Origin of the sequence: Prochlorococcus marinus CUG1433 (genome assembly GCA_017644425.1) — a bacterium.
Lineage (GTDB): Bacteria > Cyanobacteriota > Cyanobacteriia > PCC-6307 > Cyanobiaceae > Prochlorococcus_A > Prochlorococcus_A marinus_U.
In genome coordinates, this window is sequence record JAEPLN010000001.1 from 55,762 (window position 1) to 113,432 (window position 57,671).

63 protein-coding genes and 2 tRNA genes (2 of these 65 only partly in view) are annotated in these 57,671 nt (G+C 29.3%); 26 read left to right on the plus strand and 39 right to left on the minus strand.

Annotation, left to right across the window (positions count from 1 at the left end; translation table 11 throughout):
* The 4 genes from JJ842_00355 to JJ842_00370 all read right to left on the minus strand — a co-directional run.
* A protein-coding gene (locus JJ842_00355; GenBank protein MBO6970363.1) for an RNB domain-containing ribonuclease crosses the window boundary here: on the minus strand, window positions 1-364 show its start. The gene continues 1,859 nt to the left of window position 1, outside the view; 364 of the gene's 2,223 nt are visible here — the first part of the coding sequence; the start codon lies at window positions 362-364; its stop codon lies off the left edge, out of view.
* A gap of 70 nt (window positions 365-434) precedes the next feature.
* Window positions 435-746: a TMEM165/GDT1 family protein gene (locus JJ842_00360; protein ID MBO6970364.1), complete on the minus strand. Its 312-nt coding sequence runs from the start codon at window positions 744-746 to the stop codon at window positions 435-437.
* Window positions 747-1,073 carry a TMEM165/GDT1 family protein gene (locus JJ842_00365; protein ID MBO6970365.1) on the minus strand — a complete coding sequence of 109 codons (327 nt, stop codon included), beginning with the start codon at window positions 1,071-1,073 and terminating at the stop codon, window positions 747-749. It lies immediately after the preceding gene.
* On the minus strand, window positions 1,070-1,417 hold the full coding sequence (locus JJ842_00370; GenBank protein MBO6970366.1) for a YkgJ family cysteine cluster protein: 348 nt from the start codon (window positions 1,415-1,417) through the stop codon (window positions 1,070-1,072). The genes JJ842_00365 and JJ842_00370 overlap by 4 nt, the downstream gene beginning before the upstream one ends.
* Before the next feature lie 82 nt (window positions 1,418-1,499).
* On the opposite strand from JJ842_00370, the gene JJ842_00375 reads away from it, so the two are divergent.
* The 3 genes from JJ842_00375 to JJ842_00385 are packed head-to-tail and all read left to right on the plus strand — an operon-like array spanning window position 1,500 to window position 2,664.
* Window positions 1,500-1,577, plus strand: a complete 78-nt coding sequence (locus JJ842_00375; protein MBO6970367.1) for a photosystem II reaction center protein Ycf12 — start codon at window positions 1,500-1,502, stop codon at window positions 1,575-1,577.
* A gap of 12 nt (window positions 1,578-1,589) precedes the next feature.
* Complete coding sequence (locus JJ842_00380) at window positions 1,590-2,351, plus strand: HAD-IA family hydrolase (GenBank protein ID MBO6970368.1); 762 nt, start codon at window positions 1,590-1,592, stop codon at window positions 2,349-2,351.
* Complete coding sequence (locus JJ842_00385; GenBank protein ID MBO6970369.1) at window positions 2,338-2,664, plus strand: DUF565 domain-containing protein; 327 nt, start codon at window positions 2,338-2,340, stop codon at window positions 2,662-2,664. Before JJ842_00380 ends, JJ842_00385 begins: the two co-directional genes overlap by 14 nt.
* A 3-nt stretch (window positions 2,665-2,667) precedes the next feature.
* Here JJ842_00385 and JJ842_00390 read toward each other — a convergent pair whose 3' ends face one another.
* The gene (locus JJ842_00390) at window positions 2,668-2,838 is read right to left on the minus strand and encodes a 50S ribosomal protein L32 (GenBank protein MBO6970370.1); all 171 of its coding nucleotides are present in this window, start codon (window positions 2,836-2,838) and stop codon (window positions 2,668-2,670) included.
* Window positions 2,839-2,969: 131 nt separating this feature from the next.
* Here JJ842_00390 and ftsH point away from each other — a divergent pair, with 131 nt between their 5' ends.
* Window positions 2,970-4,724: an ATP-dependent zinc metalloprotease FtsH gene (gene ftsH / locus JJ842_00395; protein ID MBO6970371.1), complete on the plus strand. Its 1,755-nt coding sequence runs from the start codon at window positions 2,970-2,972 to the stop codon at window positions 4,722-4,724.
* Window positions 4,725-5,531: 807 nt separating this feature from the next.
* On the opposite strand, the gene JJ842_00400 is transcribed toward ftsH, so the two are convergent.
* The gene (locus JJ842_00400; protein MBO6970372.1) at window positions 5,532-6,116 is read right to left on the minus strand and encodes a peroxiredoxin; all 585 of its coding nucleotides are present in this window, start codon (window positions 6,114-6,116) and stop codon (window positions 5,532-5,534) included.
* A gap of 303 nt (window positions 6,117-6,419) precedes the next feature.
* Here JJ842_00400 and JJ842_00405 point away from each other — a divergent pair, with 303 nt between their 5' ends.
* Window positions 6,420-6,578, plus strand: coding sequence for a hypothetical protein (locus tag JJ842_00405; GenBank protein MBO6970373.1), 159 nt, complete (start codon window positions 6,420-6,422; stop codon window positions 6,576-6,578).
* A 4-nt stretch (window positions 6,579-6,582) separates the two neighbouring features.
* Here the strand turns inward: JJ842_00405 and JJ842_00410 are convergent, their stop codons facing one another.
* A complete protein-coding gene (locus JJ842_00410; GenBank protein MBO6970374.1) occupies window positions 6,583-6,804 on the minus strand; it encodes a hypothetical protein in 222 nt (73 codons plus the stop codon).
* Window positions 6,805-6,868: 64 nt separating this feature from the next.
* Window positions 6,869-7,039 carry a hypothetical protein gene (locus JJ842_00415; protein MBO6970375.1) on the minus strand — a complete coding sequence of 57 codons (171 nt, stop codon included), beginning with the start codon at window positions 7,037-7,039 and terminating at the stop codon, window positions 6,869-6,871.
* A 130-nt stretch (window positions 7,040-7,169) separates the two neighbouring features.
* Between JJ842_00415 and JJ842_00420 the strand changes: the two genes are divergently transcribed.
* Window positions 7,170-7,382: a hypothetical protein gene (locus tag JJ842_00420; protein MBO6970376.1), complete on the plus strand. Its 213-nt coding sequence runs from the start codon at window positions 7,170-7,172 to the stop codon at window positions 7,380-7,382.
* A gap of 577 nt (window positions 7,383-7,959) precedes the next feature.
* On the opposite strand, the gene JJ842_00425 is transcribed toward JJ842_00420, so the two are convergent.
* On the minus strand, window positions 7,960-8,112 hold the full coding sequence (locus tag JJ842_00425; GenBank protein ID MBO6970377.1) for a hypothetical protein: 153 nt from the start codon (window positions 8,110-8,112) through the stop codon (window positions 7,960-7,962).
* Window positions 8,113-8,188: 76 nt separating this feature from the next.
* On the opposite strand from JJ842_00425, the gene JJ842_00430 reads away from it, so the two are divergent.
* Window positions 8,189-8,554 (plus strand): hypothetical protein, encoded by a 366-nt coding sequence (locus JJ842_00430; protein ID MBO6970378.1) that lies wholly within the window; start codon window positions 8,189-8,191, stop codon window positions 8,552-8,554.
* A gap of 339 nt (window positions 8,555-8,893) precedes the next feature.
* Here JJ842_00430 and JJ842_00435 read toward each other — a convergent pair.
* The 4 genes from JJ842_00435 to JJ842_00450 all read right to left on the minus strand — a co-directional run bounded on the left by JJ842_00435 (window position 8,894) and on the right by JJ842_00450 (window position 10,364).
* Window positions 8,894-8,967: transfer RNA gene (locus JJ842_00435), tRNA-Met, on the minus strand.
* A gap of 29 nt (window positions 8,968-8,996) precedes the next feature.
* Window positions 8,997-9,479 carry a tRNA (cytidine(34)-2'-O)-methyltransferase gene (locus JJ842_00440; GenBank protein MBO6970379.1) on the minus strand — a complete coding sequence of 161 codons (483 nt, stop codon included), beginning with the start codon at window positions 9,477-9,479 and terminating at the stop codon, window positions 8,997-8,999.
* A 2-nt stretch (window positions 9,480-9,481) separates the two neighbouring features.
* A complete protein-coding gene (locus JJ842_00445) occupies window positions 9,482-10,042 on the minus strand; it encodes a bifunctional adenosylcobinamide kinase/adenosylcobinamide-phosphate guanylyltransferase (GenBank protein ID MBO6970380.1) in 561 nt (186 codons plus the stop codon).
* Between the two features lie 10 nt (window positions 10,043-10,052).
* Window positions 10,053-10,364: a fusion glycoprotein F0 gene (locus JJ842_00450; protein MBO6970381.1), complete on the minus strand. Its 312-nt coding sequence runs from the start codon at window positions 10,362-10,364 to the stop codon at window positions 10,053-10,055.
* A gap of 111 nt (window positions 10,365-10,475) precedes the next feature.
* Between JJ842_00450 and JJ842_00455 the strand changes: the two genes are divergently transcribed.
* Window positions 10,476-11,102, plus strand: a complete 627-nt coding sequence (locus JJ842_00455) for a cofactor assembly of complex C subunit B (protein MBO6970382.1) — start codon at window positions 10,476-10,478, stop codon at window positions 11,100-11,102.
* On the opposite strand, the gene lptC is transcribed toward JJ842_00455, so the two are convergent.
* The 5 genes from lptC to rpmG form a co-directional block, all read right to left on the minus strand.
* Window positions 11,099-11,680: an LPS export ABC transporter periplasmic protein LptC gene (gene lptC, locus JJ842_00460; GenBank protein MBO6970383.1), complete on the minus strand. Its 582-nt coding sequence runs from the start codon at window positions 11,678-11,680 to the stop codon at window positions 11,099-11,101. The genes JJ842_00455 and lptC overlap by 4 nt on opposite strands.
* 25 nt (window positions 11,681-11,705) lie before the next feature.
* Window positions 11,706-13,250 (minus strand): methionine--tRNA ligase, encoded by a 1,545-nt coding sequence (locus JJ842_00465; GenBank protein MBO6970384.1) that lies wholly within the window; start codon window positions 13,248-13,250, stop codon window positions 11,706-11,708.
* Between the two features lie 68 nt (window positions 13,251-13,318).
* Window positions 13,319-14,503, minus strand: coding sequence for an RNB domain-containing ribonuclease (locus JJ842_00470; protein ID MBO6970385.1), 1,185 nt, complete (start codon window positions 14,501-14,503; stop codon window positions 13,319-13,321).
* Between the two features lie 46 nt (window positions 14,504-14,549).
* Window positions 14,550-14,771 carry a 30S ribosomal protein S18 gene (locus tag JJ842_00475; protein ID MBO6970386.1) on the minus strand — a complete coding sequence of 74 codons (222 nt, stop codon included), beginning with the start codon at window positions 14,769-14,771 and terminating at the stop codon, window positions 14,550-14,552.
* Between the two features lie 12 nt (window positions 14,772-14,783).
* Window positions 14,784-14,978, minus strand: coding sequence for a 50S ribosomal protein L33 (gene rpmG, locus JJ842_00480; GenBank protein ID MBO6970387.1), 195 nt, complete (start codon window positions 14,976-14,978; stop codon window positions 14,784-14,786).
* A gap of 101 nt (window positions 14,979-15,079) precedes the next feature.
* Between rpmG and JJ842_00485 the strand changes: the two genes are divergently transcribed.
* Both JJ842_00485 and JJ842_00490 read left to right on the plus strand, forming a co-directional pair.
* Window positions 15,080-17,524: a phenylalanine--tRNA ligase subunit beta gene (locus tag JJ842_00485; protein ID MBO6970388.1), complete on the plus strand. Its 2,445-nt coding sequence runs from the start codon at window positions 15,080-15,082 to the stop codon at window positions 17,522-17,524.
* 105 nt (window positions 17,525-17,629) lie between these two features.
* Entirely contained in the window at window positions 17,630-17,878 is a 249-nt protein-coding gene (locus JJ842_00490; protein ID MBO6970389.1) for a hypothetical protein, read from the plus strand.
* A 419-nt stretch (window positions 17,879-18,297) separates the two neighbouring features.
* Here JJ842_00490 and JJ842_00495 read toward each other — a convergent pair whose 3' ends face one another.
* Window positions 18,298-19,308, minus strand: coding sequence for a molecular chaperone DnaJ (locus tag JJ842_00495; protein ID MBO6970390.1), 1,011 nt, complete (start codon window positions 19,306-19,308; stop codon window positions 18,298-18,300).
* 144 nt (window positions 19,309-19,452) lie between these two features.
* Between JJ842_00495 and JJ842_00500 the strand changes: the two genes are divergently transcribed.
* Window positions 19,453-19,632, plus strand: a complete 180-nt coding sequence (locus tag JJ842_00500) for a hypothetical protein (GenBank protein MBO6970391.1) — start codon at window positions 19,453-19,455, stop codon at window positions 19,630-19,632.
* 3 nt (window positions 19,633-19,635) lie between these two features.
* Here the strand turns inward: JJ842_00500 and JJ842_00505 are convergent, their stop codons facing one another.
* Together JJ842_00505 and JJ842_00510 are read right to left on the minus strand one after the other, a co-directional pair.
* The gene (locus JJ842_00505) at window positions 19,636-20,466 is read right to left on the minus strand and encodes an ATP adenylyltransferase (GenBank protein ID MBO6970392.1); all 831 of its coding nucleotides are present in this window, start codon (window positions 20,464-20,466) and stop codon (window positions 19,636-19,638) included.
* Window positions 20,467-20,514: 48 nt separating this feature from the next.
* The gene (locus tag JJ842_00510; GenBank protein MBO6970393.1) at window positions 20,515-20,898 is read right to left on the minus strand and encodes a DUF2237 domain-containing protein; all 384 of its coding nucleotides are present in this window, start codon (window positions 20,896-20,898) and stop codon (window positions 20,515-20,517) included.
* Window positions 20,899-20,997: 99 nt separating this feature from the next.
* Here JJ842_00510 and JJ842_00515 point away from each other — a divergent pair, with 99 nt between their 5' ends.
* Window positions 20,998-21,216 (plus strand): hypothetical protein, encoded by a 219-nt coding sequence (locus tag JJ842_00515; protein ID MBO6970394.1) that lies wholly within the window; start codon window positions 20,998-21,000, stop codon window positions 21,214-21,216.
* A gap of 9 nt (window positions 21,217-21,225) precedes the next feature.
* Here the strand turns inward: JJ842_00515 and metH are convergent, their stop codons facing one another.
* Window positions 21,226-24,792 carry a methionine synthase gene (gene metH, locus JJ842_00520; GenBank protein ID MBO6970395.1) on the minus strand — a complete coding sequence of 1,189 codons (3,567 nt, stop codon included), beginning with the start codon at window positions 24,790-24,792 and terminating at the stop codon, window positions 21,226-21,228.
* 17 nt (window positions 24,793-24,809) lie between these two features.
* Window positions 24,810-25,724: a branched-chain amino acid transaminase gene (locus JJ842_00525; protein MBO6970396.1), complete on the minus strand. Its 915-nt coding sequence runs from the start codon at window positions 25,722-25,724 to the stop codon at window positions 24,810-24,812.
* 72 nt (window positions 25,725-25,796) lie between these two features.
* On the opposite strand from JJ842_00525, the gene cobN reads away from it, so the two are divergent.
* Window positions 25,797-29,534, plus strand: coding sequence for a cobaltochelatase subunit CobN (gene cobN, locus JJ842_00530; GenBank protein ID MBO6970397.1), 3,738 nt, complete (start codon window positions 25,797-25,799; stop codon window positions 29,532-29,534).
* Window position 29,535: 1 nt separating this feature from the next.
* Here cobN and JJ842_00535 read toward each other — a convergent pair whose 3' ends face one another.
* From JJ842_00535 to JJ842_00550, 4 genes are all read right to left on the minus strand, one after another.
* Window positions 29,536-30,183, minus strand: coding sequence for a PHP domain-containing protein (locus tag JJ842_00535; protein MBO6970398.1), 648 nt, complete (start codon window positions 30,181-30,183; stop codon window positions 29,536-29,538).
* Window positions 30,176-30,742: a protoporphyrinogen oxidase HemJ gene (gene hemJ, locus JJ842_00540; GenBank protein ID MBO6970399.1), complete on the minus strand. Its 567-nt coding sequence runs from the start codon at window positions 30,740-30,742 to the stop codon at window positions 30,176-30,178. Before hemJ ends, JJ842_00535 begins: the two co-directional genes overlap by 8 nt.
* A gap of 88 nt (window positions 30,743-30,830) precedes the next feature.
* Window positions 30,831-32,789: an excinuclease ABC subunit UvrC gene (gene uvrC / locus JJ842_00545; GenBank protein MBO6970400.1), complete on the minus strand. Its 1,959-nt coding sequence runs from the start codon at window positions 32,787-32,789 to the stop codon at window positions 30,831-30,833.
* Between the two features lie 9 nt (window positions 32,790-32,798).
* The gene (locus JJ842_00550) at window positions 32,799-33,287 is read right to left on the minus strand and encodes a flavin reductase (protein ID MBO6970401.1); all 489 of its coding nucleotides are present in this window, start codon (window positions 33,285-33,287) and stop codon (window positions 32,799-32,801) included.
* Window positions 33,288-33,346: 59 nt separating this feature from the next.
* On the opposite strand from JJ842_00550, the gene coaD reads away from it, so the two are divergent.
* Entirely contained in the window at window positions 33,347-33,820 is a 474-nt protein-coding gene (gene coaD / locus JJ842_00555) for a pantetheine-phosphate adenylyltransferase (protein ID MBO6970402.1), read from the plus strand.
* An 8-nt stretch (window positions 33,821-33,828) separates the two neighbouring features.
* On the opposite strand, the gene JJ842_00560 is transcribed toward coaD, so the two are convergent.
* Genes JJ842_00560 through JJ842_00575 form a run of 4 tightly spaced genes read right to left on the minus strand, consistent with a single transcriptional unit; the run spans window position 33,829 to window position 37,715 of the window.
* A complete protein-coding gene (locus JJ842_00560; protein ID MBO6970403.1) occupies window positions 33,829-35,049 on the minus strand; it encodes a D-alanyl-D-alanine carboxypeptidase in 1,221 nt (406 codons plus the stop codon).
* Between the two features lie 7 nt (window positions 35,050-35,056).
* The gene (locus JJ842_00565) at window positions 35,057-35,683 is read right to left on the minus strand and encodes a DUF1995 family protein (GenBank protein ID MBO6970404.1); all 627 of its coding nucleotides are present in this window, start codon (window positions 35,681-35,683) and stop codon (window positions 35,057-35,059) included.
* Window positions 35,683-36,855, minus strand: a complete 1,173-nt coding sequence (locus JJ842_00570) for an aminotransferase class V-fold PLP-dependent enzyme (protein MBO6970405.1) — start codon at window positions 36,853-36,855, stop codon at window positions 35,683-35,685. Before JJ842_00570 ends, JJ842_00565 begins: the two co-directional genes overlap by 1 nt.
* Complete coding sequence (locus tag JJ842_00575) at window positions 36,855-37,715, minus strand: diaminopimelate epimerase (protein ID MBO6970406.1); 861 nt, start codon at window positions 37,713-37,715, stop codon at window positions 36,855-36,857. Before JJ842_00575 ends, JJ842_00570 begins: the two co-directional genes overlap by 1 nt.
* A gap of 107 nt (window positions 37,716-37,822) precedes the next feature.
* On the opposite strand from JJ842_00575, the gene JJ842_00580 reads away from it, so the two are divergent.
* Window positions 37,823-40,393 (plus strand): leucine--tRNA ligase, encoded by a 2,571-nt coding sequence (locus JJ842_00580; GenBank protein ID MBO6970407.1) that lies wholly within the window; start codon window positions 37,823-37,825, stop codon window positions 40,391-40,393.
* On the opposite strand, the gene JJ842_00585 is transcribed toward JJ842_00580, so the two are convergent.
* The gene (locus JJ842_00585) at window positions 40,390-41,973 is read right to left on the minus strand and encodes a glucose-6-phosphate isomerase (GenBank protein MBO6970408.1); all 1,584 of its coding nucleotides are present in this window, start codon (window positions 41,971-41,973) and stop codon (window positions 40,390-40,392) included. The two genes, JJ842_00580 and JJ842_00585, sit on opposite strands and share 4 nt — an antisense overlap.
* A 182-nt stretch (window positions 41,974-42,155) precedes the next feature.
* On the opposite strand from JJ842_00585, the gene JJ842_00590 reads away from it, so the two are divergent.
* Window positions 42,156-42,812 carry a phosphoribosylglycinamide formyltransferase gene (locus JJ842_00590; protein ID MBO6970409.1) on the plus strand — a complete coding sequence of 219 codons (657 nt, stop codon included), beginning with the start codon at window positions 42,156-42,158 and terminating at the stop codon, window positions 42,810-42,812.
* On the opposite strand, the gene JJ842_00595 is transcribed toward JJ842_00590, so the two are convergent.
* Window positions 42,796-43,851 carry an N-acetyl-gamma-glutamyl-phosphate reductase gene (locus JJ842_00595; GenBank protein ID MBO6970410.1) on the minus strand — a complete coding sequence of 352 codons (1,056 nt, stop codon included), beginning with the start codon at window positions 43,849-43,851 and terminating at the stop codon, window positions 42,796-42,798. The two genes, JJ842_00590 and JJ842_00595, sit on opposite strands and share 17 nt — an antisense overlap.
* Before the next feature lie 133 nt (window positions 43,852-43,984).
* Between JJ842_00595 and ribA the strand changes: the two genes are divergently transcribed.
* Window positions 43,985-45,664, plus strand: coding sequence for a bifunctional 3,4-dihydroxy-2-butanone-4-phosphate synthase RibB/GTP cyclohydrolase II RibA (gene ribA, locus JJ842_00600; protein ID MBO6970411.1), 1,680 nt, complete (start codon window positions 43,985-43,987; stop codon window positions 45,662-45,664).
* 1 nt (window position 45,665) lies between these two features.
* Here the strand turns inward: ribA and JJ842_00605 are convergent, their stop codons facing one another.
* The 5 genes from JJ842_00605 to JJ842_00625 form a co-directional block, all read right to left on the minus strand.
* Window positions 45,666-46,106, minus strand: a complete 441-nt coding sequence (locus tag JJ842_00605; GenBank protein ID MBO6970412.1) for a peptidylprolyl isomerase — start codon at window positions 46,104-46,106, stop codon at window positions 45,666-45,668.
* 37 nt (window positions 46,107-46,143) lie between these two features.
* Window positions 46,144-46,524 (minus strand): DUF3110 domain-containing protein, encoded by a 381-nt coding sequence (locus JJ842_00610; GenBank protein MBO6970413.1) that lies wholly within the window; start codon window positions 46,522-46,524, stop codon window positions 46,144-46,146.
* A gap of 34 nt (window positions 46,525-46,558) precedes the next feature.
* A complete protein-coding gene (locus JJ842_00615; GenBank protein ID MBO6970414.1) occupies window positions 46,559-47,518 on the minus strand; it encodes a DnaJ domain-containing protein in 960 nt (319 codons plus the stop codon).
* Window positions 47,469-49,466, minus strand: coding sequence for a molecular chaperone DnaK (gene dnaK, locus JJ842_00620; protein ID MBO6970415.1), 1,998 nt, complete (start codon window positions 49,464-49,466; stop codon window positions 47,469-47,471). Before dnaK ends, JJ842_00615 begins: the two co-directional genes overlap by 50 nt.
* 211 nt (window positions 49,467-49,677) lie before the next feature.
* Window positions 49,678-49,764, minus strand: a tRNA-Ser gene (locus JJ842_00625).
* 49 nt (window positions 49,765-49,813) lie between these two features.
* Here JJ842_00625 and JJ842_00630 point away from each other — a divergent pair.
* From JJ842_00630 to psaK, 9 genes are all read left to right on the plus strand, one after another.
* Window positions 49,814-50,188: a 2Fe-2S iron-sulfur cluster binding domain-containing protein gene (locus tag JJ842_00630; GenBank protein ID MBO6970416.1), complete on the plus strand. Its 375-nt coding sequence runs from the start codon at window positions 49,814-49,816 to the stop codon at window positions 50,186-50,188.
* Between the two features lie 5 nt (window positions 50,189-50,193).
* Window positions 50,194-51,042, plus strand: a complete 849-nt coding sequence (locus JJ842_00635) for an inositol monophosphatase (GenBank protein MBO6970417.1) — start codon at window positions 50,194-50,196, stop codon at window positions 51,040-51,042.
* 18 nt (window positions 51,043-51,060) lie between these two features.
* Window positions 51,061-52,212, plus strand: a complete 1,152-nt coding sequence (locus JJ842_00640) for an ATP phosphoribosyltransferase regulatory subunit (protein MBO6970418.1) — start codon at window positions 51,061-51,063, stop codon at window positions 52,210-52,212.
* A 117-nt stretch (window positions 52,213-52,329) separates the two neighbouring features.
* Complete coding sequence (gene htpG / locus JJ842_00645) at window positions 52,330-54,234, plus strand: molecular chaperone HtpG (protein MBO6970419.1); 1,905 nt, start codon at window positions 52,330-52,332, stop codon at window positions 54,232-54,234.
* A 39-nt stretch (window positions 54,235-54,273) separates the two neighbouring features.
* Window positions 54,274-54,510 (plus strand): 50S ribosomal protein L28, encoded by a 237-nt coding sequence (locus JJ842_00650; GenBank protein ID MBO6970420.1) that lies wholly within the window; start codon window positions 54,274-54,276, stop codon window positions 54,508-54,510.
* Window positions 54,511-54,515: 5 nt separating this feature from the next.
* The gene (locus JJ842_00655; GenBank protein ID MBO6970421.1) at window positions 54,516-55,049 is read left to right on the plus strand and encodes a peroxiredoxin; all 534 of its coding nucleotides are present in this window, start codon (window positions 54,516-54,518) and stop codon (window positions 55,047-55,049) included.
* A 4-nt stretch (window positions 55,050-55,053) separates the two neighbouring features.
* Window positions 55,054-55,356, plus strand: coding sequence for a DUF2499 domain-containing protein (locus JJ842_00660; protein MBO6970422.1), 303 nt, complete (start codon window positions 55,054-55,056; stop codon window positions 55,354-55,356).
* Entirely contained in the window at window positions 55,349-55,684 is a 336-nt protein-coding gene (locus JJ842_00665; GenBank protein ID MBO6970423.1) for a DUF3593 domain-containing protein, read from the plus strand. The genes JJ842_00660 and JJ842_00665 overlap by 8 nt, the downstream gene beginning before the upstream one ends.
* 66 nt (window positions 55,685-55,750) lie before the next feature.
* Window positions 55,751-56,011: a photosystem I reaction center subunit PsaK gene (psaK, locus tag JJ842_00670; protein MBO6970424.1), complete on the plus strand. Its 261-nt coding sequence runs from the start codon at window positions 55,751-55,753 to the stop codon at window positions 56,009-56,011.
* A 19-nt stretch (window positions 56,012-56,030) separates the two neighbouring features.
* Here the strand turns inward: psaK and JJ842_00675 are convergent, their stop codons facing one another.
* Window positions 56,031-57,671, minus strand: the 3' portion of a protein-coding gene (locus JJ842_00675) for a 1-deoxy-D-xylulose-5-phosphate synthase (protein ID MBO6970425.1). It continues 249 nt past the right edge of the window; 1,641 of the gene's 1,890 nt are visible here — the last part of the coding sequence; the start codon falls outside the window, past its right edge — the gene reads right to left on this strand; its stop codon occupies window positions 56,031-56,033.

Below are 57,671 nucleotides of genomic sequence, written 5' to 3' on the forward strand. Positions count from 1 at the left end.
CTTCAGGTGATCTTCTTCTATACCCCTCTTTAAGTATCCTGACTAAAACTTTATCACCATTCCAAGCATAATTAAGCAGATTTTCTTTAATGTAGATATCTTCTTTATTTTTTTCTCTTACGGCAAAGCAATACCCTTTACTGCTACATCTTATTTTAGCGACAATGTGACTGCTATCTTTTATAAAGGTATATTTATTATCTTCATTTTTGTTAATAATTTCAAGTTTTTCTAGGGCTGTTAGAGCGATTTCTAATTTATCTTTATCAGATTTTTTAGTGATTTTTAAAGATTTGCATAATTTTTTATATTCTAAACCTTCTGACTGATTTAAATTATCAATTATTGAAGATGTTGTGAACATGTTATAGATGTATACCTATAAGTTATTTAGGATATATATCTATTATTACATCTTTTATACAAGCTTAGAACTATTTATTATCTTTGTCTTCTTTTTCTTCATTGTCGATAACGAATGAGTTAATCAAAAGCCTTATGCCAATTATAAAAAATGTTATTGAGGCTATAGATTTAAGAGCCACTTCTGGTAAAAAACTTGAAATAGATCCACCTGTCAAAGCTCCTAGTAAACTTGCAAAGACAAGTGCAGAAGAAGATCCTAAAAAAACAGCTAATGGTTTATTAGACGTGCCGCTTATAGTTAAGGTGGCTAGTTGAGTTTTGTCACCTAATTCAGCAATAAAAACAGTTAGAAATGTCGAAAGTAATAAACTTAAAACCATTTATAAATATTGTTTATAAGTATCATAAGCTAAAAAAACACTTATTATTATCATTAAAATTCCAGTAAATAATGCAAATCTACTTGGAGATATTTTTTTTGATAACCATTTTCCTATTAGGACACCCACAATACTAGAGCTTATCAATGCTAGAGAACTTCCAAGAAAGACAATTATTGGCTTTCCGGATTCAGCAGAAAGCATGAGCGTTGCTATCTGCGTTTTATCTCCAAGTTCAGCAATAAAAATTGTTGTAAAAGTTGTAATGAATATAGACAAGAAACTTTTCTCTATTTTGTTTTCTTGTTTTTCCAATTTACTATTCATTTTTTTGAAACGGCTGTTTTAAAACTTTTCATCTCTTTACTTCGATATCCATAATTTGATGAAATATGTTGTTCACAGCAATCTATAAGAAATTTATCGCCGGACTTCAGATATTCTTTAAATCTAGTTGAAAATTCATTTACTCTACAAAAATGAGGTCTACTGTCGTAAATTAAGCATTTTTTATTTTCTCTGTCCAGGTTCTTACACCAACCGTCTTTAGCAGTCATTGAATTTATTAAAGCTATATCTTCGTGATTAAGTTTTTCTTTTAAACCACTCCTTTCTTCCAAGTTGAATTTACAACATGCGCCGCAATTCTCTATACATGTCCATGATTTCATAATTTAATTCAATCTTGTTACGTATCAGTACAGTTCGATCATTTATTTGTAAAAATAGTATCACAAAACATATTCATTAATCATGGCAACACTTATTCCTTTAGCTGTAGTTGCGCTAGCAGGACCAGCAATAATTGCTCTTGTATTTTACCGTAGATAAAAATTCTCTTTGGTGGCTTATCTCGAAGGTGTTTATTGGGATTTAGATGGAACTATAGCAAATACTGAATTAGAAGCTCATTTACCTGCTTTTAATAATGCTTTTAAAGACCTTGGTATTAAATGGTATTGGGATGAAAAAAAATACATAGAGCTCTTGAGGATAAATGGGGGCAAGAATAGAATTGCTTACTACTCCAAATCAATTAATGATGACTTTTCTGAAGATATAATTATAAAAATACATGAAAAAAAACAGCTTCATTATCTAGAAATAATAAAAAGAAATACCGTGCAATTTAAAACTGGTGTTTTTAGGTTAATAAACGAATTACATAAAAAAAAAGTAAGACAATTTATTGTTACTTCAAGTTCCAGAAAGCAAGTTGATTTACTTCTTGAATATCTATTTAATGGCTTCAATCCCTTTGAGTTCATTATTTCAAGTGATGACGTTGAATTAAAGAAACCAGATCCAATACCTTATTTTAAGGCAATTCAATTAAGTGGTATCAAAGAAAATAACTCAATAGTTTTCGAAGATTCTAATCCAGGATTGAAATCTTCTTTAGCAGCTAACTTGCCGACAATTTTTATTCCTTCAAATATTCCAATAGTTCTTGAGGAAAATATTAGATTAGATTGTATTTTAGACAGTCTTGGTGATGAGAATAATGTGGCAAACGTTATTAAAGGCCCTAAACTAAAAAAATCATATGTTGACCATACCTTCCTAAGTGATTATTTAACGTCTGTTAGTGATGCAAAAAACTAATTTTTCAAGAATTACCTACCAACTAAATAAATTGCTTTTTGGTTTTCTAAGTGATACTTGGAGGTCTAAATCTATTAGCTTAATTTCTGTTTTGACAGGTTATTTTTTGTTCGCAAATTTTGTTACAAAATTCATATCTGAAGGCAAAAATGAGTTAATTATGGTTCCGATAATTATTGTTTTCATTGAAATTATTATTAGAATTAAGCCTTCACCATCTTCAAAATTTTATGATATTTGGTCCGTGGTTGATAAATTACGAATAGGCGCAATTTATGCCATTATACTAGAGGCATTTAAATTAGGATCTTAAAAGCTATTCTTCTTCTTCTTCTTCTATAGGGTAAACAAATCCTTGAGCTTTACCAGTTAAAACTGATTTACCTAAAGATATTGCTTTTTGTGCTGCTATTGCTGCTTTTCCTTTCCAAACAGCATGCCTTTGGTTTCTTTTGCTTTTTGATTTTTTCTTCTTTGGTACAGCCATTCTGTTTCTTTATTTCCTTATAATAATATAACCTTTAACTGGTTATCTCCAAAACTTTTGAGTATATTTTGTTTATATACGTCCATTTTTTAAATAAGCATATATGCTTTATTAATAACTTATAAAGATTAGTGTTCAGATCTAAATTTTCTTATTCCAATTCTAAATCAAGTTATTCGGATCTTCTAGAGGATATAGAGGCGGGAAAAATAGAATCAATATTTTACTATCCAAGACAGAGAGAAATTGATGTTTTATATAAAAATGGTGACAAATTTAAAATACCTATCCTTTACAACGATCAGTTAATCCTTGAAAAGGCTACTGAAAATAAAGTGGAACTTACAGTCAATAATAGTAGAAAAGAAGCCTCAGCTGCTAATTCGTTTGCTTCAATCACCCTTTTACTGATTTTTATATTAGCTTTAGTTCTAATATTGAGGAGTACATCAAAATTAGCCTCTAGGGCCTTTGGTTTTACCAAAAGTAAAGCTAAATTTGTAACTATTGATGACGTAGAAACGAGATTCGATGATGTCGCCGGTGTTCCTGAGGCAGCTGAAGAATTAAAAGAGGTTATAACTTTTTTGAAAGAACCCAAAAAATTTGAAAATCTAGGGGCAAAAGTTCCTAAAGGAGTACTTTTAATCGGCCCTCCTGGAACAGGTAAAACATTATTGGCTAAAGCAATCGCTGGTGAATCAGGAGTCCCCTTTCTCTCAATATCTGCATCTGAATTTGTAGAACTTTTTGTTGGTGTTGGCGCAAGCCGTGTCCGTGAGCTTTTCATTAAGGCTAAAGAAAAATCTCCTTGTATAATTTTTATTGATGAAATTGATTCTATTGGTAGGCAAAGAGGGTCTGGGATCGGAGGTGGAAATGATGAAAGAGAACAAACCCTTAATCAGCTTCTAACTGAATTAGATGGTTTCGCTGATAATTCAGGGATTATTGTTTTAGCGGCAACAAATAGACCAGATATTTTGGATGCAGCATTATTACGACCTGGAAGATTTGATAGAAAAATAGAAGTTATGCTCCCTGATTTAGATGGAAGAAAAAAAATTCTTTCAGTACATGCACTTTCAAAACCACTTTCAAGCGAAGTTGACTTAGCATATTGGGCTTCTAGAACAGTTGGATTTTCTGGGGCAGATCTTGCAAATTTGATGAACGAGAGTGCTATTCATTGTGCAAGAGATGAATCCAAATTAATCAGTGATCTGCATATAGAAAATGCTCTTGACAAAATTACAATTGGACTTCGAAGTTCTTTAATAACTTCTCCAAATATGAAGAAAATAATTGCTTACAACGAAGTAGGCAGAGCAATTGTATCTGCTGTTAGAAATGGGATTGAATCAGTTGATAAAATCACAATTTTGCCTAGATCTGGGTCTCTAGGAGGATATACAAAAATATGTCCTGACGAAGATGTAATATCTAGTGGCTTGATTTCAAAAAAATTATTATTTTCAAAAATTGAAATTGCTCTAGCAGGAAGAGCAGCAGAAACTATTGTTTTTGGTGAAAATGAAATTACTCAATGCTCTATAAACGATATCTCTTTTGCGACTAAGATTGTAAGAGAAATGGTTACAAAATATGGATTTTCAATTATTGGTCCAATTGCAATGGATTCTGATAATAATGAAATGTTTTTGGGAGATGGATTATTTACAAGAAAGCCACTCATAGCAGAAAATACTAGTTCTAGAATAGATAATGAAATCATAAAGATTTCTAAAATATCATTAAACAATTCAATACAAATTTTGAAAAAAAATAGAGTCTTACTAGATAAATTAGCTGACATACTTCTAAATAAAGAAACTGTAGATAAAAAAGTATTTAAATTAATAACTTCTAAATTCTTGAAAGTTTGATTTAATTGTTTTAAGTTAAATTAAAAATATAATATTATCTTGATAATTAAAAACAATATAACAAAATTCTTATTTACAATTTCATTCTTACTTATTCTCCCATTAGTACAAAAACAATGGTTTAATTTGTATCTATTCAATATTAATAATATCTCGTTTTATTCAGTTCTTTATTATTTGAGCGGTATGATATGCCCCTCCCTGGTTTGTTTAAACTCTTTAAACAATTATACATACTATACTTTTAATAATAATAAAATTATTAGTAAAAATACTATTAAGGGTAAAGGACTATTATTCTTAGTAGCAATAAATTTGATATTACTTTCGTACTTTATAATTGATTATATATTAATAACTTTTGATCTTTCATGTAATATATTCTTTGAAGAACTAAATTTACCAAAACCGAATATTTTTCAGATTAGTTTATTTATAATTTTAAATTCTATCTTATTAATTTTAAAGAAATCTAGGTTTTTAATTAAGAAATTAATATTGCTAAGTTTTATTATGAATTCTTTTTACCTTTGGTATTTTCAAATTAATAATATTTATGTTGATGATAAGTTTCATATTTATAGATATTTTAGTTTCAATGATTTAAATCTAATTAATATTTTTATCTTAATAATTATAGAAATCTCTTATTTTACTTGGTCATTTTTATCATATAAAACTAATCTAAGCGATTGGACCGTAAACAAACCCAAAAAAGGGGATGTATTCCCCCTTTTGAATATGATTATTTTTTATTTTTTTATAATTATTTATTACTCAAATCTTAGTTAGAAGTTTCTAATCCTTCTATAGCGCAGAAAAATATTCCTTACTACCTTTGGGGTCCTCTAACATTGTTTTCTCCCCAGGGGTCCAGTTTGCTGGACAGACTTCATCTGGGTTTGCCGCAACGTACTGATAACCTTGAAGAATCCTTAGTGTTTCATCAACATTTCTACCAACAGGAGCCTTGTTAACTGTCGTATGCATAACTACTCCTTCGGGATTGATAAGGAATAAACCTCTATCGGCCTCTCCATCATCGTTAAGAACATTGTAGGCCTGGCAAATTTCTCTTTTTAAGTCAGAAACTAATGGGTAATTAATATCACCTATTCCACCTTCATTTCTTGGAGTTTGTATCCAAGCTAGATGACAGTGTTTGCTGTCAACTGATACACCAAGTATTTCAGTATTAAGTGCTGAGAAATCTTGATATCTATCACTAAATGCAGTGATCTCTGTTGGACATACAAATGTAAAGTCTAAAGGGTAAAAGAATAAAACAACCCATTTACCTCTTAGACCTGAAAGTGTAATCTCTTTAAACTCTTGATCATATACTGCTGTAGCACTAAAGTCTGGTGCTTCTTGGCCAACTCTTAAGCTCATGAAAAAATTTGTCCTTAATTAAATTATTTATGGTCTGAATGACCGTAATAAGCATTATAATTTTATTAATTATAAATTAGCAAGTTTTTTTTTTATAAAATGAATTGGCATTACTCTTTTACTAGAAAGTTTACCATTTTGAACCATAGCAAACTCTTAAAAAATCTCAAGAAAGAATTAATTAAATATCCAATTAACAGACATGATAATAAAAATTTGCATTAAAAGAAATTTTTTTTTATTTTAGATTCGTTTAAATCCCAATCTCTATAATGAATATTATCCTTTTTAGTATTTTTAATTATGGCAAAATATATTGAAAGATTAAAGGATAAAATTAAAATAAAAAAGTTCGATCCCGACCAGCCAATTGGAGCTTGGATTTTCGTTGTAATATTAAATATAGTCGGATTTGCTGGTTTTTATTACTTAAAAGTAAATCACATACAACTAGGCAATTAAAAACTTATTTTATTTCCTTTTTGATTGAGCGACAAAAATTTTCTAATCTTTCACAGCTAGTTAAGTCGGGTAAAGTCCATATTGATTCTTTTTCCGGTATTGGATCTTTACTCCATTCTTTAAATTCCTCCATTATTGAAGAATTATTCAACTTTGATATAACCTTTCTTCGTTTTTTTAAATATTTACGGATAACTATTAAGTTTTCTTCTATATATTCCCTCATAAATAAATTCTATATCTTATCTTAATTTAACATCTGACTTGTTCTGATTTATGAGAGAACTTGATTAGACGTTTTGTACTACATGAAAAAGTCCAAATGAGTAACCACCTATTAGTATCCAGCCAAGCACACTTGAAATAATTGTGGATCTTCTATTATGTCTTCTGATAGCTGATTCAATCATCTCATTAACTTCATCTTTACTAAGGTATTCTTTTCTAGAATTTTTTTTCATTTTTTTCTTTTACAATAAACGAATTTATAAAAAAGTGAGTTTATGATTTTTAGTTAAGGTAAGATTTTATATTTAGCATTGAATATATTATGAAATTTAAAGAGTAAATTATAAAATTGTAAGATAAAGTATGTGCATTGATGATAATAGTTTTTTTATACAAACAATGAATATTAATGATAGATCTGTTTTAGAAATGCTTAATAAACTTATTGCTATTAATAGGTTAAATAAAACTCAAATTCTTCAAATGGCTAATTTGGTTTCAATATCAAATGATATCAATGATTTAAAGGATAATTTGCAGTGGGAAAGTTCTAAATCATTTCATCAAAATATTTAAAATAAAGAAAGTTCTTGTTTGTTAATAATAAACTTGAAATTTAAATGCAAGATAAAGCAAGATAAATAATAGTTAAAATAATTAATTATGAGTTTTATAAAAAACTTTCTCTTGATTAATAAAATTAAGTGTTGTTTTCTTATCATCTCTAAATGATTTAATTAATATTGTAGAAGTGATGATTATCATAAATAAAATAAGCAAATCTCCAACAGTAATCCCTCTCTCCTTAAGATTCATAGTAAAGCATTATTTTGTTTAAATATAGCTGTTTTTATTTGATAAACTTATATTTTTTACAAACATGCTAAAAATGTATATTAAGGAAATATAAAAAGAATATAAAAATATTAAGACTATTACCTTTTGAATCATATAAAAAAAATAGATCAATTATTTATATGGAATTCAAAAAAAAAATAAGTAGTTCTAACACTCCTGATTTTTTCTCTAAAGAGATGATTATCACAAAAAAATCTCTTAATGAAAATCAACTCAAATTCACTTATCAAAAACGGTTAATCTCAGATCTGGATTACAAGCACAAGGAATGGTCAAAATCTATTGACAGTTAGTTTTAAAAGCTTTCGTTGATTATATTTAAAAGTTTATTTCTTTTAATTGTATTTTTCTCTTCCCAATAATGGGTTACTTCATCATTAATAATGGGTTTTGCTTCATAAGCTAGATACCAAAGAATAAATCCGGCAGGAAATATTAAAATATGCATGGCAAAAATTAGTTGACTTAAATCAAATATAGTGCAACACTTGTAATATGCAAGTGTGACACTAATTTTTTTAATTATGCCCTCTCCGAGGAAAAGAATTGGTTATTTGCCAAGTGAAGAAGTTCATGAAATTATTGAAAAATTGTGTGTAGCTAATGAATTCAGTCAGTCAAAAGTTACAGGTCTATTGGTCGAAGAAGCATTAAGGTCTCGAGGAGTATTAAATGAATCTTTTAGTTCAAATACTAATTTTAAAAATGATTTCATCAATTTTTCATTTAAACATGAAACTTTTTCTAAAAATAATAAATCTGCAGGTAATGGCGACGAATACATAATTAATAAAAAAGTATTGTTAGATGATATCAAAATGATGCATGAATTTATTGAGTTCAAGTATTTCAAGAAAGTTATGAAGCGAAATAACAATATTTTTGAATAAATAGTGTCACACCTATAATTTTTATATGTGATCGTTATTTAATAATATTTTGAAATTAAGCAATTAAGCAATAATAAATATTTACGAAATTATATAAATCAATTTCATAAAGATGAATCTTAATTAAATTGAGTCTTTAAAATGCAGCGGACTAAATCCTCGTGGAGATATGAACCTTAGTCCGCTTTAAAAAAATAGCAATAAAATAATATAAATACAATAAATATTTAAATTTACATTTGATCTAAGACTGTACTGAGTGAGTTAAGAATATTTTTTATGTTAATTTAAGTCAATTAATAATTTCACCTAAGTTCTTAAATCCAAAAGTATTGAAAATGTCTCGAGCGTGACTTGAACACGCGACCTGCGGGCTATGAATCCGCCGCTCTAACCAGCTGAGCTACCGAGACATGAGAATATTCTAAGGCATTGGTTGTACTTAATTACTATTTTGAAAATATATTTGTTTATGGGCCTCATATATAGCAATACCGCATGCAACTGAAAGATTTAGACTCCTAACACCTTTTTGATCATTGTTTTCTGTTTGTAAATTTGGCATAAATATTGATATTAAAAAGTCACTTTTATCAATAATGCAATCTGGTAATCCTGAATCTTCTCTCCCAAATAGCAATATATCATCATGCTTAAATTTAAAATCCTTTAAATATATCCCATTTTTTTTACTAAAAGAAATTAATCTTTTTGTTTCTTTTGACGCTAAAAATTTATCAAAATTTCCATACTTATTAACAGTAACAAGGGGCCAGTAGTCTAATCCTGCTCTTTTTAAATATCTATCTTCAAGTTTAAAACCTAAGGGCTCTATAAGATTTAAAGGAATATTAAAGGCAGCACATGATCTGGCTATATTACCAGTATTTTGTGGGATTCTAGGTTCAAAAAGAGCGACTTCCAATTCTAAGTAGGTATTTCTATACTTATTTCATCTATTTTGATTGCTCTACCATTTATTGCCAGCCAATTATCTTTTGATATTTTGGTTATTCTCTTTTGAAGTTCGCCTATCCTTTCAATATAAGTATTACCAATTTTATATTCAGAGACCAAACTCCAGCCAACTTGTTCTCCAACAATAAATGTTAGGCTTTTTCTTTTCATTAAAAGACTTGTTAGTAAATTCATCATAGTTGACCACTCATTATGTTCTTTCCCAATACTTTCCATAACAAATCCGCCAATGGAATCTATTAATAATGGACCATCTTCCTTACTTAATGTATTTAATAGATCTGTCGTTTCTATTAATTTCCAATCTTTTGGCCTTCTTTTTTGATGTAGGTTAATTTTTTCTTGCCATTCTTTATCATCAATATTTTTTTCTGACAAGGCAACATATGATAATTCTTTAATCTCCTTTGCTAAGTGCTCTGCGAATTCACTTTTACCACTTTTTGTTCCTCCTGTGATGAAAATAATATTAGATAAAAAATCTTTGATATTCGATTTCTTGGCATTCATAAATTCTCTGTTATTTAGAGAAATACCACCATGTTGCCAAGGGAATAATTGTGGCAGCAATTAACAAGCCAATTACTATGTAAGTTGCAGTTGAACTATCAGTATCTTCTGATCTCATAGTATTAAAATTCGGATCCACTACAGGGTTGTCAATAGATGAAGGCTGACTCTTTTCGTAATTTGTAATATTATTCTGCTGAGTAATGCCAAAAAAATTATTTATACTACTAATTTCTTTTGCGTATGTAGTGGAAGGAATAAGTATAAATATCAAGCTTGAAAGGATAAACGAAAGTATATATTTATTGATGTTTAGTTTCATTTTAAGAGGTTTTGATTAATTATATATTAAAAACCAAATGATTGAGTAAATTTAAATGTCCTAAACAATATAATATTTGCATAATTTAAATAGAATTAACATATCTAATATATGGGATTTAATGGGAAATCATTAATATTAGTTGGTGCAATACTCTTTATTTTTCAGATAGCAAATTTCATTTCAATAGAAACAATTACTCCTGAGCTTGAAAGAGCACAAGTATTAGCTGCAATAGCTTCATTAATTATTATTTTAATAGGTTTTTTATTTAAACAATTCGAACCGTTAGCTGGTGAAAAAGCAGATTTAAAAGGAGAAAATAAGTTTATTTTCGATCAAAACATTCCTGGTGAAGTTATTGATGAACTTGCATGGGGTTCTGAAGCGATATTAACTTCGACAGCCGCAGCAACTATATTAATCCACAATGATGGCACGAATATATTGAGAAGAGGAATTACTTCAAATAATGATTTTCAACCTGGGGAAACTTGTCTGAGATCTATTAAAGATATGAAATTAATATCTTTGGCAAACACGAAATTTTACCCAGGAAAAGATGAATTTTTTAATTTTTGTGCCAACATTCCATCTATCTTAGTTGTACCTATAAATAATAAGTCTTTTATATTGATAGGAGGCTGGAGTGCTAAGTGTTTTACAAAGTCTGACGAAAAATGGATAAATAACTGGTCGAAAAAAATTAATAATATTTTTTCAAAAAATAATATTTAAAAATAAATTATAGACTTAACTCTTTTATCATTTGCTTTGAAACTTACTGATTCAGTATTTAAATTATAGTAAGCATTTTCTGAATTTATTTCATACTTATTATCATTATTTTCATCCTTGATTACATACTTTACTGGATTGAAAAATTCAATTATATTATCTGAACCCAATATGGCTTTTTCTGAATTTAAAATAATATTTTGATTTTCAAATCTTATATTGCCCATTAATAGATAGTTACTCTTTTCTATATTCCAAATAAAATTATCAGCATATAAGATATCCTCATCTTTTTTAAGGGTTTTTAATTTGACATTCCCTTTTAAATTAAGGATTTTATTGTTGTTTGTTAATGTAGATTTTTCAGAACTAATAATATATTTAGTTTTCCCCCCATTGAAAATATTAATGATGGGTTTTTTTAATTCAAATTTTAATTCAATATTGTCATAACTTGAATTTGGACTGGTAATTGAATAAATTTTATCTCCACTTTTAGAGAAAATATTCATATCTAAAGTATCTATTTTTTGTATTACTTTATTTTCATCAATTACATTTGGTGCACAGCCAAGAATGAAAAATGGAAAGAAAATTATTAATCTATAAATGTTGCTCATACTCCAGTTTATTTATGATTGGAGTGGGTTTAGGAAGAATTGAATTGCTAACTAATAATCCCCAACTTAATTGTTTTTTCCAGGGAATTTCTTCACTGTATATAGAACCAAGTTGATAATTAATTTTTTTAGATAATTCGGGCAATAAAGGTAGTAATAGTAATCCTATTATTCGAGTACTTTCTAATACGTTATAAATAATTTCTTTAACTAATGGGAGATTATCTTTTTCTTTTATTAGCAACCAAGGCTGATTATCATTCAAATACAAATTTGTATTATTTGCAAGGCTGAGCACTTCATTAGCTGCTAGATCTAATTTGTATATATCAAAGTTATGAATATATTTTTCAACTGCAATTTTTGCATAACTCTCTAATTTATTTTTACTTAATATTTTTTCATTATTTGGCACTTTATTATCAAACCATTTTCTAGACATAGATGATGTTCTATTTAATAAATTACCAATTGTATTAGCTAAGTCATTGTTGATAATGTCAACAAATCTTTTGTCTTGGAAATCTCCATCATTTCCTAGTGATATGTCCTTAATGAGATACCACCTTACAGGATCATTTCCATATTTGGAAAGCAATAAGTCAGGGTCGAGTACATTTCCCAAGCTTTTGCCCATTTTTTGGCCTTCTCTAGTAAGAAATCCATGCCCATAAACTTTTTTAGGAACTTTCATATTTGCAGAAATGAGCATTGCAGGCCAATACACAGCGTGGAATCTAAGTATATCTTTACCAATTAAATGAATGTCAGCGGGCCATCCACCATTAATTGATTTTTCCAATGAATAATCTGTCGCATCAGAGCTAATGGCACTCACATATCCAAGTAAAGCATCAAACCATACATAAAAGGTATGGTTATCGTGACCTGGTACAGGAATTCCCCATGAGACATTTGTTCTTGAAATTGAAAAATCCTTTAAACCTCTAGAAACAAAATTTGCAATTTCATTCTTTCTTTCTATTGGCTCTATAAAAGAAGGTTCGTTAATTATTTTCTCAATTTCTTTTTGATATTTTGAAAGTCTAAAGAAGAGATTCTCTTCATTTTTCCATTCAAGATTTTTTTGATGAATGGGACACTTATATGTTGCTGAGTTTTCTGGATTATCTTTAAATTCTTCGCAACCGACACAATACCAACCTTTTTGAACTCCCATATAGATATCATCTGATGCTTTTACTCTTTCATAAAATTCATTAACAACAAATTCATGTTTTTTTGAGCTTGTCCTTATAAATTTATCAAAGGATATATTCCAATTATTCCAATTAATATTAAAGATTTCTGAGACCTCATCACAATGTGATTTTGGCTCAATACCCTTTTCAATAGCTGTTCTTTGTATCTTTAAGCCATGTTCATCAACACCTGTGATGAACATAACATCTTCACCTACCAGCCTTTTATACCTAGCTATTGAGTCACAAATTATTGTTGTATATACACTTCCTAAATGAGGTTTATCATTAACATAGTATAAAGGTGTAGTAATGACAAAAGTCATAAAGCTTTTTTATTAATACTAACAGATATTTTTTAAACTAATAACAACCTATTATATTTATAATTCTATTAATAAATAAACTCTAAAAGATTATTATCATTATTAATATATTTAACTTTATATATTTTATTACTATATATTTCTATTGATACAAAAAGAGTAATAAGTACTTCTAGTGAATAATCTTTAAAATAAACCAAAGCTATATTTTTTTTATGATTAATCCACTTAACAAATATTATTTTAAAAAAAGGTTTTTTTTCATTTTGAAAAAATAATTTTAAATACTTAAGTTTATCATTTTTAAAAATATTATTATTCTCTATTTGTCTACTTTTTGAATATTCTATAATCTTTGATATCGTTGATATACTAAGAGGTTCATAATTGTTGAGTTTATTATATACTTGTCTTTGTATAATTAGATCTAGGTATCTTCTTAATGGTGAAGTACATTGTAGATACATTTTTAGGCCCAATGATTCATGGGTTCCTTGTTTAGTTGTTATATAACTTTTCCCCATATATTGTTTTAGTAATATATATTTAATTTCACTATCTATATATTTATTAAGTATTTCTGATGGATTGCAGTTTAATTTCTGAATCCTAAATGCAGCCGCTAAATTATATTTATTTATAAATAAACTTGTTACATAACCCATTAATATCATTGATTCTGCAACTATAATTTGTGATAATGTTTTCTCTAATTTAGTTAGTATAATCCTATCCTCATATAATTTAATTTTATTATTAGCACTTTCAAAAATAATTGCTCCTTGTTTTTTTCTGAATGTAATACTTTTTTCTAATAAATTTTTAATCTCAATTAATTCTATTTCTTCTTTAGGTTCTAATTCTAATATTTCATTTGCATCTTCATATGTTAATTGATATTTTGGTTTTATTATCGCTTCAGCTATTTCATATTTACTTATTGATCCATCGTCATTGAATTCTATTGCTGCGCTAATAGTTTCTGAAACTTTATTTTGAGCTAGATTTGCCTTTTCAAGAATATCTTTAGGAAGCATTGGGATATATTGATCAATTAAATATAAACTGCTATTTCTCTTTCTTGCATTTAAATCAACATGAGAGTCATGCAAAAAGAGTTTGCATGGATTACTAATATGTATCCATAAATGTTTTTTATTTCCTTCTTTTATCTCTAAGGAAATGGCATCATCAACTTCATGTGGATCATCAGAGTCAATAATATATGTTTTTAAATTAGTTAAATCTTTCAAATATTTGAACAATTAATTATAGTGCCAACTATAAATCAATATGAAACTATCCTTCAGGATTTACGAAGGGTAAAAGAGCTACAATTCTGGCTCTTTTTACAGCTAATGTAAGATCTCTTTGTTGCTTAGAAGTTAAACCTGTCATCCTTCTTGGGAGTATTTTTCCCCTCTCAGTTATGAATTTTTTTAGTAATTCTACATCCTTATAATCAATAGGATCTCCAGGTTTGATAGGTGATAATTGTTTTTTAAAAATTGAATTAGGCATGATTTAATTTGATTACTTAATTTCCTTGTGAATTGTCATTCTGTTTAAATGAGGATTAAACTTTTTTAGTTCTAATCTTTCAGTTGTATTTCTACGATTCTTTTCAGTAGTATATCTTGAGACACCATTTGATCTCTTAGGATCTGTGCTTGTCCTAGCTTCAGTACATTCCAGGGTCACTACAACTCTTGTCCCTTTTTTGGCCATTTTAATTAATACTTTATTGTATAATTTTCTATTGTACATCTTCAACAAACTTTTTTGAAGATATACTCATTTCTTTTATCATCATTGATTAAAAAATATATATGAAAGTTTCTCAAAATTGGTTGAAAAATTTAGTAGAAATTACTTCTACTCCTGAAGATCTCTCTGAGAAATTGTCTATTGGTGGATTTGAGGTTGAATCATTAGAAGATTGTTCAGAAAATGTAAATGGTGTTGTTTTAGGTAAGGTATTATCTGTTTTAAAACATGAAGGATCGGACAAACTTTCAATTTGCCAAGTTGATATTGGTACTTCAAAGAATTTACAAATTATCTGTGGTGCGTGCAATATTAAACCAAATATTTATGTTTATGTTGCTACTGTTGGCGCGAAATTAAACGCAGTTGATTTAACTATTAAAAGAAGTGAAATTAGAGGAGTCATGAGTGAAGGAATGATATGTTCATTGCAGGAACTGGGTTTAGAGGAGTCTAGCGAAGGTATAAACATCATTGATGAAGATTTAGCCTTAAAACATGAATTGGGCACTCCAGCGTCTGACTTGCTTCAATTAAATGATTTTATATATGATTTAGCCATTACAGCTAATAGACCTGACGGAATGTCTGTTATTGGTATAGCCCGTGAAATTTCTGCCCTTTTAGAATCAACCTTAAATTTTCCAGAATTAAACCATAAATACAGTATTAATTTACTTAAGGGAATAAATCTTTGTACAGAGGCTATAGAATCTGATTGCATTTATACAATAAGCTGTATTGATGGAGTAAGTGGAGAAGAATTATCGCCAAATTGGCTTAAAGACCGTATAGAAAAATCAGGTATAAAGTCTATTAATCTTCTAGTTGATTTGACAAATTATATTCTTTTAGAACAAGGTCAACCTTTGCATGCGTTTGATAAAGATAAGCTATCAAACTTAATTGGCAAGGAAGTTTCTCCAGACGATTTCTCTGTAAGAAAAGGAAGGGTTAATGAAAGCCTTATTTGTTTAGATGGTAAAGAATATGACTTAAATGAAAATATCACAGTTATTACTTGTTGTGATAAACCTGTAGCAATTGCTGGGGTGATAGGCGGTTTAGAGACTTCTGTAAATAATACTACCTCATCTATTTACCTTGAAGGCGCTGTTTTTAATCCAGTTACTATAAGAAAATCTTCAAAGGCGGTAGGCATAAGAACAGAATCTAGCAGCAGGTACGAAAAAGGGATTTCATCAAAAAATACAATAAGTGCAGTAACAAGGGCAATTAATCTTTTAGAAGAATATTTTTCTATTAATTCACCGATCATCAATACTTCCAATTTAATAAGTAATGAGGATATATTTATTAAACTAAGGAGAAATCGAATACATAAAATTCTTGGTCCATTAATAATTAACGATCAATTTGAAAAAAGAAATTTAGCTGATAATGAAATAGTTGATAAATTAACACTAATAGGTTGTACTTTAAAGAGTAAAGAGTATGGCTGGGATGTAGCAGTAATTCCAAATAGATCACATGATTTAATACGAGAAATAGATTTAATTGAAGAAATAGCGAGATTAATAGGGTATGACAGATTCGACTTAAACCTTCCTAATCCAATTAAGCCTGGAAAATTAACCTCAGAGCAATTGGCATTGAGAAAAGTAAAAAATGGTTTTATAGAAAATGGATTTAACGAGGTACTAAGCTACTCTCTTGTTCCGGAAGATAATGAAAAACTTATAAGGATTTCTAATCCTTTGTTGTTAGAAACAAGTTGTCTTAGAGATAATATCTGGAAAGAACATTTGGAGATCGTGAATCGTAATATAAAAGCTGGACAAGCAAGTTGTTATATATTTGAAATTGGAAATATTTTTCAAAAGAAAACTCAGTTTATTCAAGAAGAAGTTTTGAATGGTGCGATTTATGGAAATAAAAAATTTGGGAAATGGATAAATTCGGGTAAGGATAACGATCTTAATTATTACCAGGCAAGAGGAAAGTTAAAGGAGGCTTTATCATCTTTGGACATAAAAATTGAAGATAAACCTACTGATTCAATTGATTTTCTTCATCCAGGAAGAACAACGAAATTAGTTATTGAAGGGAAAGATGCAGGTTATTTTGGTGAAATTCATCCTAGACTAATATTAGAAAAGAAATCATTAAAAAAAGTTTATTTATTTAGCCTCAATGTTTCTAACCTCTTGAGAGCTAGTACAAGAAAAAATAAATGGATTCCAATATATAAGCAATATCCAATTGTTCCGAAAATGGAAAGGGATATAAATTTTGTTTTCAGCAAGAAATTTTTAGTTAGCGAGATAACATCACAAATTAGAAAAACAGGAAAAAATCTCTTAGAGGATGTAAGCTTAATTGATGTTTTTGAAGATACTAAATTTGGAGATGATCATATAAGTTATACATTTAGATTATCTTATAGAGATAAAGATAAAACATTACTGGACTCGGACATTTCATCAATACATTCAAATATCATTTCTAATGTTGAAAAAAGTTTTAATACTAAATTAAGGAATTAGCTGTATTATTAGTCTCATATAAGACTTTAAACTAGTCTATATCTAATTCTTATATAAGACAAGTAATAATCATGTAAAAACAACTAATGTTGTATGATAAGTATCATGATTAATCTCCTATCACTACTTCTATCTTCTCTGCTTTGGGTACAAGTCCCTCAGTGGTCTGCCGATTGGTCGAAATGTTCTGTTGACGTGCCAGATGCTTCATGTCATTGGTATATAACTGCACCAGATAATACATTTGGGGAAGGGTTTGACTGGGCGAGCGCCCCTTGGTTTGATGCTAACGGATTAAGTGATGTCCCTAGTATTGATAAACAAACTGCGATTCAAAAACTTCAAAGTAAGTAGTACTGTCTATAAGGCAGTACGGGAAAATATAAAAGCCTTTTTTAGTAAGACTTTTTAGCCCTTATAAATTTCCTGGACATTGAAAGGACATAGTTTTTAGATTTTTTATTTAATTTTTAATATTTCCTAAGTAATAAACAGCTTAGGAATGATTTATCCATATTTAAAAATCAAATTATCTTATTTATCTATTTTGAGACTATATAATAGACTTATGTTAAGTCTTATATAAGAATTACTATACAAATATCTTTTTGTTTTTAAAAGCAAATTTATTTTAATTTCATTTATGCATAATTATTGTTTTTATAAATTTGAATAAAAATAATTGATCAAAATTAAAAATTTTAAACTTAACTACCATCTTATATGAGACTATTAATTAGACTTATTAATAGTCTTATTTGAGAATTAGTATACTAATTTCTGTATAGATTTTTAAGCAATTGATATGCTTCATTTAATTTTCTCATTTGATCTGTTGATCCTCCAGCATCTGGATGCGTCTCTAAGGCTATTGATTTATAGGCCTCCCTAATTTTACGGAACGAATGAGCGGATCCTGCGGATGTTGATAAATTCAATAATTTAAGTGCTCCATGTACTGTCATTGTTGAGTCTAAAGTTTCAAATGAATTTGATCTATTATTTCGCTTAAATCTACTTACAAACCTTCTCATAAGTGTTGGTATTCTATTTATCAGATCTGATGTAGCAAAAGGGTCTTCTAAAACGCCAATCATTAATAAAACAATTTCAAGGGATGGATTTTTCTTTATCCAAAATGGGCATAATTCTGACATTAATTTATTGGCTGCACTCCAAGTAAAGGGTAGATTTTCAGTTCCATCAAGATTTGGCCATATATCCCTTTCAAACCAATCCATCGAAGCTTCTACTACATGATCATTAGGAACTGATCCATATAAGGTTTTCCAATGACTAATTAACCCAATTCGACATTTTATTAATTCAGTTTCTTTAATTGTATTAATTTGAATATCATTAATATTCCCCTTTAATTTTTCACTATTAATACTTCTTCTTAGATTCTTAACTTTTTTTTCAACAAAATTGGGAAGGCTTATGTTTGAATTGGCTTTTTCATTATATTGATTGTTATTTGTAAATTTTTTATTCAAAGATATCTCATTAATTTCTTTTTTTAAGTCTGATTTAATTAATACCAATGCAGTATCTTCATCCATATTTAAATTATCATTATTCTTATTCTCGTTAAAGTCTATTTCTTGCTGTTGGTTCTTAGGTAATAAATCATCATCTTTAAGAAGTTCTTTAAGTATCTTTTCTATTACAGGTCCTCTTGCTCTAAATCCCCACTCTTTTCGTAATTGATCAAACCTGGAAATTAGTTCCTCAGGTAAATCAATTGAAATTCTCTTTGTTTTTGAATTTTCAGGAATATTCAATAATATTTTCTTGAATAGTATGGAATTTATTTAATTTTATTCAAAAAAAATTGAAAGTCCATAAGGAATTTTGTTTTTAAATTAAAACCAATTTTTTTTTATGTCACAAGTCATTTAAGTATCTTTTTATAATAGAAATAAAAAATGTTTAATTGTTATTTCAAGTCATCTAAAGAAAAAAAGAGTTTTTATCAACATAAGAAATTAGAAATGCTCAATTATATTAAGGATTCACTTGAACGTAAAATTGCCTCTGTAACAGCATCTATAGAAGTTCTAGAAAGCCAAATAAGCAGGGATAAGGAAATTGAAGTAACTAACTAGTATTTAAACAAAACTTTCTAGAAGTTTTTCAGGGCCAAATTTCTTTAAATAATTAATATTTGAATTTTCAGTAACTAATAAATAACCTGCAAATCCTAAACCGTTAATACTAAAACCATGAATATGATCACTTTTTCTTTTAATAATAGCGATCCATTTATTAGTTATTAAAATATTGTAAGGATATATCGGTTTCTTATCTCTAATAGGGTCCCCAAGTCCTAATTTCTTGGATAATTCTAAGTAAAATTCAAAAAGACATGATGGATTTTCTAAAAAATTAAATTTGGATACAATAATATTTTTTTTAAGCTTACTATCTTGATCTTGATATGAGTTCATCTCTAAAAACCACTTTTCTCTAGGGCATGATATCTCACCTTTGGATCTACGCAGAAGTTGAAAATGCCTGTGAGGTTGACTTGCTCCCGCAATTGGAGAACTATTGAAAAACCATAATCCACTAGTATCATTATTAACTTGTTGGATCGCTCTCCAATCTTTAATATCTAACCATCCATTTTGAGGTTTCCATTCATTTGTAATAAGTAGAATATGACCTTTTTGTACAGGGTACTTATTTAATATTAGTTGATGATTATCACCAATTTTATCAATTTCTAGTATCTTTTCCCAAGGACAAAATGGATTTTGCTTAGGACCATAAAATTTTTTTTTATTAAATTTTGAAGTATCGAGTTTCCTAATTATGAAGTCGTCTTTTTCATATAAATCTCTTGTAATAATATCAGTTTTGAGAGGATATAATGATTCATCATCAATTGATAATCGAGTTTGTTCTAGTGCTTTTTTCCAATATATTTCTAAACTCATTTAAAAAAATTTATCATTATCATTTTAAAAAAAAATTTTAACTTGTAATTACTTTTTATTAAATTGATATTCTTTCAATTTTTCCAGAGGTACTGATTCTAAGACTACAATATTCGTTGATTCTAATATAACTTTTGGTGCAAGACCGTCTAATAATGCTTGCTTCCACCTATCAAGGCAAATACACCAATGATCACCATCCTTTAGTCCTGGGAAAGAATAAATAGGCATGGGAGTTATTAAATCATTACCTTGTGATTTACTATATTTCAGGAAATTATCATCCATTACACAACATATTGAATGATTCCCTCCATCATTTTTGTCATAGTTGCAAAATCCATCCCTGAACCACCCTGTCATAGGTGAGCAACTACAAACCTCAATTTCTTCTCCAAGGACATTTAACTGATTTTGATTATTTATAGTCATAGAATTTTTTAATAATAATAAAACACCAACATTTCTTTAAAAAAGGTTGACGAGTATGGGGGGTGAGGAGGTAATAATTCTAATAAGGTTTTTTTCAATATGGATTGGGACTTTACTGAAAACATTGCATTTAAAGCTCTTTATGAAGCTTTTAAAGATAGTGATGAAACCTCCGCATTAGAATTTTTATCTAGTGATGGTGCTTCATATTATCTTGAGTTAACACAGGATGCCGCGGGTGAGGGAATTGATCTGGGTGATAATGAAACGATGGAGGAACTACAGGAAGAAATTATTGAATATTTAGAAAACAACTAAAAATTTAGCTTAAGCGCTGAAATATTTAGCTTTTGAGTGTAGTGAAATGATAGCTGTAGTACTTTGTTCTGGATGGAGTTGTTCAGATTCATCCATGGTCAAGTTTATTCTTTTTGCATCCAACAATGATAATTGTATGTTTGAATCAGATACTTTTGGACATGCAGGATAACCAAAGGAATATCTAGCTCCTCTATATTTTTGAGCTAGTATTTCTCTATTTTTGTCTGGTTCTTCAGACCTAAAACCACATTCAATACGAATTAATGCATGCACATACTCAGCTAGAGCTTCTGCTAATTGCACTGTAAGTCCATGGAATAACAAATAATCGCTATATTTATCTTCTTTAAATAATTTTTGAGAATATTCACTAGCAATATCGCCCATGGTTACTGCCTGCATAGGAAATATATCTATCGGTTTATCATTTTTCAAATCACAATAAAAATCAGCTATGCATAAATTATTCCCAGATTTTTGTCGTGGAAAATTAAATTGGGAAATTTTATTTAATGATTTCTCATCAAATAAGAAAATACTATTATCTATTCTCCCACATCTGAAATATCCATAAACTGCTTTGGGTGATATAAGTTTTTTCTCTATGATTATCTCTAACCATTTATCTAACAATGGTTTAGCATATGAATTTAAATAGTTATTATATTCATCTACGCTTTGGTTTTTTCCTTTTTTTATTTGCCATTGCCCGCTAAATAGAGCTTTTGTATCTAAATAAAATATTAACTTATTTAAATCTATATCAAAATCGTTCAAGACTTTCGTTCCCAAGAAAGGGGCTTGAATTGGATCTTCTTCATTTATAAATTTAGATCTTATAAAATTTTCTTTTAAATTTAATTTGGAAGTCTCGGTATGTATGGATATTGATTTTTTAACTGCTTGAGAGTTGGATTTTGGTGAGGCTAAATTAATATTTATACCCTCATTATTAATGAAACCCTCTGTATTTGACCAATTACCCTTTTTCTTATTATCCATATATTCATTCATAAATTTAAGATCAGTGAACGCATCTTTTCCGTACAATATTTTCCCTTTATATATTTTGCTACAGTCCTCATTTACAAATTTTGGGGTTAAGGCTGCTCCTCCTAATATTACTGGTACACTAATATTTTCATTGTTAAAAGCCTCTAAATTATCTTTCATAAAAGCAGTTGATTTAACAAGTAATCCGCTCATAGCGATGCAATCTGCATTGTGCTTTTTTTGTGCATCTATAATTGCTGAAACATCTTGCTTTATTCCTAGATTTATTACGTCATAACCATTATTTGTAAGTATTATATCTACTAAATTTTTTCCAATATCATGTACATCGCCTTTGACAGTTGCAATTAAGAGTTTTCCATTTGATATTTTTTCATCTACAGTTTCCATATATGGTTCTAAAATTGAAACAGCAAATTTCATTGTTTCAGCGGATTGGAGCACAAATGGCAATTGCATTTGACCTGAACCAAACAAATCTCCTACAACTTTCATCCCATCTAGTAAAAAGGTATTAATTATTTCAAGAGGTTTATATTTCTTTAACGCTTTCTTTAATTGATCCTCTAATCCTATTTTTTCTCCATCAATAATATGATTTTTAAGACTTTCTTCAAGAGATAGCTTTTTATTTTCTAAAGAAGCTTTTTTGAAATCTTGAATAGATAAATCTTGAAAAGCCTTTGTTAATTCTACTAATGGATCATAAATACAAATATCATCTTCAAATTCTCTTTTATCATAAATCAAATCTAAGCAAAGCTTTTTAGTTTCTTCAGAAATTTTTGATAATGGCAAAATTTTATTTGGTGCGATGATAGCAGAATCTAATCCTGCTTTAATGCATTCATCTAAAAATATTGAATTTAGATTAATTCTTGATAATGGTGATAGACCAAAACTAATGTTTGATATCCCAAGTATGATATGAATATCTGGGAAATTTTCACGAATTTTTAATATAGCACTAATAGTTTCTTTAGCGTTTAATCTATCTTCTTCTATCCCTGTAGATATTGGCAAAGCTAATGGATCAAAAAATAGCTCATAATCTGACAAACCACATTCTCTTGTTCTATTAATCGCTCTTTTTACAATCTTATATTTTTTTTCTGAATCCCTTGCCATTCCATCTTCATCAATTGTTCCGACAACAAGACCTGAACCATACCCTATGGCTAAATTTAGAACTTGATCAAACCTTTCATTGCCATCTTCATAATTGGTTGAATTTATAATACATTTACCACCAGCTGACTTTAATCCACTTTCCATTTTGTCAGCATCTGTAGAGTCAATCATTAATGGTAAATTTATATTGGTAACTAGTCTTGAAGTTATTTCTTTCATATCATTTACTCCGTTTCTTCCTACATAATCGACATTTACATCTAGAACGTGAGCATTTTCTTTTTGTTGTTGCTTGGCAATTGCAACTAAGCCATCCCAATCGTCGTTATTTAATAACTCCCTTACCTTTTTCGATCCACTTGCATTTAATCTTTCTCCTACTATCAAAATTGAATTGTCTTGTTTATATGGTACAGAGTTATATATTGATGAGGCCGATGGAATAAAACCGCTTAAATTTTTCTTACCATTGTTGTTAGTTTTTTCATTATCATTAATTTCATCGATTATTGAAGACAGGTATTTTATATGTTCAGGTGTTGTCCCACAACATCCACCTATTAATTGAACATTAAAGTCATATATAAAATTCATTAACTGCATCTTTAATTCTATTGGCTTTAATCTATAGTGAGCTACACCACCAATATTTTCAGGAAGACCTGCATTGGGAATACAGCTTATAGCGAAGGGAGAATTTTCAGACAAATATTTAATATGTTCCTTCATTTGCTCTGGACCAGTTGCACAATTAAGTCCAAGGATATCTATATTAAATGGCTCTAATATTGTTAATGCAGAAGCAATATCTGATCCAACAAGCATAGTACCTGTTGTTTCCATTGTTATAGATACCATTAAAGGTATATCAATATTTTTACTTTCAAGAATTTCTTTTGATGCTAATAAGGCAGATTTAATTTGTAAAACATCCTGACAAGTTTCAATCAAAAGAAGATCAACTCCTCCATCTATAAGACCATAAATTTGTTCTTTATATGATTGCTTTAATTCATCAAAATCTATATGTCCTAAGGTGGGTAATTTAGTTGTTGGCCCAATTGAACCTGCTACAAACCTTGGTTTATCAACTGATGAGTATTTGATAGCAGCTTTTTTTGCTATAAATGCCGCATTTTTATTTATCTCATAAGCCTTATCCGCAATATTATATTCATCGAGAACTATTGATGAGGCTCCAAATGTATTAGTTTCTATAACATGACAACCTGCTTCTAAAAATGAATTATGAACCTTCTGAACTAACTCTGGGGATGATAAAACAAGGTTTTCATTACATCCCTCTAATTCTTTTCCTCCAAAGTCATCTGCAGTAAGATTTAAGTTCTGAAAAGATGTTCCAGTCCCTCCGTCAAAAATAATTAATGGTTTTTCATCTCTATTTAAATAGGTTCTGAAAGATTCCATTTTTAGGTAAGATTATTTTATTTTAGTGAAATTCTTGTTACCCAATTATCATAGTCTTGAGAACGACCTTCTGTTATTTCTATAAGCTTACTTTTTAATTTATTCATTATTGGTCTTTCAGCATTTAATTCAGTTGATTCGATTTTTTTAACTGGTGTAATTTTTGCTGCTGTACCAGTTAGAAAAACTTCATCTGCTATTAATAATTCTGTTTTATCAACAGGCCTCTCAATTACATTTATTCCAAATGATTTTGCTAATTCAATTACACTAGCTCTAGTAATCCCCTCAAGGATATCTTGATCAACGCCAGGAGTGATTAAGTCTCCATTCCTTACAATAAATAAATTCATACCACTAGCTTCGCTTACCTTACCACTTGAATTTAATAGCAGGGCTTCATCAAAACCCGATAAACTAGCTTCTGTTTTGGCTAATGAACTAGTGATATATGCTCCACTTATTTTTCCTCTTAAGGGGAGAGATCTATCTTCTTGTCTTGTCCAACTACTCATTCTACAAGAAACACCATCTGGGGATAGATAATCTCCTAGTTCAATACAATAAATAAAGAAATCTGTTTCAATATTATGTAACCTTGGAGCTATACCTAAATCGCTTGTATATACAAATGGTCTTATATAGATAGGTTTTTCTGGCTTGTTTCTTTTTATAACTTCTTCTAAGGCTTTAAAAATATATTCTTCAGAAATTTCATTTAAGAGTAATTTTGCACTTTGAGATAATCTTTTTATATGTTTATCAGTTCTAAACAAAAGGAATTCTTCTTTGTTTGTTGGGTTAGGTATCGCTCGCATTCCTCCAAATGCAGCAGTACCATAATGTAGTGCATGAGTAGCTATTGATATTTTTGCTTCTTTAAATGGAATACATTTACCTTCGAACCAGGCGTATGGAAGAAATTCATGCATATTTAATTTATTTAATTAAGGTAAACTTGTTTTATCCTACTTACGTATTCTAAACCTTATTTATATATAAAAATGCACAGGATATTAAATATAGCAGGAAATGAAAAGAATAAAGATGATTTAATTGAGCAACCAGCTGCAGATTTTATTTTTATAACAAGTGTCAAGACTGACTTAAATCTTATATCAAACTTATTGATAGAAAAAGAATTTGCTTCATTAAAAAATAATATAAGAGCTTTAGAAATTTCTAATTTAAATTCCTCAGCTCAAATAGATAATTATTTGTTAAAAACAATTAATTATGCAAAAGTTGTCGTAGTAAGAATATTTGGAGATAAAGGTACATGGAACTATGGAATTGAACAACTTTTAAATTGGCAAGCAGTTAATATAAAAAGGAAGTTAGTAATCCTATCAGGTACATTTGATCAGGAAATTTCCTTATGTGAAATAAGTAGTATAGATAAAGATATTGCATTAAATATTTCTAGATTACTAAGATCTGGAGGACTGGATAACTATAGAAAGTTTCTTAATTGTTTAAATTATTTAGTTGTAGATGAAAACTTAATTCCTGATGAGTTTTTAAATATTACTTTTTATGCAGATCCCTATCTACATGATTGGAAAAATGAAAAAGGCGAAAAGATAGGAATAATATCCTATAAATCACTTTTTTTGGCTAATGAAATTGATGTAAACGAGAAACTTAACTTGCAATTAAGAAAATGCGGACTATCTCCTAAAACATTTTTTATATCAACACTAAAAGATCATATTATTCAGAAGAAATTAATAGACTTTTGTAAAAAAGAAGATATTAAACTAATAATTACCACAACTTCATTTTCTTCATCTCAAATCAAAAATAACGATTTAATTGAAAATTCAACAAATATTTTTACTTCTCTTAAAATTCCAATTTTACAGCTACTTTCTTCTAATAGATCAAGAAAAAAGTGGTTAAATTCATCTATTGGAATGAATTCATCTGATTTATTAATGCAAATAATTATTCCCGAATTTGATGGAAGAATTACTACCTGTCCTTCAGCATTTAAAGAAATAATTTCTAAGAAAAATACACTATATAGTGAAATAACTAGTTACAAAGCTGATCAAGTAGGTATTCAATGGATTTCAAAATTTGCAACAAATTATGTGAAACTTCAGAAACTTAATAATTTTGATAAAAGAATTTGTTTAGTAATAAGTAATTATCCAGTAAAAAACGGAAGAATCGGTAATGGCGTTGGACTAAATACACCATCTTCAATAATAAATATTTTTAATTGGTTAAAAGAAGAAGGTTATGACCTTGGATCTTGTAATTATCCTCAAGATTCTGCGGAATTAATGTCAATGCTTATAAAAACTAGAACTAATGATATTGAATCTCAAAACAATAAACCATTAGATTACTTACCACTTAGTGAATATTTAAAATATTGGAATTATTTAGAACTTGATCCCAAAAATATTATTGTTAATCGTTGGGGTAAACCATCTGATGCGATCGATCTAGATAATAAAGGCTTCTCAATAAACGGTATTAGATTTGGAAAAATAACATTATTGATTCAACCTCAACGAGGTTATGACGCTTTCACTGATAGAGATATTCATTCTCCCGATCTTCCACCTCCCCATAGATATTTAGCACAATATTTTTGGATTGAAAAAGTTTTTAATGCAAATGCTATGTGCCATATTGGTAAACATGGGACTGTTGAATGGTTACCTGGAAAATCTATAGGTCTCAGCAATAAATGTTTTCCAAATATTATTTGTCCAGCAATACCAAACATATATCCCTTCATCGTAAATGATCCTGGAGAAGGATCCCAAGCTAAAAGAAGAACTGCTGCAACAATCATTGATCATTTAACTCCTCCTTTGGATAGGTCAGAATTATATGGAAAATATTCAATATTAGAAAATTATTTAGACGAATATTTTGAGGCAAAATTATTAAATTCTAATCGGATTAAAATAATAGAAAAATCTATTTTTGAATTAATTAAAAATGATTTCAGCGAAATTACTTTAAAGAATAAAAATAATCAAATAGAAGAAATTGATTCCTTCCTTTGCAACATTAAAGAATCTCAAATTAGGACAGGTTTGCATATTTTTGGCAATAGGCAGAATGAAATTAATGAAATAAATTTATTCTTGTGTATTGCTAGAGTACCAAATTCCAACCGAATTGGTGTTATTCAATATATAGCAAAACATTTAAGACTAGATTTGAATCCTTGGACAAATCAATATGATCAAATGTTAAGTGAAAAGGATAAAAAAATATTATTGACTTTTTCCAACAAAAACATTTTAAACTTTAGAATGGCTATTGATTTTTTGGAACAACAAGCAAAGTATTTAATATATTTGTTTTTTTACAAAAAGAATACCAATATAAAAAATCTAGATAAATATAAAAATCAGAAAATAATAGATTATTTCTTTAATGAAAAAAAACATACTAAGTATTTTTTATTATTAAAAAAAGAGATTCTATATCCAATCATTAATTCTTCATATAATGAGAAATTATCATTTATGAATTCATTAAATGGACAATATGTAAAAAGTGGTCCTTCTGGAGCCCCTACGAGAGGTAAAACTGAAGCTTTACCCACTGGCAAAAATTTCTTTTCAGTTGATTCGAGAGGTCTGCCAACTGAATCAGCATGGATTGTTGGTTGTCAATCCGCTTCACAAATACTTGATTTATACAAACAAGATAATGGAGAAGATTTAAAAAAAATAGCAATATCTGTATGGGCAACATCTACAATGAGAAATGGTGGCGAAGACATTTGTCAAATACTATATTTATTAGGAGTACAGCCTATTTGGGATGGGCCTTCAAGAAGAGTAGTAGATCTAGAAATAATTCCTTTATCTGTTATCGACAGGCCAAGGGTAGATGTTACATTAAGGATTTCGGGAATGTTTAGAGATGCATTTCCACAGTTAGTTAAATTAACTTCTAAAGCAATAAATCTTGTTTCTAATCTTAATGAGGATGATGAATTTAACCCTCTTGCTAGGGCATCAAGGGATGGTGATTCAATTAATCGTATATTTGGATCAGCGCCAGGTTCATATGGAGCTGGTCTACAAGAACTGATTTCAAATTCTAATTGGGAAAATATTGATGATTTTGGAGAGTCTTTTCTTAATTGGAGTAAGTGGATTTACAGTGATAATCTTGAACCTATAGAGGATAAAAAATCATTAGAAAATGCTCTTAAAAATGTTCAGTTAGTTGTTCATAACCAAGATAATAAAGAACATGATATTTTAGATTCTGATGATTATTATCAGTTTCAGGGTGGATTATCTTCAGCAGTAAAAAAATTGAGCGGTAAATTACCTGAAATGTATCATGGTGATTTATCAAAATTTGGATTATCTAAAATATCAAAATTACAAGATGAAATTAATAAAGTTGTTATATCAAGAATACTTAACCCTAAATGGATAAATGGAATGAAGGATAATGGTTATAAAGGTGCGTTTGAATTTTCAGCTACACTAGATTACTTATATGCTTTTGATGCTTCTACTGAAGTAGTCTCAGATTGGTGTTATGAGGAAGTTTATAAATCATGGTTATGTGATCTGGAACTTAGGAATTTTTTTCTAGAAAATAATCCATGGGCTTTAAGAGATATTGCACAAAGATTTCTTGAAATTGTTAATAGAAAAATGTGGAATAATTGTTCATCAGATGTCATTGATAATTTAAAGAACATAATTATTAATACTGATTCAATAATTGAAAAAAACGAATTCTGAATTATCTACCTAATAGCGAAAGTCCATGACTATCTGTCCCACATGTTTTCAGCATTGAATATTTATCTGCTAATTTATCAATTTCTGAACATACAAATAAACTAGGATTCCATATTTCATTAAGTTCATAATCGTACCAAACCTCTATTCCATCAATACCTTGTATTTTGGCTTCCGGAATTAATTTATAAAAGGGAACCCTGTACCTCGCTGGATGTGCCAGAAATGATAAACCACCAGCTAAATTTATTGCTTTAATAACTGATTTAATATTTAAATCATTACCTATTGGAGATTCTCCAAGGATGTAGGGATTTAGGTATCTACTTTTAATATCTATTCCCAATCCAATTACATGTACTAAACATCCTAGAATCAAACAATTAATTTCTATTCCGGAAATTAATGTAAAAGAATCTTTAGGATATTTTTTGAGTATATTATTTTTTTTAATATATTCATGAGCTTTAATTGTATGATGATCGGTTATAGATAAAAATTTCAAGTTATTTTTATAAGCTTGTTCTAAAAGTTCATGCGCTTCTAGACTTCCATCACTAAATTTTGTATGACAGTGAAAATTAATATTTTTAGGACAACTATCTTTATTAATATTGGAAGTTAATTTTATTAAGTCTTGCCTATTCATTACTTAATGAATTCTCATTTTTCTTTCTAATCTTTGCATATAATTGTATTGTAGCCAACATGAAAATAACAAGTCCAACTACACTCCATGTAGCAATACTTGTTGGAAAATTATTTTTAAAAATAACTAAAAGTACAATTATAAATAATAATAAAGTAGGCAATTCATTTAATAATCTTAGTTTTTTTGCTGAGATGGTTGAGGTACCATTTTGTAATGAATTCATTATTTTATAACAATAAAAATGATAAATTACTAATCCCAAAACAAAAGAAATTTTAATTTGCAACCACTTCTCACTTAACCAACTAGGCTGCATAATAACCATACATATAGCCATACTTATAGCTAATATCATCCCAGGAGTTGTGATTATATTTGCCAGCCTTTTTTCCATTAAGGTGTATTGTTTATTAAAGGCAATTTTTAATGCATTATCCATATTTTTAGATTCTTCATGATATATAAAAAGTCTTACTAAATAAAAAAGTCCCGAGAACCAAACGATTACACCAATAATGTGTAGTGATTTAAACCAGAGATATGCTTCAGCTGTCAAATTACTAGATTAATTTCTAAATATATATTTTTAATATAGTTATAATTAACAATATCAAGAAATCTATTTTTCAAAAATTAATTAATATTTATAACTCGTGAAAATATTCATATATATCATTTACTGAATTTTTTCCAAGTCCTTTAACTTTTGATAAATCCTCTTTAGTAGCAATTCTTATTGCGTCTATTGATTTAAAATGCTCAAGCAATTCTCTTATTCTTGAAGGACCTAAACCACTGATTTGGGACAATTGTGATCTATTCATTCTCTTAGATCTTTTGTCTCTATGAAAAGATAATGCAAATCTATGAGCTTCATCTCTTATCCTTCTTAATAGAAGGACTCCTTTTTGATTTTCATCAGTATCAAGAGACTTTGTAAAGCCTGGAATAAATATTTCTTCATTTTTTTTTGCCAATGAACATATAGTAACTTCTTCTTCAAGATTTAATTCCTTTAATGCTTTAATAGCAGCATTTAACTGCCCTTTACCTCCGTCAATCATTATTAAATCAGGCCAATCTGATAGAAGTTCATTGTCTAATTTGCTATTCGTTTTATCATTTAATATTGAAAAATCCCCTCCGCTTTTTTTAAATCTTGACCATTTTCTAAACCTTCTATGTATTACTTCATATATCGAGGCAAAATCATCACTATGTCCTAAAAAAACGTTTGAATCTTTAATTTTATATTTTCTATAATGCTGTTTAGAAGGAATTCCATCAATAAATACGACTTGTGATGCTACTGGGTCTGTACCTTGAATATGGCTTATATCATAACCTTCAATTCTTTTAGGTTGTTCGCTTAATTCAAGTATTTGGGCAAGATCCTCAATTGATGATTCACTATCTTGAATACCATTCAATATTCTATCTAATTCTAATTTCGCATTTTTTAAAACCATCTCTACAGTTTCATGTTTTTTATTTCTTTTTGGGATTAGGATTTTTACTTTCTTTTTTCTTAGCTCCGTTAACCAATCCTCTATTGTTGATTGTTTTGGAAGACTATATTGAATAAGAATTTCTGAGGGTATCTCTACACCTTCGACATTCATATAATGCTCTTCTAATACCCTTTGTAGAATAAGATTTTCATCTTCATTATTTAGTTTTTGACTATAACCAATTCTCCCAATGAGTTTACCAGATCTCATTTGGAAAATTTGTATACTAGCTACATTTTTTTTTGAAACAATTCCAAAGATATCTCTATTAATTGATGAATCTGGTATTGATATTTTTTGTGATTCAGTTAATAAATTTAAACCTGAAATTTGGTCCCTTATTTTTGCAGCATTCTCATAATCTAAATCATTTGAAAATTGCAGCATTCTTTTTTGTAAAAATATTTCTAAGTCATCATTCCTTCCCTGAAATATCATAGATACTTGTTTCATTATTTTTTTATAATCGTCAGATGATATAACTTCTTGGCAAACTCCTGGACATCTACCTATTGAATAATTCAAACAAGTTCTATCTTTATATACTGGTCTTGGTCTTTGTCTAAGTGGAAATATTTTTTTTATCATAAATAATGTTCTCCTTAATAATCCGACATCAACATAAGGTCCATAATATCTATCTAAATTATTTCTATTTCTTCTTCTTCTTGTAATAAATATTCGAGGATATTTTTCACTCCATGTTATGCAAAGATATGGATATTTCTTATCATCCTTTAAAAGAATATTAAAGTATGGTTTATTTGTTTTAATTAAATTTGATTCTAAGTTTAATGCTTCATATTCGCTATCCGTGACTATAATTTCAATTTCAGTTATTTGACGAACCATCAAACTTAATCGAGGAGTTAAATCTGAATAATTATTGAAATAACTACTTACCCTACTGCGTAGTTTTTTAGATTTACCAATATAAAGTAAGTTATTATCTATATCTTTAAAAAGATAACAACCAGATGACTTTGGAATTTCGGATAATCTTGATTTTAATAACTCCTTATTATTAATTAATTTATATTCAATTTTAAAATTATATTTGTTTTCTATTGTTTCGATTGAGGAATTACTCATTTATATTGATTAACCTCCATAATTCCAGCCAGTTGATGATAAATTTAGCGAGTCAACATCGTTATTCAAGTAAGCAGATTTAACCTCTCCTACAAAAACTGTATGGTCTCCATGAATAACACTTCCAACAACATTACATTCAACTCCACCCACACTATCTACTAAAATAGGCAATCCAAGCTCACCTAAATTAAATTCAACAGATTCAAATCTACCTCCTAATGCTTTTTGGGGTTTAAAAAAAACAGCTGCTAGATCCTTTTGATCACTTTTGAGCACATTTAATGAGAACTTATTGGTAGACTTTATTATCTCATGACTAGAACCCTCTGCTCTAACTGCCATTACAACTAATGGGGGAGTGAAGGAACCTTGAGTCACCCAACTTGCAGTAAATCCATTCACTTCATTTTTATCCTCGTCTCTAACGCCACAAATAAATAATCCGTGAGGTATTTTTCTTAATAAGATTTTTTTTGCTTCTAGATTTAATGTCATAATTGATTTATCTAATAATCTTATTTTAACTAAATTTCTTATTCGATCATAATAAATTCATGAAAATTCTTTATCCAGGTACATTTGATCCTTTAACTAACGGGCATCTTGATTTAATAGAAAGGGCTGAAAAAATATTTGGCAATTTAGTAGTTGCTGTTTTAGAAAATACTTCTAAAACCCCAACATTTACTCTTCAAAGAAGAATAATACAAATTAAAAATTCTCTTTCTCATTTACCTAATATTGAAGTTATTTCTTATTCTGGACTTACTGTTGATTGTGCAAATGATCTAAAAGCTAATCTTATTCTTAGAGGCTTAAGAGCAATGAGTGATTTTGAATATGAACTTCAGATTTCTCATACAAATAAATCTCTTAATAACAATATTGAAACTATATTTCTATCGACAAATACAAATTATAGTTTTCTTAGTAGTTCTCTAGTAAAAGAAGTGGCAAAATTTGGGGGTGTAATTAATCACATGGTACCCCCCTCTGTTGAAAAGGATTTAAAAGAATATTTTAAATAATATTTTTATTAGCATGATTTCAAGTAATAAACATCACGTAATAATTTAAAAGCTTTTTCCTTATCAATATTATTAGAATTTTGTATGATGCTTACAATTATTGGCTTTTCATTTTTATACAAAAAGCCAGATAATGCAAAGACATTTGAAAGAGTCCCAGTTTTTCCAAAAAACTTTCCAGATAATTCACTATTAACATATCTTTTAGCTAATGTTCCTCTTATTCCCATAATTGCAAGTGAAGATTGATAAGCTTTAAAATCATTAGAATATCTCATTTTATCTAAAAACAATACAACTAACTTTGTTGTAATTTTATTTTTTCTAGACAATCCACTAGCATCTGCAAAGTATGTATTAGTTACTGGTAGGCCTTTATTTTTAAGCCATTTTTTCAATTTTATATATTCATTATTGTTCCATGTATTTGAGGCGTTTTTAAAGAGAGATTCAGCTGTAAAATTATGGCTTTCAGAATTTATTAAAGTTAATAAGGAAATAATTGGAGTTGAATATATTTTATTTATCTCTGAAATATCTTTTAAATAAAATGTCTTTTTTGAATCAAAAAAATTTATATATACTTTTGAATTTGGAAATTTATTTTTTAAATAGTTTTCAATAAAATTTTTTAATGCATAAATATCTTCATAGTTATTGTGATTACTTTCTATTGCTAGAGATGTAATTGGAGATCCATATTCGTAAAGTTTATCAGTATTTGTCCATCCAATTGGCCAATATAATTTTGAATCAATTTCTACAATATTGAAGTTAATAATTTTGCTTTCTTTAACATTTGAAACTAGTTCGATTATATGTTCATAATTTAAATCTGGATCACCTTGACCAAGCAAGTAATAATTGTTTTTATTTTTTTTTAATAAGGAAGTTTTTAAATTATTATTTAATTTATATTTACTTAAGACATAAGCTGATGAGAATAATTTTTGATTTGATGCTGGCAACCTTAGAACTTCATCATTATAGGAACTAATTATTTCCCCTTTATTATTAATAATCGATACACTAAAAGATTCATCAAGTGTTTGATTCAATAAAGCATCATAAGTAGGACATTTTTTATTTTTAGTAATTAATCCAGGGAAATTAAAATAAATACTATTTAAAAAAGTTATTTTCTGTTTTGCTATTAGATATCTTATTAATATAGAAGATGATCCTAATACAAAAACAATAAAGAAAAATGAATAAATTTTTTTTATCACATTCAACCTATAAATTTACAAAAATAGATTCATTATCCGGTTTAATTTCAAATTCTTTTTTAAAATAATATTTTTTGCTTTCTTCTTTAAAAAGCAACCAGTTATTTGGATAAATATGCATAAGAGCAGCTTTATTTAAAGGCTGAAGAAAATAAATATTTTTCCATGTTTTGACGAATTTTTTACGTCTCTCTCTAATAACGCTTCCTATTCCAATATTGGCATCTTCAAATTTTGGATTTAATGAATAATGCGTTCCATGATAATTATCAGACATTGGTTCAAATGAATCGAAATCATATGGCTGAGGTATTATCGATATCATTACACTATCAATATTATTTATATTATTTGATTGATTAAATGATTTAAAAGTAAAGATTTTATCTTTGATATCTGGATAGTCCCTTTGAGCCAAAGCAACAGCACCTTGATCAGCAAATGTTATGAATACATTTTTATTTTTAGATAATATCTTGTAGATAGTTATTCCAATTCTGTTAAACTTCAATCCTTCAAAATTAAATTCTATAGTAAATCTTTTATTTGAATCTAATAAACTTTGATTAATTGCATCCTCCATATTCTTAAGAGATTCATTTAAATCTTTAGGTAGTCTATAGTTGGTTTCCATTAAAATTTGTCAATACATATTTGAATAAGTTCTAAAAATTTATCTATTTCTGACTTATTGTTTATTGAACCTAAACTAACACGAATATTTGAATATAGTTCATCATCTTTTAAACCAATATTTTTAAGTGTTGAGCTAGGTTTCCCAGATGAGCTTGAACAAGCACTTCCACTACTTATTGCTATTTTATTTTTTGACATGAAATTAATAATCTTATATGCCCTTATTGGCGCAAAAAGTTTATTTAATAGTAGAAACGAAATATGATTGGGAAGCCTATGGTTAATACTTCCAGTAATCTTTATATGATTATTATCAGTAATTTTTTGAAAAAAATAATTTTTAAGTTTATTAATATTATTAGATGGAAATTCAGTTATGTAATCATATACTTTTATTTTTCCTTTAATATTCTTTAATGATTCATACATTCCAGCGATTAATGGCAAAGCTTGTGTACCTTGTCTAATTGAAAATTCCTGAGTAAGTGATATGTCTTTATTTTTTAAAATTTGTCTAGACTTTTCTTTTGTTAAAAGGATACCGATACCTTTTGGCCCTCCAAATTTATGAGCAGATAAACTTAAAAAATCACATTTAAGATCTTTCCAACTGAATATTCCATTACTTAATATTTGAGTTCCATCTAAATGAAACATTATATTTAATTCTTCACATTTGGAACCTATAAATTGAACAGGCTGTATTGTCCCAATTTCACTTTGTCCCCAAATAATTGATACAAGCTTAGTATTATTCTTTAAAATTTTATGGATATTAGCAATATTTAAAATTCCATCATTATTTACCGTCCATTCGTAAATATCCCATTTTTGTTTCCTTAGTTTATTAGCACAAATAGTTGTTGCTTGATGTTCAACATTTGAGATAACAACTCTACCATTTTTAAAATTCTCATAAATACTATTAAATACAATATTTGTTGATTCCGAAGAACCAGATGTAAAAATTATATCCTCTGGATCTGCTTCAAATATATAAGCAATTTTAGATCTAATTTTTTCAAGATATGTGGAACATCTTATCCCTAGCTCATATGTAGATGAAGGGTTATGCCAATAATTCCTATAAGTTGAATTAATTATATTTAAAACATTCTCAGATAATGGAGTTGTGGATGCATTATCTAAATAGATAAAATTATTTTCCATTAATTTACTAACATTGAGCCTGAGAAAACCTTTGTAGCATTACCGGTCATCATGACTTCACAATCGTCTTTTGACCAATCAATTTTAAGATTACCTCCTGGCAAATTTACTATGGTTTGAGAATTACAAAGACCTAGCTTGTAAGCTGCTACATGGATAGCACAGGCACCTGTTCCGCAGGCCAAGGTTGGTCCTGCACCTCTTTCCCATACTTTTACTTTGATATTATCTCTATTTAAGATTTGACAAAAATGAACATTAGTTTTTTCAGGGAATAATTCATTTTTTTCAAATAAAGGACCAAGTCTGGAAAGAACAATTGAATCTATGTCTTTTAGAAAGAATATTAAATGAGGATTCCCCATCCCTACGGCATAACCCATAGTATTGAAATTTTTTTCAATAAATTTGTGTGAAGGAATTGAATTGATTTTTTTTTCAATGGTTGTTGGAATATTATGACTTTCTAAAATTGGAACTCCCATTTTTACTGTAATTTCATCATTTATATATTTTGCAATTTTTAAACCTGCTTTAGTCTCAATTTTATATTCTATATTTTTATTATTCATTGAATCATTCAAGTGGAGATACTCAACTAAACACCTAATTCCGTTTCCACACATTTGTGCTTCAGAACCATCAGAATTAAAAATTATCATTTTTGCATAATTATCTTGATTAGGTTCTTCTATAAAAATCACACCATCTGCTCCAATACCAAATTGCCTATTGCAAATTTGTTGTATATCAAATATTTTATTTGTCTTGTAATTTTTATATAAATCATTTCCTCTACAATCAATTACTACGAAATCATTTCCGTTACCTTGATATTTTTCAAAAGTTATATTTTTCATTTGTAGTTAATATATTTTAAATTTTAATTATAAATTATTCCTTTTAACAATCTATTTCTATTTTATACAATGGATATTAAAATAATAATTTAACAAATAAAAATTAAGTGATTTCTCCCGATAAACAATATGAGACTGATACCAATTTATATAATCCATCTGAAATAGAAAAAAAATGGCAGTCAATATGGACAGATAACAATTTATACAAAACTGATGAATTAACTGAGAATAGCGATAAATTTTATGCCTTATCAATGTTTCCCTACCCCTCGGGTAATCTTCATATGGGACATGTTAGAAATTATGTTATTACAGACTTAATAGCTCGGTTCCAAAGGTTTAAGGGCAAATCTGTATTACATCCAATGGGTTGGGACGCTTTTGGTTTGCCTGCTGAGAATGCAGCGATTGAAAGAGGTATTAGTCCAAGTGTGTGGACTAAAAAAAATATTTCTCATATGAAGTCACAATTAAAGCTTTTGGGACTATCAGTTGATTGGGATAGAGAATTTGCAACTTGTGATGAAAATTACTATGTTTGGACACAATATCTATTTTTAGAGTTATACAAGGCAGGTCTTGTATATCAAAAGGAATCAGAAGTTAATTGGGATCCGATAGATAATACAGTCTTAGCGAATGAACAAGTTGACTCAGAGGGTAAATCTTGGAGATCTGGGGCACTAGTTGAAAAAAAATTATTAAAGCAGTGGTTTTTAAGGATTACTAATTATGCGGATGAGTTATTGAAGGATTTAGAAAAATTAGATAATTGGCCAGAAAGAGTAAAAATAATGCAAGATAATTGGATTGGAAAGTCAATTGGTACAAATATTAATTTCAATATCAATATCAATCCAGAAGAGAAAATAACTGTATTTACGACAAGACCAGATACTTTATTTGGAGTTACTTATTTAGCAATTTCTGTTAATCATTCATTAATTAAAAATATTTCTGATAAAGAAACAATACAAGATATAGAAAATCTTAAACAATATTTGAAAAATAATAAAAATAATGATCTTGAAAAAATTGGAATAAAAACTAGATTTTTAGCAATAAATCCAGTTAATTCTGAACCTATTCCTATTTGGGTGGCAAGTTATGTTCTTGATGAATATGGTACAGGCGCTGTTATGGGCGTGCCAGCTCATGATCTAAGAGATTTTGAATTTGCTAAGAAAAATAATATTGATATTAAAAAGGTAATATCAAAGGATAAAAGTGAACAAACTATAGAACTTGATGAAGCTTATGTAGAAAATGGATATCTTATTAATTCAAATCAATACGATGGTTTAGAAAATACTATTGCTAAATTAAAAATTTCAGAGGAGGGAGTAAATATTGGATGGGCTGAAAATAAGATTCAATATCGTTTAAGAGATTGGTTAATATCTAGACAAAGATATTGGGGATGTCCTATTCCCATCGTTAATTGCAAAAAATGTGGATCTGTTCCTTTAAAACAATCAGATTTACCTGTTTCATTACCAAAAGATATAGATATCTCGGCTAACAAGATTAATGCTTTAGGTGATAATAATAATTGGATAAATACAACATGTCCAAAATGTGGAATAGCGGCAAAAAAAGAAACTGATACTATGGACACTTTTATGTGTTCATCATGGTATTTTTTAAGATATCCATCTTCAAAATGTTCTAATAAGCCATTTGAAAAGATTGAAATTAATAAGTGGTTGCCTGTAGATCAATATGTTGGAGGAGTAGAGCATGCAATATTGCATTTGTTATATGCAAGATTTTTCACTAAAGCTTTGCGGGATAATGAACTATTTGAAATTGATGAACCATTTAAAAAACTTTTAACGCAAGGAATGGTTCAAGCGGCAGCCTATAAAAACAATAAAACGGGTAAATATGTTTCTCCTTCCGATATTACTGATCTATCAAATCCTACAGATCCAATGGACAATACCAAACTTGAAGTTCTTTTCGAGAAGATGTCTAAGTCAAAATATAATGGAATAGACCCTGAATCAGTAATTAAAAAATATGGAGCAGATACAGCAAGAATGTTTATATTATTTAAAGCGCCGCCAGAAAAAGATTTGGAATGGGGAGATACAGATGTTGAAGGACAATTTAGATTTTTAAGCAGGATTTGGAAGCTTTATATAAATTGTGCAAAAGATATAAATAGTAAATCTAAATCTTGTCCAGATAAAGAAAAAAGTTTAATAAAGTCAATGAATATAGCTATAAAAGAAATTTCAAATGACATATTAAATAACCAATTTAATACTGCGATCTCAGAACTAATGAAGTTTTATAATTCTTTATCAAATTCCATTAATGATGTAAACAATAATTTAAGAATTGAGGCTTTAAAAACATTTTGTATTTTGTTGGCTCCATTTGCCCCTCATATTGCAGAAGAAATATGGCATCTTATAGGATTCAAAAAATCTGTGCATTTAGAACACTGGCCCTCATTTAATGCAGAGGCACTAAAGGAAGATTCATATGAACTGGTAATACAAGTGAATGGAAAAGTTAGAGACAAAGTAAATATTAATAATGATATGAATGAAGATCAAATTAAAGAATTGACTCTTAAAAGACCTAATATATTAAAATGGACTCAAGATAAGGAAATAAGAAAAATAATTATTGTTAAGGGAAAAATTATTAATATTGTTGTTTAAGAATTTATTTTTTGAATAACTAATGAATTTGGATTTGACCAATCGCCTTTAACTAAATAATTATCATTACCGAAACACATTTCACGTAGTATGAAAAATATTGGTTCACTCACTGAATTATCAAATAATGATGTTATGTCATTTATAGAATATTCTCCACCTTCATCTAATATATTACATACTTTTTGTTGATACTCAATAATATTTGCGGCTGCTTTCTTTCCAGCTTCAACTCCTGGTTGATCATATGCATTTATATTTACCAATTCAGCGTAGAAGGATACGGCCCTCTCAAATAATGCGATTAATGCACCTAGTGAAAAACAATTTAACTTTTCTAACGTAATAGTGATACTTTGTCTGTTTTCACTAGATAGTGCTGATCTGGTTCCCTGCAAAAAACCAGAAAGATATTCTTTAGGATTCTCTTTTTCATCAAAAATATTAGTAGATGGAGAATCTAATAATTCAATAAAAATACAAAAGAAATTATCAATACCATCTCTCAGTTGTTGAACATAAGCATGTTGATCTGTAGATCCTTTATTACCAAAAACGGAAATACCTTGATTAACTACTTCACCATTCCTACTAAATTTCTTACCTAATGATTCCATTACTAATTGCTGGAGATATTTACTAAATACCTGTAATCTATCTCTATATGGCAATACGACCATATCCCTCTTTCCAATACCATCCCCAGTTAAATACCATGCGGATGATAATAATGCTGCTGGATTTTTTTTAAAATCACTTATACGTGTGGCCTCATCCATTAATGATGCACCTCTAATAAATTCAAATATATTTTCATTAATAAGAGATAATGGAAGCAATCCCACAGAGCTTGTAATACTAGTTCTTCCCCCAACCCAATCTTGCAAATTAAATATTTTTAACCAATTTTCAGAAGTGGCTTTTTTAAATAACTTACTATCTTTCATGGTTATAGCTATAGCATTCGAATTCCATTCAAGAGAATTGTTATCGCAGTAACTTTTAATAATGTCCATAGCAATTCTAGGTTCAGGCGTACCTCCTGATTTGCTAACTACTACAAATAATGTTGTTGATAATTTTTCAGATAACTCTTCTAACTTTTCGCTAATTAAAAAAGGATCAACATTATCGATATAAGAAAAATTTAAGCCTCTAGAGCACTTCTGCAGTGACTCTGTAATAAGTAATGGTCCTAAACCACTTCCACCAATTCCTATCCATAGAACATCCGTATACTGCTGATTATTCTTATTATTAATATCTCCATTTAAAATTTGTTTTCCAAATTCAGAGATTGCATTAATATCTGCACTAATTTCCTCTCCTATTTTTGAAGAGGGTGAAATTGATGGATTTCTAAGCCAATAATGCCCAACTTGTCTATTTTCATCAATATTTGAAATTGCACCATTTTCTAATTCTTGTATTGATGAAAAAACATCTATAAATTTATCTTCTAAATTTTTTATCTCTTTACTTGTAAAATTAATTTTGCTTATGTCTAACCAAATATTTAATTTTTTATCAAACCAAAGATAATTACAAAATTTATCCCAAGAGTTTAAATCTCCATTCATATTATATATTTGTTTCTTTTATTTATTATTCAATTATATCTATACGAATAGTACAAAGATTTGAATCATTTAAATTTGTTTAAATTTTTATCTTCAAATAAATATGTTTTTGAATATAAACAATTAAATTTGAGGTTTTTTTTTATTTGATATGAATTTATCATTGGATAAAATAAAAAACTTTGGATAGATCATTTAATTACATAATTTCGCCTGAGTTAACTGAATTTAGAAGATTTTCACCAAAATTAAGAATAGGTGTACTTGCTTCTGGGAAAGGAACTAACTTTCAGGAATTAATTAATCTTTCAGAAAAAGGAGAATTAGATATAGATATAAAAGTTCTAATAACTAACAAAGATGAAGCCGGTTGTATAAAAAGAGCTGAAAGTAAAAAAATACCTCACAAAATTATAAGAGGCAAAGACTTTCCGCAAAAAGAGTCATTTGAATTAGAAATTGTGAATACTTTAATTAATTACGATGTTGAACTTGTGGTTATGGCAGGATGGATGAAAATTGTTACTCCATTTTTAATCAACAAATTTAAAAATAAGATAATAAATATTCACCCTTCATTACTTCCAGCATATAAAGGTGGCTCTGCGATAAAGGACTCTATATTGAATAGTTCAAAAATAACTGGTTGTTCAGTACATTTTGTTGAAGAGGAGGTAGATAGTGGAGCATTGATAATGCAAGCTGCATTGTCAATTAGAGATGATGATGATATTGAATCACTCTCCAAAAGAATACAAATGCTTGAGCATAAAATTTTACCTCACTCAATCTCACAAGCTGGTTTTTTGATAAGAAGTAATCTTATGGAAAATTATTAGTAAAATCAAGGCCTTCATCCATTGACAATCCACTCATAATATTTAAATTTTGAATTGCTTGGCCAGTCTGACCTTTTAACAAATTATCAATTACAGATAAAATAATAATCCTTCCATTTCGAATATCAACTTTAACAGAAAGGAAAATTTGGTTTGTATTTTTAACCCATTTTGTTGAAGGGTATGTATCTACAGGTAATACTTTAATATTTTTGAAATTTCTATAATAATTATCCAAAAGAATTCTGCAATCATCAGAAGTTAAGCCTGGATCTCTTAATCTCCCATATATAGTCGAATGCATACCCCTTGAAATTGGAACCAAATGAGGTGTAAAAAGCAGTTCAATTTTATTTCCAGAAATTAAAGATGCTACTTGCTCGATCTCTGAGGTATGTCTATGGTTTATCAATCCATATGCTGATAGACCTTCACCACATTCTGATAAGAGTAGCTTTTGGTTTGGTTCTCGACCTCCTCCAGAGGTTCCGCTTTTAGAATCAATTACTATACCTTCATTTTCAATAATTCCTTGCGAAAGATAAGGAACTAATGGAATAAGAGCAGATGTTGGATAACATCCTGGACAGGCAATTAATCTTCCTTTTGAAATGGCTTCCTTATTTATTTCAGGAAGACCATACACTGCCTCCTTACATAAATCATCATCATTCCTTTTATAAATAGCAGCTTCTTTGGAATATACTTTTTTCCATTCAGCTAAGGATTTATATCTGTAATCAGCTGATAAATCAATAACTTTAATTCCTCGATCTAATAATTTCCTTGTCAAAGTTGAAGATAGGCCATTTGGTAAGCAAAGCAAAGCAACATCTGAATTTTTTGAAATATTATCTACTGAAATTTCTTCTATATAAGGATCATTATCCAGAGAAATAAAAGGGAAATTATCATTCCACTTAGATCCAGATGTTTTATTACCTCCTAAAAATGAAATTTTATATTTTTTATTTTTCTTTAAAAGATTTACCGCTTGAATACCGCCGTAACCAGTAGCACCTACTATTGCAACATTCATTTCTTTGAATTGGCAGACTTTGAGATAGGATTATAAAGTGTTGAATTTAAGGTAACTAAAACACTATTTTTCTATATTGATAGGAATAATGAAAGAAACAAGTCCCAAATCAAATAATGGAACAATTTTGGATATAAATGAATCTTTTAAAATTGAATTTGATCCTATTAGCGATGCGTTGGCAGCTATAAGAAATGGTGAATGCATAATCGTTGTAGATGATGAAAGAAGAGAAAATGAAGGAGATTTAATATGTGCTGCTCAGTTTGCAACTCCACAGCAAATTAATTTTATGGCTACTGAGGGACGTGGTCTCATATGTCTAGCTATGCAAGGTGAAAAACTTGACTCTTTAGATTTACCATTAATGGTAGATAGAAATACAGATGAAAATCAAACAGCTTTTACGATCTCAATTGATGCTGGACCTGAAAATAATGTTACTACTGGAATTTCTGCTGAAGACAGGGCAAAGACAATACAAGTTGCTATAAACCCAAATACAAAACCTGAAGATTTAAGGAGACCAGGACATATTTTTCCATTAAGAGCTAAAAAAGGTGGAGTATTAAAAAGGGCAGGTCATACCGAAGCAGCAGTAGATATTGCAGCAATGTCTGGTCTTTATCCCGCTGGAGTGATTTGTGAAATACAAAATCCAGACGGTTCCATGTCAAGACTTCCCCAACTTAAAGAGTATGCAAAACAGTGGGGAATGAAATTAATATCCATAGCTGATTTAATAAGTTATCGGTTTCAAACTGAGAGATTTGTATTTAGAAAATCTGATGCTGTTCTTCCAAGTATTTTTGGTAATTTCAAAGCTTATGGATATGTTAATGAACTTGATGGTTCAGAGCACGTTGCATTAGTTAAACAAAAATCATCAAAACTAAGCGAACCTGTACTAGTTAGGATGCATTCAGAGTGCTTAACTGGCGATGCATTTGGATCATTACGTTGTGATTGTAGACCACAGTTGGAGGCTGCTTTATCAAGGATAGAAAAGGAAGAAGAGGGAGTTGTTGTTTACTTAAGACAAGAAGGCAGAGGTATTGGTCTTATAAATAAATTAAAGGCATATAGTTTGCAGGATGGTGGATTAGATACTGTAGAAGCTAATGAAAAATTAGGTTTTCCAGCTGATCTCAGAAATTATGGAGTTGGAGCACAGATATTAACCGATCTAGGAATAAAAAAACTAAAATTACTTACAAACAATCCTAGAAAGATTGCTGGATTGGGTGGTTATGGAATAGAAGTTATCGAGAGAGTTCCATTAGTAATTTGTCCAAACGATAACAATGCAGAATATTTGAGTGTTAAAAAAACGAAGCTAGGCCATATGTTTGATGAAAATAATTCTAATTTTAGAAATATCGATCCATTTATATCAATTTTTCTTGACGGAAAATATAAATCTATTGATCTAGTTCCAATAAAAAATAACGTTATTAAATTCTGTAGTGATCAGAACATTAATATTAAACTGGAAAGTACGACAAGATTATTGGCTTTTTGGAATCGACCAAAATTAGTTTGGCGAATATTACATGATCAGAATAGAACCAATTCCAACATTACTGATGAAGAAATAAGGAATATAGAATTATTTATTCAATTTTTATCCAATTATGAGAATAGTACAAAGATTGGAATTATTGTTTCTAGAAACATTGAACAAGCATTACACCCAAAAAGTAGCATCAAATTAATCAATACTAAATTTACTATTAATAATGAAATCTTATATTCATCTACTAGAAAATTTAATCTAGATAAAGAGACATTCAGTATAGTTTTTGAAAGCTAAATTACTGCTTTAGGGTTGCCTTAATAATTTTTGAACCATTAGTAAGTTTTTGCACTACATCCATATCATCTGTCTTACCAAAAACAGTATGAACTCCATCAAGATGAGGCTGTGGTTCATAAACTATAAAAAACTGGCTACCACCAGTATCCTTTCCTGCATGAGCCATAGAAAGGGATCCTTTTAGATGTTTATTGGAATTAATTTCACATTTAATATTATATCCAGGCCCTCCTGTTCCAGGCATACCAGATGCTCCATTACGAGTATTTGGACATCCACCTTGAGCCATAAATCCAGGAATAACTCTATGAAATGCTAGTCCATCATAAAACCCATCACTAATCAAGCTGGTGAAGTTTTTAACTGTATTAGGTGCATCGTCAGAGAAAAATTCGATATTAATTTCCCCAACTTCTGTTTCAAATAATGCAGTTGCCATGTTTTATTTGTTAAATAATTTATTGATAGTTTAATAGTTAAAGTAACTTTTCAAGGTTTTCCTTAATGGTATTTAAATCAATATTTTTATTGTTTTTCTTGTCTTCATCCCAATCCTCAACTTCTAGGTTTTTCTGAGGTGGTGAAATTAGTAACCTATCTTCTGCTGTTTTAGGAACGAAATTTTTTTCTACTAATTTGCATTCATAATCCAATTTGATGCAGAAATCTCTTATTTCCTCTATGTCGATCATTTCAACTGTAGGGAGAGGAAAATCTTGAGCTTCTAGAAGACCACAGTATCTTGTTGCATCATCTTTGTCTTCAAACATAAGGACTATTGTTCTCCCTTTAAGTTCTATTGAATGAATTCCCTCCTTATCTGTTCCTGAATTATATAAAAGAACAAATATATTCATAAGCATCGATATTTTCTATTTATATATTATTTGATTAAGAATCAGAAAGTGATAGTTCTTGTAATCTTGTATATAAAGCAATTTCTTCATCATTAATATCAGCAGGTATAACTACCAAGATTTCAACATATTGATCACCTACGTTATCTTCAAATGTTAAACCCCTTCCTTTCAAACGTAACATTCTTCCAGTGGATGATTTTGGAGGTACTTGAAGGGTGACATTACCATCAAGGGTAGGGACCTCTACTGCACACCCTAGAAGAGCATCATGAGGAAATAACTCTAATTTATAAAGAACTCGTAAACCATCTATTCTGAGACCATTTTCGGTTTGTACTTTTAACTGTAGATAGTGATCTTTTCCTCCTCTTGCAATATTTTCAAGTCTTAATCTCCATCCATCTCCAGCGAAAGGAGGTGTATCAACTTCTACTACAGTTTCATCTTCAAGTTCTATTAAAATTGAAGCTCCATTTAAGGCCTCATCGGGAGTTAATTCAATTATTGTTTCAATATCTTGGTCGAGTTTAACTGGAGGAGGCTCTTCTGGTGATGTTGTAGGGTATTCATAGTTATTAAATTCATCATTATCTAAATTTATGGATTCATCCTCAAATGATTCATTATTGTAGTCGTCGTCTTTCCTTGCGGTATATTCATATCCAAATAATGAATCAAGATAATCTTGAAAATCAGGAAAACCTGTCTTGAAATTAGTATTTTGGTAATCTTCCTGATTACTTTCATCTGACCTATTGTTTCTATTAATGGGATCTCTAAGGGATTCGTATGCTTCATTAATTAATTTAAATCTTTCTTCTGCATTGAGATCATTTTTATTTATATCTGGATGCCATTTTCTTGCTTCTCTTCGAAAGGCCTTTTTAAGTTCTTTATCATCGAAATCAGGGGATAGACCCAAAATCGACAAATAGTCTTTTTTAGAGGAAATAGTCATTGTCCCATGGATCATCGTCCCTAGAATTACCATACCTCGAATTTCTATAATTTCTATTCATTTGATTATCCCAAGGATCATCATCCCAATAGTCATCTGAAAACAATTCATCCTTTAATGATCCAAATGTATTTTTAATACTCTGTAACGGATTATTATCACTTTTCCTTTCTGCTGCAAATTTTCTGTTTAAACCAAATAATGCTTCTTGAAGAGCACTTACTGAAATTTCTAATTCTTGAGGATCTTCATCATTTATATATTCTTCAACATCTTGAATGGCTAATTCAACTGCTCTTTGTTGTCTTTCAGCTCCATAGGGGCCAAATTCTAGAGAAGCATCCCTAAGCCTTCTCTCAGCTTGGGCAATAAGAGTTAAAGCACTATTTTTTCTATCAATGACAGATCTTATCTTTCTATCTTCATTTGCTTTTGATTTAGCTTCTTCAATTATAGATTTAATTTCTTGTTCATTTAAATTAGAACCTCCAGAAATTGAAACTGTTTGCTTTCTTCCAGTTGTTCTATCAGTTGCGCTAACTTCTAAAAGACCATTAGCATCAATATCGAAAGCTACCTGGACTTGCGGTATACCTCTAGGAGCTGGAGGTATTCCTGATAATCTAAATTTACCAAGTGATTTATTTTCAGAGGCTATAGGCCTTTCACCCTGCCTCACCTGAACAACAACCGAGGATTGATTAGCTTCTGAAGTACTAAAAACATCAGATTGTCTTACTGGTATAGGTGTATTACGAGGAATTAGTACCTTCATAAGACCGCCAATAGTTTCTAAACCTAAAGAAAGAGGTGTAACATCATTTAAGAGCAAATCTTGTAAATCACCACTAATTATTCCTGACTGTATCGCAGCGCCAATTGCAACTACTTCATCTGGATTAACGGATTGACAGGGATCATTAGGAACAAGAGTCTTAACTAATTGTTGAACCATTGGAATTCTGGTGCTGCCTCCGACAAGAACTACCTCATCTATATCTTCTGCGTTCCATCCGGAGTCATCTAATGCTACTTGCACGGGCTCTAATAATCTGTCTAAAAGATCTTGAGATAATGATTCAAATGTTTTTCTATCTAAGGTTTCCTCAATGTGTAATGGCCCCTCTTTACTTGTGGTAATAAAAGGTAAAGATATTTTTGTTTTTTGCAATCCTGATAATTCACATTTAGCTTTTTCTGCAGCTTCAGTTAATCTCTGTAAAGCTTGCCTATCTCTTCTTAGATCAATTTCATATTTAACAAGAAATTTTTCGGCGAGCCAATCTACTATTTTTGAGTCAAAATTATTTCCTCCTAGTTGGGTATCTCCACATGTGGCTTTAACATCAAATACACCATTAGAAATTTTTAATAATGAAACATCAAATGTTCCTCCCCCTAAATCAAAAACTAAAACATTATTAGATGAACTTTTTTCAAATCCATAAGCAAGAGCAGCTGCAGTAGGCTCGTTTAGAATTCTATCAACTTTTATACCAGCCAATATTGCAGAATCCTTTGTAGCTTGCCTTTGAGATTCATTGAAATAAGCAGGGACTGTAATAACGGCAGACTCTACAGTATCTCCAAGATATGTTTCAGCATCATTTATTAATTTTCTTATTAATGAGCTGACTAACTCTTCTGGAGCATACTCTCTTTCTGTATTCGGACTTAGAACCCTAATACTTCCACTGTTATTTGCTTTTACATTATAAGGAACAGAAATACTATTATCATCTAATTCATCCCAGTCACTACCTATAAATCTTTTTAAGTTATAAAAAGTATTCTTTGGGTTTAATACAAGTTGTCTTCTTGCTTGGTCTCCTATTACTATTTCTTTGTCTTTTGTAAATCCAACTATTGAAGGTGTAGTTCTAGAACCTTCAGAATTTGCAATAACAATTGGACGACCAGCTTCTATAACTCCGACAACAGAGTTAGTAGTACCTAAATCAATTCCAACTATTTGCCCCATGATTTTAGATCGCTAAATTAAAGCAAAATTTACTAAAAAGTTAATTAATTTTTATCTTAGATATTTACATATAATAGTAAAAATCTAATATTTTCAACTTAATTTAAATAAATAAGATTATTTATAACTTGTCAAAAGAAATACTATCAATTTTAAAAAACCCCTAAAGACAGAATTGTTGATGAAATTAGCCTAAGTAAACTAATATAAACGGAGAGAGAGGGATTCGAACCCTCGATAAAGTTGCCCCTATACAGCATTTCCAGTGCTGCGCCTTCAACCACTCGGCCACCTCTCCCAAGGTAACTATTTTAACCCTTTATTAACCCATTTTTGAGGAAAGTTAATTGAAAAAGACTTTCACGGTCACGATTAAAAATAAGGAAACCGGAAAGGTCTACCAAGAGCAGGTTAATAGTGATGAATATATACTTAAGGAATTTGAAAAAAAAGGATTAAAACTTGCATTTTCATGTAGAAATGGTTGCTGTACAAGTTGTGCAGTTAAATTAATATCTGGTACTTTGCAACAACCTGAAGCAATGGGTGTATCTCAAGCCTTAAAAGATAAAGGTTATGCTTTGCTATGCGTCGCTAAAGCCACCTCAGATCTCGAGGTGGAAACAACCTACGAAGATGAAGTTTATGATTTACAATTTGGACAATATTTTGGTAGGGGAAATACAAGAGTTGCTCCACCTTGGGAATTTGAGGAGGATTAATTTTCATGTTTGAATTAAGTGAAATAGAGGAACTTTCAATTCAAGTAAACTTATCCAGTTTGTACGAAATAGCAAAGAATTCTGCTCAAATTGGTAATGAAATTTTAAAAGTTAATTACAATAAAATTCAGAAAATTTCATCAAAGGGTAGGAAAGGTGATCTAGTTACCAATGTGGATTTGGAAGTTGAAAATAAAATAAAAGAATATTTATTAGAAGAGACACCAAACATATCTATAAATGCAGAGGAATCTGGTAAATTAACCAAATCATCTGATTTAACATGGTGCATAGACCCATTAGACGGTACAACAAATTATTCCCATGGATATCCTTTTTTTGGGACTTCTATTGGTCTTGTATATAAAAATAAGCCAATTATAGGGGCTATATCAGTACCTTATTTAAATGAACTATATTCAGCGTGTATAGGTTTAGGCTCATTCTGCAATGATAGTGAACTTAAAGTATCGAATCCCTCTAATCTTTCTGATAGTCTTCTTGTAACAGGTTTTTCTTATGACAGATTTGAGACAGATGATAATAATTATGCTGAATTTTGTTATTTAACACATAAAACTAGAGGTGTTAGAAGAGGAGGTGCAGCTGCAGTTGATCTTGCATTTGTTGCGGCAGGTAAGGTGGATGGATACTGGGAAAGAGGATTAGAAGTATGGGACCTGGCGGCCGGTGCTATTATTGTTAAAGAGGCTGGTGGTATTATTTCTGATTATCCATCAGGCGAATTTAATTTAAGTTCAGGAAGAATTTTAGCTTGTTCTCCCAGCCTTGAGAATGAATTAAAAAATGAACTAGATAAAGTCTCTCCATTCAAAAAAAATCTCTATACCTAAAATTAGTTAAATATTAAAATGACAGATATAACGGAAATTAAATTAGTCGATGTAAAAAATAATTCAAACATCATAGATAATTTAAATAGTATTTATAAACTATGGGGATATGAAGAGGTTTCACCCTCATTTATAAATACTTTAGAGACGATAAAAGGCCGTGGGATTATTGACGAAAATCAGGTTGTAGGAATAGTAAGTAATAATTCATTATGTCTTAGGCCAGAAATGACAACCTCAATTGTTAAATTGTCATCTACCAGATTAATAAATAAGAAAAGACCAATAAGATTATTCACTAATGGAATGGTCTTTGACAAAAAACTAACTAATAAAAATTCATTTAAGTTACAAGAAAAATTGCAGAGTGGAATTGAATTAATTGGATATGATACAAAATGCCCAGAAATTGAAGTTATTAATATTTTGTTTGATGCAATCGATAATATTAATTTGCAGGATGGTTGTAGTTTATATCTACTAGTTAGTACGACAAAAATAATGGACTTGATAATGAACAAATATAAGAATAATAATTTTGAAGAAATTAAGAAAAGTCTGGTTAATTTTGATCAAGATAATATATCTAAATTAGGAATAGATGAAGATGATAAATATATTCTTAAAGATCTTTTATTTACACGAGGAGAACCAATTTCGATATTAAAAAAATTAAAAACTATATATGGCACCAGTAAAACTTTAGACGACTTAAATTTTTTATTTGAAACATTATCAAAAATATCAAATAAATATGGTGTTAAATTACAGCTTGATCCCACTTTTCAACCTCACCTGAATTTATATGAAGGGATAGTTTTTCAACTAATAGGGGATAATGGTAAAAATAAAAGTGTCATTGCAAAAGGGGGAAGGTATGATGAGTTAGTAAGATCATTTAGTCCTAATGAGAAAATATTTAATGGGATTGGATTTACAATTTCAATAGACATTTTAAGAAATTTAATTAATGAAGAAAAGACTGATAAAAAAAGGGTTTTAGTGATGTTTAAAGATTCTTATCTTTTAGAAAAAAGTATGAATGAACAAAAAGTGCAACAGAAAAAAGGAAATATTGCTGTCTTACATTTAAATCCATGTGATGACTTGAATAAAGCGAATCAAATTATGATAGAAAATAATTGTAGCGAGATTTTGTGGGTTAAATAAACCCATTCAAAAATTTATTTAACTTTAAAATTGACATATTGTTCGGACAATACTCCTAATTAAACTTGATTAACTAGTTTTTACGAAATAGGATTTGTATGTTTGATTTTTTTTTAAATGGAAAAAGGCGAAATTCGTATTAATACCGAAAATATTTTCCCAATTATCAAGAAGGCAGTATATTCTGACCATGAAATCTTTTTAAGAGAACTTGTTAGCAATGGTGTTGATGCAATAAGTAAACGAAGAATGGCTTCTATGGCTGGTGATTGTAAAGATGCTGAAGAAGCTCAAGTAAAAATATCTATTGATCGTGAAAAAAATACATTAACAATTTCCGATAATGGAATTGGAATGAATGATGAAGAAATTAAGAAGTACATAAATCAAGTAGCATTTTCTAGCGCAGAAGAATTTCTGACAAAATACAAAAAAGATAATGATGAATTCATAGGTCATTTTGGACTAGGTTTTTATTCAAGTTTCATGGTGGCAGATAGAGTGGATATATTGACTAAGTCGGCAATTGGGGAATCAAAAGCTTTCAAATGGTCTTGTGATGGATCGCCAAATTTCACGTTGGAGGAATCAGAAAGAGAAACAATTGGTACAGATGTTGTTCTTCACCTACTTGAAGAAGAAAAAGAGTTTATAGAGCCTGAAAGGATTAAATCACTAATAAAAAAATATTGTGATTTTATGCCAATAGATGTCTTATTAGAAGGAGAGACAATTAATAAGAAAAATCCCCCTTGGAGAAAACAACCTAGTGAATTAAAAGATGAAGATTATATTGAGTTATATAAATACCTTTATCCATTCCAGGGAGATCCACTGTTATGGATTCATCTAAATACAGATTACCCATATGACATACAAGGAATATTGTATTTCCCAAAATTGTCAGGTAGAGCTGATTGGGAAAAAGGAGAAATAAAACTTTTTTGCAATCAGGTATTCGTAAGCGATTCAATTAAAGAGATAGTACCAAAATACCTTTTACCTCTAAGAGGAGTTATTGACTCTACAGATATACCCCTAAACGTTAGTAGAAGTGCATTACAAACAGATAGAAAAGTAAGGTCCATATCATCATTTATTTCAAAAAAAATCGCTAATAAACTTAAGGATTTGATAAAGAATTCTCCAGAATTTTATGCAGAAATTTGGGATTCAATCTCTGCTTTTATTAAAATTGGTGCTATCGAAGACGAAAAATTTGCTGATTTAGTTAATAACAGCATAATTTTCGAAACAATAATAAATTCAGAGTTAGACGTAACTAAAGATATTAAAAACAAATCTCTCATCAAGTCCAATGATAAATATTTCACCACTCTCGCAAATTACAAAGAGCGAAATAAATTAACTGATTCTAAAAAAATAATTTACTGTTCAGATTTGATTGCACAATCTAGTGCATTAAATATCTGTTTATCTGATAATAAAGAAGTTATTAAATCAGATCCCTTAATTGATGCACAATTTCTTCCATGGTTGGAAAGTAAAAATGAAGATTATCAATTCCAAAGAGTAGATTCAGAAATAAATGAACTAGAAGATAAAGAATCTAATGAAATTGTTGATAAGGATGGCAAATCAAATACAGATAATCTTAGAGATACGATAGTTAAGGCCCTTAACAATGAGAAAGTAACAGTTAAAGTTCAGTCACTTTCAAGTAAAGATGCTCCACCAGCGATGATCTTACTTCCAGAACAAATGAGAAGAATTAATGATATGGGAGCTTACATGGAACAAAAGATGCCTGGCTTACCTGAATATCATGTGCTCTTAATTAACAAAGAACATCCTCTTATTGTTGGTCTTAATAAAATTACAGGCAACAAAATAATTATTGATAAAAAAGATCCTATTGAAAATCCACTGGCATCTAAAATTGCTAATCATGTTTACGATATGGCTAAGCTTTCCGTGGGTGGATTAGATCAAGAACAGATAATTAATTTGCAAAATAATAATGCCGAATTAATTTCAGAATTACTTAATTCAACAAATTGAGTCATGTGTTAAAATTTTTAAAGATATAACTCAATAAATATGTCAAGAGTTTGCGAACTTACTGGTGCAAAAGCTAATAACGGAATGGCAGTGAGTCACTCACATATTCGTACAAAAAAATTGCAGCAAGTTAATCTCCAAAAAAGGAGACTATGGTGGGAAGAGGGAAAAAAATGGGTAAATATAAAAATAAGTACCAAATCCCTAAAGTCTATACAAAAAGTAGGTTTAGATAAATTTGCTAAATCAAATGGAGTTGATTTAAAGAAATTCTAAATTTGATGAGAAATTTAGTTGTAAGTATATTAATTCCGTCTATTCTCTTAATTAATTGTAATTCAGCTTTCTCTTTTGATTTTGCTCCTGAAGTTGGAGATATGGCGCCCAACTTTCAGTTAGAAGGGTTTAATAAAAACATAAAAACAAAAACAACTTGGGAATTAAGTGATTTTCAAGGTAAATGGCTTGTTATGTATTTTTACCCTAAAGATTTTACAGCAGGCTGCACGCTCGAAGCTAAAGGTTTTTCAGAATTAAAAAAAGATTTTTCAAAAAATAATGCCGAAATTGTTGGCATTAGTGCCGATAATCAAGATTCTCATGAAAGTTTCTGCAGCGAGAAGTCCATAAACTATACTTTATTATCTGATCCTGATGGAATTATTAGTGATAAATATGGTTCCTGGATTCCTCCATTCTCAGATAGAAATACTTTTTTGATTTCTCCAGAAGGGGAAATTTCTTATAGATGGATTAGTGTTTTACCTATAAATCATGCTAAAGAAGTTCTCAACGTTTTAATGAAAAAAATATAAAATTTTGCACGAATTATCATTTGGAACTTGGTTAATACATATCTCATCAGTAATAGAATGGATTGTTGCCATATTTGTCATAAAAAAAATTTCTGCATATAAAAAATATAATTTATTTTTTTGGTTAAGCCTTGCTATGGTCCCAAACTTAATAGGTGCTATGTGTGCGATCACTTGGCATATCTATGACAACCAGGAAAATCTTTACGGTCTAGTATCACTTCAAGGAATATTTACACTTATAGGAAATTCAACATTAGCCTTAGCAGCAATAAAGATTTTTAGAGGTAAAGAGACTTATGAATGATTTATTTTTAAAATTTATAGAAAAATTAGGTTCAATAGATAACACATTTTTGTTCGCGGTATCAATAATTCCTTATTCAATATTTTTGTTCTACTTATATAAAATAAAATCTATTAATAATTTTGTAAAAACAGGATTTTCCTTAACTGTTTTATTCGTATTGATAACTATATTGGTATCTATCTTCACACTAAATTACTATAATAAGACCCTTGTTGAGGTTGACTTTCTGCATGGTTTAGCAGAATCCTTCCTAACTTTAAGTGATTTTGTTATTTTGTTTGGATTTATAAGGTTGTTAAATAGTTTAGAAGTAAACAACTCTTAAGACCTTTTACAATTTTGTGTTTTTTAGGTAAAAGTATTAGAGAATATATGAAAATAACGATTTTTTATGTTTACTACATTATTTGCAGCTGCAGATCCAGCAACTTTTTCTTGGTCTCCAAAGTGTGCCGTCGTAATGATTGCATGTAATGTTTTTGCTTATGCAATTGCCAGAGCAACTATAAGAAAACCAAATGAAGGTTTTGAAATACCTAACTCAAAATTCTATGGTGGTTTAAGTCACGCATCAGTTGTAGGTGCTAATTGCCTAGGTCATATTTTCGGAATTGGTGCAATCTTAGGATTAGCATCACGCGGTGTATTATAAAAATTTATTTATTAAATTTTTAATTATTTAACTTAAATTTCTTAACAATTTTATCTGCCATCTGATCAGGCTTAAGTCCTAATTTTTCTTTACTCTGGTCAGGTGAAGCATGATCAACTAAAACATCGGGTATACCTATCCTGTATACAGGAATGTTTACTTCATTATCGTTAAGTAATTCAACTATTGCAGAACCAAATCCTCCAATTAAGGTTCCTTCTTCCATAGTTACCACTTTTTGAATCCTCTGTGCTAAAGGCATAATAAGATTTTTATCTAGAGGTTTCACAAATCTTGCATTAACAATACATGCATTAATGTTCATATTTTTTAGGATCTTTGCAGTTTCAATAGCTGACTCAACCATTGATCCATAAGCAATAATTAAAATATCTTCTCCTTCTTCAAGTATTTCAGCTTCGCCTATATTCAAAGGCTCCCAACCCTCATCCATTACGGCAACTCCTAATCCAGAACCTCTTGGTATTCTTAGAGCAGTAGGACCATTATGGTTAATTGAAGTTATTAACATTCTCTGTAATTCAGACTCATCTTTTGGTGCCATCAATACAAAATTAGGGATAGATCTCATATAGCTTATATCGTACTGACCTTGATGAGTAGGACCGTCAGCCCCAACTATCCCAGCTCTATCAAGTACAAATGATACAGGTAAATTTTGTATCCCTACATCATGAATTAATTGGTCGAAAGCACGTTGCAGAAAAGTACTATAAATAGCTACAACAGGTTTAAGACCATCGCAAGACATTCCTGCCGCAAGAGTAACTGCATGTTGTTCTGCTATTCCAACATCGATGTATTGATCAGGGATATTTTTTTGCAATATATCTAAACCAGTACCTGTAGCCATTGCAGCTGTAATACCAACGACTTTGCTATCTTGCTCACATATTTTTAATAAGGTTTGACCAAATATTTTACTATAACTAACAGGTTTAGGTTTCTTTGATGGAATAGATTTCCCCGTTGTAAGATCAAATGCAGACTGTGCATGATATCCAACCTGATCGGCTTCTGCATATGGGTAACCCTTCCCTTTTGTTGTGACAACATGAACAAGTACAGGTCTTTTAAGTTTATGGGCAGCGTTAAAGGTCTTAACTAAATTACCAATATCATGACCATCAATTGGACCCATATATGTAAATCCAAGTTCTTCAAAAACAGCTCCAACCTTAGGCACAGATAGTCGTCTAACGCTTCCTTTAATATTTTTTAGTTCTTCTGGGATATCCTTACCAATTAAGGGAATATTTTTTACACTTTCTTGAACACTATCGGACAAAAATTGCAATGGTGGACTTACCCTTACTTTATTTAAGTAAGATGAAAGGGCTCCAACCGGAGGTGAAATAGACATGTCATTATCGTTCAATACTACGACTAAAGGGGTATTTGGTAAGTGACCTGCATGATTTATAGCTTCTAATGCCATTCCTCCAGTTAGTGCTCCATCTCCAATAACAGCGACACATTTATAGTTTTCTCCTTTTCTATCTCTTGCTATTGCCATTCCTAGTGCTGCTGAAATAGATGTACTTGCATGTCCAGCACCAAAATGATCAAATTTACTTTCACTTCTTTTTAGATATCCAGCGACTCCATTTTGTTGTCTTAGAGAATCAAATTGACTGAA

Bases quoted from the DNA above. Each gene is read 5' to 3' on its own strand.
- uvrC (MBO6970400.1), bottom strand. From the start codon at position 32,789: ATGAGTAATTCCTCAATCGAAACAATAGAAAACAAATATAATTTTAAA.
- JJ842_00450 (MBO6970381.1), bottom strand. From the start codon at position 10,364: ATGAAACTAAACATCAATAAATATATACTTTCGTTTATCCTTTCAAGC.
- JJ842_00490 (MBO6970389.1), top strand. From the start codon at position 17,630: ATGATTAATCTCCTATCACTACTTCTATCTTCTCTGCTTTGGGTACAA.
- JJ842_00565 (MBO6970404.1), bottom strand. From the start codon at position 35,683: ATGGAAACCAACTATAGACTACCTAAAGATTTAAATGAATCTCTTAAG.
- JJ842_00610 (MBO6970413.1), bottom strand. From the start codon at position 46,524: ATGAATATATTTGTTCTTTTATATAATTCAGGAACAGATAAGGAGGGA.
- JJ842_00575 (MBO6970406.1), bottom strand. From the start codon at position 37,715: ATGAAAAATATAACTTTTGAAAAATATCAAGGTAACGGAAATGATTTC.
- JJ842_00370 (MBO6970366.1), bottom strand. From the start codon at position 1,417: ATGAAATCATGGACATGTATAGAGAATTGCGGCGCATGTTGTAAATTC.
- rpmG (MBO6970387.1), bottom strand. From the start codon at position 14,978: ATGGCCAAAAAAGGGACAAGAGTTGTAGTGACCCTGGAATGTACTGAA.
- JJ842_00615 (MBO6970414.1), bottom strand. From the start codon at position 47,518: ATGGTAATTCTAGGGACGATGATCCATGGGACAATGACTATTTCCTCT.
- JJ842_00665 (MBO6970423.1), top strand. From the start codon at position 55,349: ATGAATGATTTATTTTTAAAATTTATAGAAAAATTAGGTTCAATAGAT.
- JJ842_00360 (MBO6970364.1), bottom strand. From the start codon at position 746: ATGGTTTTAAGTTTATTACTTTCGACATTTCTAACTGTTTTTATTGCT.
- JJ842_00385 (MBO6970369.1), top strand. From the start codon at position 2,338: ATGCAAAAAACTAATTTTTCAAGAATTACCTACCAACTAAATAAATTG.
- JJ842_00430 (MBO6970378.1), top strand. From the start codon at position 8,189: ATGCCCTCTCCGAGGAAAAGAATTGGTTATTTGCCAAGTGAAGAAGTT.
- JJ842_00640 (MBO6970418.1), top strand. From the start codon at position 51,061: ATGACAGATATAACGGAAATTAAATTAGTCGATGTAAAAAATAATTCA.
- JJ842_00390 (MBO6970370.1), bottom strand. From the start codon at position 2,838: ATGGCTGTACCAAAGAAGAAAAAATCAAAAAGCAAAAGAAACCAAAGG.
- JJ842_00375 (MBO6970367.1), top strand. From the start codon at position 1,500: ATGGCAACACTTATTCCTTTAGCTGTAGTTGCGCTAGCAGGACCAGCA.
- JJ842_00465 (MBO6970384.1), bottom strand. From the start codon at position 13,250: ATGACTTTTGTCATTACTACACCTTTATACTATGTTAATGATAAACCT.
- JJ842_00425 (MBO6970377.1), bottom strand. From the start codon at position 8,112: ATGCATATTTTAATATTTCCTGCCGGATTTATTCTTTGGTATCTAGCT.
- JJ842_00500 (MBO6970391.1), top strand. From the start codon at position 19,453: ATGTTTAATTGTTATTTCAAGTCATCTAAAGAAAAAAAGAGTTTTTAT.
- JJ842_00605 (MBO6970412.1), bottom strand. From the start codon at position 46,106: ATGGCAACTGCATTATTTGAAACAGAAGTTGGGGAAATTAATATCGAA.
- JJ842_00415 (MBO6970375.1), bottom strand. From the start codon at position 7,039: ATGAAAAAAAATTCTAGAAAAGAATACCTTAGTAAAGATGAAGTTAAT.
- JJ842_00595 (MBO6970410.1), bottom strand. From the start codon at position 43,851: ATGAATGTTGCAATAGTAGGTGCTACTGGTTACGGCGGTATTCAAGCG.
- JJ842_00445 (MBO6970380.1), bottom strand. From the start codon at position 10,042: ATGAATGCCAAGAAATCGAATATCAAAGATTTTTTATCTAATATTATT.
- JJ842_00515 (MBO6970394.1), top strand. From the start codon at position 20,998: ATGGATTGGGACTTTACTGAAAACATTGCATTTAAAGCTCTTTATGAA.
- coaD (MBO6970402.1), top strand. From the start codon at position 33,347: ATGAAAATTCTTTATCCAGGTACATTTGATCCTTTAACTAACGGGCAT.
- JJ842_00410 (MBO6970374.1), bottom strand. From the start codon at position 6,804: ATGAGGGAATATATAGAAGAAAACTTAATAGTTATCCGTAAATATTTA.
- JJ842_00405 (MBO6970373.1), top strand. From the start codon at position 6,420: ATGGCAAAATATATTGAAAGATTAAAGGATAAAATTAAAATAAAAAAG.
- JJ842_00510 (MBO6970393.1), bottom strand. From the start codon at position 20,898: ATGACTATAAATAATCAAAATCAGTTAAATGTCCTTGGAGAAGAAATT.
- JJ842_00475 (MBO6970386.1), bottom strand. From the start codon at position 14,771: ATGCCTAATTCAATTTTTAAAAAACAATTATCACCTATCAAACCTGGA.
- metH (MBO6970395.1), bottom strand. From the start codon at position 24,792: ATGGAATCTTTCAGAACCTATTTAAATAGAGATGAAAAACCATTAATT.
- htpG (MBO6970419.1), top strand. From the start codon at position 52,330: ATGGAAAAAGGCGAAATTCGTATTAATACCGAAAATATTTTCCCAATT.
- JJ842_00655 (MBO6970421.1), top strand. From the start codon at position 54,516: ATGAGAAATTTAGTTGTAAGTATATTAATTCCGTCTATTCTCTTAATT.
- dnaK (MBO6970415.1), bottom strand. From the start codon at position 49,466: ATGGGGCAAATAGTTGGAATTGATTTAGGTACTACTAACTCTGTTGTC.
- JJ842_00365 (MBO6970365.1), bottom strand. From the start codon at position 1,073: ATGAATAGTAAATTGGAAAAACAAGAAAACAAAATAGAGAAAAGTTTC.
- JJ842_00570 (MBO6970405.1), bottom strand. From the start codon at position 36,855: ATGGAAAATAATTTTATCTATTTAGATAATGCATCCACAACTCCATTA.
- JJ842_00455 (MBO6970382.1), top strand. From the start codon at position 10,476: ATGGGATTTAATGGGAAATCATTAATATTAGTTGGTGCAATACTCTTT.
- JJ842_00485 (MBO6970388.1), top strand. From the start codon at position 15,080: ATGAAAGTTTCTCAAAATTGGTTGAAAAATTTAGTAGAAATTACTTCT.
- JJ842_00635 (MBO6970417.1), top strand. From the start codon at position 50,194: ATGTTTGAATTAAGTGAAATAGAGGAACTTTCAATTCAAGTAAACTTA.
- JJ842_00650 (MBO6970420.1), top strand. From the start codon at position 54,274: ATGTCAAGAGTTTGCGAACTTACTGGTGCAAAAGCTAATAACGGAATG.
- JJ842_00525 (MBO6970396.1), bottom strand. From the start codon at position 25,724: ATGCATGAATTTCTTCCATACGCCTGGTTCGAAGGTAAATGTATTCCA.
- cobN (MBO6970397.1), top strand. From the start codon at position 25,797: ATGCACAGGATATTAAATATAGCAGGAAATGAAAAGAATAAAGATGAT.
- JJ842_00585 (MBO6970408.1), bottom strand. From the start codon at position 41,973: ATGAATGGAGATTTAAACTCTTGGGATAAATTTTGTAATTATCTTTGG.
- JJ842_00535 (MBO6970398.1), bottom strand. From the start codon at position 30,183: ATGAATAGGCAAGACTTAATAAAATTAACTTCCAATATTAATAAAGAT.
- JJ842_00550 (MBO6970401.1), bottom strand. From the start codon at position 33,287: ATGACATTAAATCTAGAAGCAAAAAAAATCTTATTAAGAAAAATACCT.
- JJ842_00400 (MBO6970372.1), bottom strand. From the start codon at position 6,116: ATGAGCTTAAGAGTTGGCCAAGAAGCACCAGACTTTAGTGCTACAGCA.
- psaK (MBO6970424.1), top strand. From the start codon at position 55,751: ATGTTTACTACATTATTTGCAGCTGCAGATCCAGCAACTTTTTCTTGG.
- JJ842_00505 (MBO6970392.1), bottom strand. From the start codon at position 20,466: ATGAGTTTAGAAATATATTGGAAAAAAGCACTAGAACAAACTCGATTA.
- JJ842_00420 (MBO6970376.1), top strand. From the start codon at position 7,170: ATGTGCATTGATGATAATAGTTTTTTTATACAAACAATGAATATTAAT.